The sequence below is a fragment of the Pseudomonas sp. S2_H10 genome (assembly GCF_054668285.1).
Map to the genome: position 1 here is coordinate 3,711,675 of NZ_CP162754.1, position 43,326 is coordinate 3,755,000.

The following is a 43,326-nucleotide window of genomic DNA, read 5'->3' on the forward strand; positions in this document are numbered from 1 at the left end:
GGCGACGCAGTTTGCCCATGTCGTTGATATTCAGTGCGACCGTGGTGCTTTCAGCCGTCAGGTCGATCACCTTGGCTTTTGGCTTGGCTTCGGCGGCCTTGAGGGCGGCCTCGGCTTTTTCCAGTTCGGCCTTGCGCGCCTGGGCAATCGAGCCATTGACCCCGCCGGTCAGTGCCGGAGCCTTGGGCATCAGCGCACGGGCGCGGCTCAGGGCCGTCGCGGCGGCATCCACGTCGCCCTTTTGCAGCACGATCTGGCTGCGGCGCAAGTAGGCCTCGGCCAGTTGCCGCTGGTACTGCTCAAGGGACGCATCGTTGGGCGATTCGGCCTGCAAAGCGGCCAATTGGTCTTCGGCCGTGGCCAGTTCATCGCTGGCGATGTTTTGTTCCAGCTGTACGATGGCCGTGGCTCGCGCATTGGCGGCCTCGGTGGCCGCCGGTGGCGTGCTTTGGCAGGCGCCCAGCAGCAAAGAAAATGCGACAAGGAGCAGATAACGGGAGGCGAACGACTTCATTCCTGCGACTCTCTATTTGCGCAAAAAACGAGCAAGTCTACACCCCTCGACGGGGCAGAACAAAACTCAGCAGAAACAGCGCGGCGGCTGCCACCACAATCGATGGGCCAGCAGGGGTGTCCTTGAACCAGGACAGCGCCAGCCCGCCACACACGGCGAGTATGCCCAGCAGGCTCGCGCCCAGTGCCATCTGTTCCGGCGAGCGGGCGTGACGTTGTGCCGCAGCCGCCGGGATGATCAGCAACGAGGTGATCAGCAATACCCCGACGATTTTCATCGCCACGGCAATCACCACGGCGATCAACAGCATCAAGGCCAGACGCAATCCTGCCACCGGCAGGCCTTCGACCCTGGCCAGTTCTTCATGCACCGTGATCGCCAACAAAGGCCGCCACAACGCAACCAGCAAGGCCAGCACGGCCGCACTGCCGCCAAGAATCCACGCCAGGTCGGTTGGACTGATTGCCAGCAGGTCGCCGAACAGATAGGCCATCAGGTCGATCCGCACTTCGTGCATGAAGCTTAGTACCACCAGGCCCAGAGAGAGCGTGCTGGGTGCGAGAATTCCCAAAAGCGTGTCGGATGCCAATGGCTGACGTTGCTGCAACGTCACCAGTAACACCGCCAGCAGCAGGCAGCCAACGGTGACGGCAACCGTCGGGCTGACATCCAGCAGGAAGCCCAAAGCCACGCCGAGCAAGGCTGCGTGGGACAGGGTGTCGCCAAAATAGGCCATGCGCCGCCAGACCACGAAAGACCCCAACGGGCCTGCGACGACGGCCAGGGCCAGGCCTGCAAGCAGGGCGTAAAGCAGAAAATCAGCCATGCTTGCAGCTATCTCCGTGAACATGGGGTTGGCCCGACGCGGGCGCCTTGACTACCGAGCCATGCAAGTCGTGGGCGTGGTCGTGATGGTGGTGATAAATCGCCAGGCTTTGTGCGTTCTTTCCGAACAGCTCGACGAAAGCCGGATCGCCGCTGACCTGCTCGGGATGGCCGGAACAGCAGACGTGACGATTCAGGCAGACCACCTGGTCCGTGGTGCTCATCACCAGATGCAAATCGTGGGAGACCATCAGCACGCCGCAGCCGTGGCGGTCACGCAAACGGGTGATCAGGCTGTACAGCTCAGCCTGGCCGGCCACGTCGACACCCTGTACCGGTTCGTCGAGTACCAGCAGTTCCGGTTCGCGCAACAAGGCCCGGGCCAGCAACACACGCTGCATTTCGCCCCCGGAAACGCTTTGCACCGGGCTGTCGATGACCTGCTCGGCGCCCACTTCCTTGAGTGCCGCCAAGGCCATCGCGCGGTCCACGCCCGGTACCAGACGCAAGAAGCGCAAGACCGACAGCGGCAGGGTCGGGTCGACATGGAGTTTTTGCGGCATGTAGCCGACACGCAGTTTCGGCTTGCGCCAGACGCTGCCGCTGTCCGGTTTCAACAGACCGAGCACGGCCCGCACCAAGGTGGTTTTGCCGGCACCGTTGGGACCGATCAAGGTAACGATCTGCCCCGGCTCGACGCTCAGCTCGATGTTGTCCAGCACCGGTTGCCCGGCGAACGTGACGGCAACCTGCTCAAGTCGGATCAGCGCGTTGCTCATCAAGCCCCCTGGCAACCCGAGCAGAGACCGACCACTTCGACGGTCTGGCCTTCGACGATAAACCCGACATCCCTGGCGCTGGCGATGATCGCGTCGCTGATGGATTTTTGCTCGAGCTCGATCGCGGCGTGGCACTGGCGGCAGATCAGGAACTGGCCCTGGTGAGCATGTTCCGGATGATTGCAGCCGATGAAGGCGTTGAGCGAGGAAATCCGATGGACCAGGCCGTTTTCCAGCAGGAAATCCAGCGCGCGGTACACCGTCGGCGGCGCGGCGCGGCGACCGTCCTGCTCGCTGAGGACCGCAAGAATGTCGTAGGCACCCAGCGGCTTATGGCTTTGCCACACCAGTTCCAGCACCCGCCGACGCAATGCGGTCAGGCGCAGACCTTGACGCGCACACAGGGCATCGGCCTCGGACAAAGCGCTGTGAACGCAATGCGAGTGGTCGTGGGGACGGCTGGCAATCGGTGTTTTTAGCATGAGCGGCGACGACGTTTGTGAGAGACGTTATTATGTTACCCGTTCTCGCCTCTTCGAGTGGTCATCGTGTCCCGACTTTTTTCTATCTTTGTCGCATTTATCGCAAGTTTTCTGCTGATCGGTCCGGTGCAGGCCGAAGTCAAAGTCCTTACCAGCATCAAGCCCCTGCAGTTGATCGCCGCGGCGGTGCAGGATGGCGTGGCGATTCCCGAGGTTTTGCTGCCACCGGGTGCCTCACCGCATAACTATGCCCTGCGCCCTTCCGACGTACGAAAGGTGCAATCGGTGGACCTGCTGTACTGGATCGGCCCGGACATGGAAGGCTTTCTGCCCCGGGTGCTCAATGGCCGTACGCTGCCCAGCGTCGCCGTGCAGGATCTGTCAGGCATGAAACTGCGTCACTTCACCGAAGATAACCACTCACATGCCGAAGAAGCCGACGAACATGATCACGATCACCGTCCGGGCAGCCTCGATGCACATTTGTGGCTATCCCCCGTCAATGCCCGGGTCATCGCCGCGAAAATGGCGGCTGACCTGAGTGCCGCCGACCCTGACAATGCCGCGCGTTATCAGAGCAATCTCAAGGCTTTTGACGAGCGTCTCGATGCGTTGGATGTGCGCCTGAAAAAACGTCTGGCCGATGTTCAGGGCAAACCCTACTTCGTGTTCCACGAAGCTTTCGATTACTTCGAAGACGCTTACGGGCTCAAGCACGCGGGTGTGTTCAGTGTCGCAGCCGAGGTACAACCCGGTGCCCAGCATGTCGCGGCAATGCGCACGCGGTTGCAGGAAGTCGGCAAGACGTGCGTGTTCAGCGAGCCACCGTTGCGTCCGCGCCTGGCGGAAACCCTGGTGGCGGGTTTGCCGGTGAAGCTGGCTGAGCTGGATGCGTTGGGCGGGTACACACCGGCGACGGCTCAGGGTTATGAGCAGGTGCTGGAAAAGCTGGGGAATGATCTGGCGGGGTGCCTGGAGTCGTTGTAACTTCCAGCATCGGCGTCGTCCCCAATCGCGGGCAAGCCCGCTCCCACTGAGATCATCGCGAACCTGTGGGAGCGGGCTTGCCCGCGATGCTTTTTAGAGGGCGAAAGGCAGCGGGGTGCTGACCGTCTGCCGCTGCGCCAGGCGCAGCTGGAACTCCATCGGATCGTGAATCAACACGTCCTGCCCGGCGAACGACTCCGCCGCGATCAAGCGTGACAGCCAGAACCGTACGCAAGCCACCCGCAGCAGGGTCGGCCACAACTCGGCTTCGGCAGCGGTGAACGGTCGCAAGGCCGCGTAAGCGCCCAGCAAGGCCCGCGCCCGCGCCCCATCGATCACGCCATCGTCGTCCGAGCACCAGTCGTTCAAGGCAATCGCCACGTCATAGAGCATCGGCCCGGAACAGGCATTGTAGAAATCGATCAGCCCGGTCAGGTGCGTACCTTCGAACATCGCGTTGTCGCGGAACAGGTCGGCGTGAATGTTCGCCCGCGGCAGAGCGAGGATTTTTTCTTTCTGCAGGGTGATTTCGTCCAGCGCCCGCTGCAGCAGGTCTTTCTGTTCGGCCGCGAGGTGTGACAGGAACTGTGTGCCCTCCTCGAGCATCCAGTCCAGGCCGCGATCGGTTTTGCGCTTGATCATGTTGGCCTGGGTCGCCAGGTGCAGGTGGCCGAGCAGCTCACCGACCTGTGCGCAATGCTGCGCGTTGGCCTGCTTGATGTGCTTGCCGGCCAGGCGCGGTTGCAGCAACGCAGGTTTGCCCGCCAGTTCACGCAGGGCCACGCCGTCGGTGGTGCGCAGGGCGTAAGGCACCGGCAGGTCGGCGGCGTGCAGCACGTCGAGCAGCTCGATGAAGAACGGCATTTCCTGAACCGGACCGCGTTCGACCAGGGTCAGGACAAATTCGCCCTGCTCCAGGCTGATAAAGAAATTGGTGTTTTCGCTACCGGCGGCAATCCCCTGGAAATCAAGCAGGCGGCCGAGGCCATAGGGGGCGAGAAAAGCTTCCAGCTCGGGCCGAGCCAGGGGGGTGAACACAGACATGTTTAAGCTGCCAGTACGGGCGCCGCTCGTGGGCCGGCGCCAATTGAAATTAAGAAACTACTTCCACTCAAAGATCTTCCACGACGGAATCAGCATATCGGGCTGGTCCGAGCGGATAAAGTTTGCATCTGTTCCGTCGGCGCGCACCAGAAAATACGGCGGTGCGCCCTTGGGCGTGACCTTGATTGCGTAGAGGAAACCGTTCTGACGGTATTCCTGAATGACTTTGTCCCCTTCCGTGCGGATCGTGACTTCCGGATCCGGTGTCGGCGCATCGTCCGCCGCCATGACGGCCAGTGGGGTAATTGCAAACAAGCCAGCCAGCAACAGGCGATTTAGTGTGCGCATGATAACCTTGTCCCTTTGTCGTCAACGGTCCCGCTATTCTAGCGCCGGACCCGCCGAAAAGGTTGATCCTGCTCATGAGCCAAGCCCCCCTCGTCCTGGTGGACGGTTCTTCTTACCTGTATCGCGCCTTTCACGCGCTGCCGCCGCTGACCACGTCCAAAGGCCTGCCGACCGGTGCGGTCAAGGGCGTATTGAATATGCTCAAGAGCCTGCGCAAGCAATATCCGGACAGTCCGTTCGCCGTGGTGTTCGACGCCAAGGGTGGGACTTTTCGCGATGACATGTACGCCGAATACAAGGCCAACCGTCCGAGCATGCCGGACGACATGCGCGTGCAGATCGAGCCGCTGCACCAGAGCGTGATCGCCCTGGGCTTCCCGTTGCTGTGCGTCGAAGGGGTCGAGGCCGATGACGTGATCGGCACCCTGGCCCGCAGCAGCGCGGCGGCGGATCGTCCGGTGATCATCTCCACTGGCGACAAGGACATGGCGCAACTGGTCGACGGTCACATTACCTTGGTCAACACCATGACCGGTAGCAGCATGGACGTGGAGGGCGTGAAGGAGAAATTCGGCGTCGCTCCCGAGCAGATCATCGATTATCTGGCGCTCATGGGCGATTCTTCCGACAACATTCCGGGCGTTCCGGGTATCGGCCCGAAGACGGCTTCAGGCCTGCTGGTCGGTGTGAACGGCGGCCTGACCGAACTCTATGCGCAGCTCGACATTGTGCCGACCCTGCCGATTCGCGGCGCCAAGACCTTGCCGGCCAAGCTCGAAGAGCACAAGGAGATGGCGTTCCTTTCGTATCAGTTGGCGACCATCAAGGTCGATGTGCCGCTGGACGTTGGGCTCGACGACTTGCAAATGGGTCCGGAAGATCCGGCCAAACTCTACGAGTTGTACAACCTGCTGGAATTCAAGAGCTGGCTGAACGACCTTGATCGCGACGCTAAACGCCTGGAACTGAGTGCTGCCGCCGAGCCTGCACCGGCCGTCGATCTGTTCAGCGAACCAGAGGCCCAAGCACCGGCCGCCGCTGCTGAAGCCGCCTATGAAACCATCCTCGATCAGGCGCGATTCGATGCCTGGCTGGAAAAGCTCAACAACGCGAGGCTGTTTGCCTTCGACACCGAAACCACCGGCATCGATGCGCAGCAGGCGCAGCTGGTGGGTCTGTCGTTCGCGGTTCAGGCCAACGAAGCGGCCTACATCCCGCTGACCCATTCCTACATCGGCGTACCGCAGCAGCTCGACCGCGACACTGTGCTGCGCGCGCTCAAGCCGATTCTGGAAGACCCGAACAAGCTCAAGGTCGGCCAGCACGCCAAGTTCGACATGAACATCCTGGCCAACTGCGCCATCGGCGGCGATCAGGCCAACGGCATCACCGTGCGTGGCATCGCCTTCGACACCATGCTCGAGTCCTACGTGCTCAACTCCACGGCCACGCGCCATGACATGGACAGCCTGGCGCAGAAGTACCTGGATCACACCACGGTGAGTTTCCAGGACATTGCCGGCAAAGGCGTGAAACAGCTGACGTTTGATCAGATCGCTCTCGAGCAGGCCGGGCCTTACGCCGCCGAAGACGCGGATATCACCTTGCGTCTGCACCAGACCCTCTTCGAAAAGCTCTCGGCCATTCCGAGCCTGGCCAGCGTGCTGACCGATATCGAAATCCCGTTGGTGCCGGTGCTGGCACGCATCGAGCGCCAGGGCGCCTTCGTCGACGCCGCCCTGCTGGGTGTGCAAAGCATCGAACTGGGCGACAAGATGGTGGCGCTGGAGCGTGAAGCCTTCGAGATTGCCGGCGAGGAGTTCAACCTCGGTTCGCCCAAACAACTGGGTGTGATCCTTTACGAAAAACTCGGCCTGCCGGTATTGAAGAAAACCGCCAAAGGCCAGCCGTCCACTGCCGAGGAAGTGCTGGCCAAACTGGCGGAAGACGACTATCGATTGCCGAAAGTGCTCATGGAATACCGCTCCATGAGCAAGCTGAAAAGCACCTATACCGACCGCCTGCCGGAGCAGATCAACCCGCGTACCGGGCGGATCCATACCTCGTATCATCAGGCGGTGGCGTCCACCGGGCGCCTGTCCTCCAGCGATCCGAACCTGCAGAACATCCCGGTGCGCACCGCCGAAGGGCGGCGCATCCGCCAGGCCTTCGTGGCCCCGGCCGGTTACAAGCTGCTGGCGGCGGACTATTCGCAGATCGAACTGCGCATCATGGCGCATCTGTCCCGGGATGAAGGGCTGATGAATGCCTTCCGGCACAATCTGGACGTGCACACCGCCACTGCTGCCGAAGTGTTCAAGGTCGAGCTTGCCGAGGTGACCTCCAACCAGCGCCGCAGCGCCAAGGCGATCAACTTCGGCCTGATCTACGGCATGGGCGCGCAGAAGCTCGGCAAGGACATCGGCGTCGACACCAAGACCGCCAAGGCTTACATCGATACCTACTTCGCCCGATACCCCGGCGTTCGCCAGTACATGGACCGCACGCGGGCCCAGGCCGCCGAGCAAGGTTATGTCGAGACGTTCTTCGGCCGTCGCCTGTACCTGCCGGACATCAATTCCAACAAGCCGCAAGAGCGCGCCGCCGCCGAACGCACGGCGATCAACGCACCGATGCAAGGCACGGCTGCGGACATCATCAAGAAAGCAATGGTCGCTGTGGATAACTGGCTGAGCGTGTCCGGCCTCGACGCCAAAGTCATTTTGCAGGTGCACGACGAACTGGTGCTTGAGGTGCGTGAAGACCTGGTCGACCAGGTTCGCGATGAAATTCGCCTGCACATGAGCGAGGCCGCGAAACTGGATGTTCCGTTGCTGGTCGAAGTAGGTATTGGAAATAACTGGGATGAGGCTCACTGAGCCATCAGAAAATTTTCGCTTTCTGCTGCGGCATAGCGCCGCGGCAGAAGGGCGCGAATTGCTTAGTCCTGAAGATAATCAGAGTTATTCCAAAGCGGTTTGAAAAAAATCTGAACTAATCTTGCAGCCAACACTCAGAGTTACTGAATGGCTGGTGAAGCCCTTCGATGCTCCTATGTTGTGTTAAGTGTTGGCAGATATCTGGACCCCGCCCTAGCGGTCTAGAGCTTGAACCCCGGAACTTCTCCCTCCCCATATGAAGTCCGGGGTTTTTTTTGCCTGCAGGAAACTGCCCAGGGACGCCCCAGGCAGCTTTTGCTGCTTACTGGGCTTCCACCTCGGCACCCTTGTCCGCCAGCTCCATCCAGCCTGCCAGCACCGTGTAGGCGTCTTCGAGGCCCATACGTTTTGGTGCCGAGAACAGCTGGATCGTCACCAGATCGCCCCAGCCCTTGCGGATTTCCGCCTGAACCTTGAGCAGCGTGTTCTTGGCCGCGCCGTAGGTGAGCTTGTCCGCTTTGGTCAGCAGAATGTGCATCGGCATGCCGGCAGCCACGGCCCAGTCGAGCATCAGAAGGTCGAAATCGGTCATCGGATGGCGGATGTCCATCATCAGAATCAGACCCTTCAAACTCTCGCGTCCACCCAGATATGCCTCCAGGTGACGCTGCCAGTGTTGCTTGAGCGGGATCGGTACTTTTGCATAACCGTAGCCCGGCAGGTCGACCAGACGGCGTTCATCGTCTAGCTTGAAGAAATTCAACAGTTGCGTGCGCCCCGGAGTTTTCGAGGTGCGCGCCAGGCTGGCGTGGGTCAGGGTGTTCAAGGCACTCGACTTGCCGGCGTTGGAACGCCCGGCGAAGGCGACTTCGAAGCCCTCGTCATCCGGACATTGGTCGACTTTGGCGGCGCTGAGCATGAAGGTGGACTGTTGGCACAGACCGAGGATGGGATTCTTGAGTTGCATGGGATTTCCGATGTGGGCGGCGCCAGGAATGGGTGCGGCAAGCAGTGTCGCTTCCGTTTCAGTGACGCCAGTATATAATGCCGCAGATTTTGTGTGCGCTTTGTCCCAGCGTAGGATGAAGTTCACGAGAGCGACAGACCTTGATTGCGCACTAGAACGCAGCACGCTCTCAACCCTGAAAAGGTCGTTTTATGACGAAATGGCTGCTAGCTGCCGGTGTCTTGATGCCGCTTTACAGCGCTCAGGCTACACAGGATCCGGAAGCTGTGTACAACCGTGTTTGTGGTGCCTGTCATTCCGGCCAACTACCCATGGCGCCGAAAAAAGGCGATCAGGAAGCTTGGACGCCGAGGTTGGCGAAAGGTATGGAGACGCTGGTGCAACACGTGACCCAGGGTTTCAAGGCGATGCCGCCGCGTGGTTTGTGCATGGACTGCAGTGCCGAGGATTACCAAGCCATCATCCATTGGATGAGCGAGTAAGCCCGGTCCATAACTCTTTAACCCTTAGCCGTAGTTGGATTAGCTGATGAAGAAATTGATCGTGAGTCTGCTGTTGACCGTGGGCATCTCCAGCATGGCTCATGCTGCAGGTGAGGCAGTACAACCGGGAGATGCAAAAGCCGGCCAGGCCAAAGCCGCCGTCTGTGGCGCCTGCCACGGCCCGGATGGCAACAGCATGGCGCCAAACTTTCCAAAACTGGCGGGTCAGGGTGAACGCTACCTGACCAAGCAGTTGCACGACATCAAGTCGGGCAAGCGCACCGTCCTGGAAATGACCGGCCTGCTGACCAACCTGAGCGACCAGGACCTGGCGGACATCGCCGCCTATTTCGCCAGCCAGAAAGGCAGCGTCGGCGCCGCCGACCCTAAGGTCGTGGCTCGCGGTGAAGCCCTGTTCCGTGGTGGGGACCTGGCCAAGGGCCTGCCATCCTGCACCGGTTGCCATTCGCCAAACGGCGCGGGCAACGCACCTGCCGGTTTCCCGCACCTGGGCGGCCAGCACGCCCAGTACATCGCCAAGCAACTGACCGATTTCCGCAAGGAAGAAGGCGGCCGCAACAACGACGGCGATACCAAACCCATGCAGACCATCGCCAAGAAACTGAGCGACGAAGACATCGCCGCGGTGTCCAGCTACATTCAAGGCCTGCACTAAGGCCTGCGGATCGGGCGTTGAACGCGGCGGTTATCGCCTGCAACGTTAACGCTCGATTAATCCGTTGCAACGAGTATAAAAAGGGTGGCCTTGGCCGCCCTTTTTTGTGGCCGCTGCCGTTACACTACAGAACTCAAGCCCGCCAGGACCTGTCTGATAACAGGTCGCGCGAGGCGAAAAAATTTGTCCAGGAGTGAAGCATGCGTAATCTGATCATCAGCGCCGTTTTTGCCGCTGCCAGCCTGTTCGGCATGACTGCCCAAGCCGCTGAAGCCCCCGCCGCACCTTATGTCGAACTGGCCAATCCGGTCCAGGTCGCCGTGCCTGGCAAGATCGAAGTGGTAGAGCTGTTCTGGTACGGCTGCCCGCATTGCTACGCCTTCGAGCCAGTGATCAATCCGTGGGTCGAGAAACTCCCTTCAGACGTGAATTTCGTACGTATTCCAGCCATGTTCGGTGGCCCGTGGGATGCTCACGGCCAGATGTTCCTGACCCTTGAAGCCATGGGCGTCGAGCACAACGTTCACGCCGCAGTGTTCAACGCGATCCAGAAAGAACACAAGAAGCTGACCGACAAGAATGACATGGCCGACTTCCTCGCTACCCAAGGCGTGGACAAGGACAAGTTCCTCGCAACCTTCGACTCTTTTGCTATCAAGGGTCAGATCGTCAAGGCTCGTGAGCTGGCCAAGAAGTATGAAATCACTGGCGTTCCAACCATGGTCGTCAACGGCAAATACCGCTTCGACGTAGGCTCCGCCGGCGGTGCGGAACAGGCCCTGCAACTGGCCGACAAACTGATCGACAAAGAGCGAGCGGCTAACAAGGCTGCCGCCAACTAAAGGCAGTCACTGCCATGCGCCGATGGGGTACTGAACGCATTGTTGGCCTGCATGATCCGCGGGTCAACGAGCATCATCTGGAGTCCACGGGCCTGCCCGCAGACAGTCGTTTGCGCTTGCTCAGCTTCAATATCCAGGTCGGCATCAGTACCGAGCGCTACCGGCATTACCTGACCCGTGGCTGGCAGCATCTGCTGCCACACACCGGGCGTGCCGACAACCTGCAGAAAATCGGCAGCCTGCTCGGCGACTTCGATCTGGTCGCCTTGCAGGAAGCCGATGGCGGCAGCCTGCGATCAGGCTACGTCAATCAGGTTGAGCATCTGGCCCACCTCGGGGCCTTTCCCTACTGGTATCAACAACTCAACCGCAATCTTGGTCGTCTGGCCCAGCACAGCAATGGCGTGCTCAGCCGGTTGCGCCCATGGGCGATTGAAGATCATCCGTTGCCGGGGCCAAAGGGCCGCGGAGCCATTCTGGTACGGTTCGGCGAAGGCCCGGAAGCGCTGGTGGTGGTCATGATGCACCTGGCGCTGGGCGCTCGGGCGCGCAGCCTGCAACTGGCTTACATCCGCGATTTGATTGGCGATTACAAACACCAGGTCCTCATGGGCGACATGAACACCCATGCCAGTGACCTGCTGCTGCACTCCCCGTTGCGTGACCTCGGCCTGCTTGCGCCGCAACTGGAAGCAACGTTTCCCAGCTGGCGCCCACAGCGCTGCCTGGACCATATCCTCCTGAGCCCGAGCCTGACCCTGGAAAAGGTCGAGGTGCTGGCACAGCCCATTTCCGATCACCTGCCGGTCGCGGTAGAGATTCGTCTGCCGGGTTCGCTCACGGCCGATGCATTGCCCGCGTTGAGTCCTGCCCCTCGCGGATCCCATGAATGAGCGACGAAACACAGCGCTGGAAAGAGAAATACCTCAAAAGCATTGAACAACAGGAAAAGCTCGAACGACGCTGGGACGCGCGGCTCGACTTGCTGCGTCGTGGGCTGGTGCGCAGCACCCTGGCGGCCGAAGGCACTGACCGCGCCGTAGACCAATGCATGAAGGAAATGCGCGAGGTCGTGCGTACCGACGACATGGACGCCGGCCTGGCCGCGCTGATTCCACGTCTGGAAAAAGCCGTGCTTGACTCTGAGCAGCGTCGGGAAACCCGGATCAACCAGACCAGTGCCGCCCTGACCGCGCTGGTCACTCAACTGCAAACATTGCCGTTGCCCCGCGACGTGAGCCGGCCGCTCAAGAATTTCGCCAAACAGCTGGATGCACGGGTCAGTCAGGCACGCGAGATACCCTTGTTGCTCAGCGAGCTCAGTGGTTTGCAAGGCAAGGCCCTGAGCCAGCTGGAAACCCCGACGGAAGCCGGTCGCCCGGGTTTGCTGCAGCGCTTGTTCGGCGGTCGTGAAGCGGAGGAGACGGCGGCCTCAGCGCTTGCCTCTCCTGCTCCGGCCGCCACGGTAGTCGAAAGGCCTGCGGCGATTATCGAGTCGGCTCCGGTGGTGATCGAGCCGCAAATCTGCGAAGCGCCCGTTACCGAACGAGTTGAAGACGACTGCGCACCGACCGTGGCCGAGCCCGTTCCGGCAGGGGTGGCCTTTGCACCTCTCGCTGCGCAGCCTCTATCCGCCAGTGCAGCCGCCGTCGAATCGACTGAGAACCCGATCCCGCAAACCATCGCGACACCGCCCGAGGCGCAAGCGAACCCCGACGAACTGATCGCGCAAGCATTACCCGATAGCCTGCCCTTGCCTGCGACTCCGGCTGCGGACGTGGTCGACGCCGATCAGCCGCCTTCCGAGCACGACATCCTCTACGCACTCCCGGATTCCCCTGAGCCCTCCTACAGCTCGGTGGCCAGACACATCGAAGACACGCTGCTGGGGCTGCTCGAAGACCTGACATTGCCCGAGCGTCACCGCCCGCAAGCCGAGTCCATGCGTGATCGGCTGAAAAACGGTCTGAACTGGTACGAACTGCTACCCATCCTCGACGACTTCGCCACGTTGATGCTGGCCATTACCGACAGCGGCCAGCACGAGTTCGAAGCCTATCTGCAACGTCTGAACGAGCGCCTCGAATCGTTCCAGAGCAACCTGCAAGCCGCCACCGCAGGGCATGCCGACAACCGTTCGGCGGCGCGGCAGATGGACACGCAGATCCGCGAACAGGTCGATGGCTTGCAAAACAGCATGCAGGAAGCCGCGGACCTGGAAGACCTCAAGCACGTTCTGGAAAACCATCTCGAGGGCTTGCTGGGCACCATGGACCAGCACCAGAAACAACGCGATGAGCGTGAGCAAGAGGTCGCTGCGCGCCTGCACAGCCTGGCCGAGCGGGTCGCCCATATGGAGCAGGAGGCCCAGGGTTACCGCGAGCACCTTGAAGAGCAGCGGCAGAAGGCATTGGTCGACCCGTTGACCGGCCTGCCCAACCGCGCGGCCTGGAGCGAGCGCCTGGAGCATGAAGTCAAACAATGGCAGCAACATGGCAACACGCTGCTGCTGGCCATGCTCGACCTCGATCACTTCAAGCGCATCAACGATAACTACGGGCACCTGGCCGGTGACAAAGTACTGAAAATCATTGCCAGCGTGCTGCACAAGCGTCTGCGCGGAACAGATTTCATTGCCCGGTTTGGCGGCGAAGAGTTTGTGCTGTTAATGCCGTCCACGGTGCCGTCGGCGGGGGCGAAGTTGCTGGAAAGCCTGCGCGCCGCCATCGAGGCCTGTCCGTTCCACTTCAAGGGAGAGCCGGTGACCATCACCGTTTCTATCGGCATGTCGGCGTTCAGGCCGGGTGAGCACGGTGATCAAGTGCTAAAAAGGGCCGATCAGGCGTTGTACCGCGCAAAAAATGCCGGACGCAACCGCGTGGAGCCGGGCTGATCATTATTTGTTCCATTTTGTTTGATTGCCGTCAGCCCGCCAGGCATTACGTTACACTGTTGCATTACTGTCTTGTGTGTACTGCCTTCGCCATGAAATATTTTGCTCTGATCGTGTCACTTGTTCTGCTGGCAGGCTGCGCCAGCGGCCCCCGTTTTGACACCAGTCATCCTTCAGCCAACTACGACAGCCGTGTGCAGTTCGTAGTGGTGCATTACACCAACGCCTCGCTGGAACGCTCGCTGCAGCTGCTGACCCGCGGCGAAGTCAGCAGTCATTACCTGATCGGTGACGACAAGGGCGCCACCATCTACAAGCTGATGGATGAAAACCAGCGCGCCTGGCACGCCGGGGAGAGCGAATGGAATGGCCGGACCTGGCTGAATTCCAGTTCCATCGGTATCGAAATCGTCAATCCGGGCTTCGACGACACGCCAACCGGGCGCGTGTGGTACCCCTACAGCGAAGATCAGGTGCAGTCCTTGATCGTATTGCTCAAGGACATCAGCAAGCGTCAGGGCATCAAGCCTCGCGATATCATTGGCCATAGCGATATTGCCCCGTTGCGCAAATTGGATCCGGGGCCGCTGTTCCCCTGGAAACGTCTGGCTGCAGAAGGCCTGGGTATCTGGCCGAATGAACAGGCGGTGGCGCGTCAGCAAATGCTGTTCGCCGAACAGTTGCCGAGCGTCAGCTGGTTTCAGGCGCAATTGGCCCGCCTGGGGTATGCCTCGCCACAAACCGGCGAGCTGGATGTCGCGACCCGGCATGTGATAGCGGCATTCCAGATGCATTTCCGCCCGACCCGTTTCGATGGCACTCCGGATGCGCAAACTGCGGCCCTGCTTCTGGTGTTGAACCAGACAAAATAATGACGCCCGCCCGACGGTCAGGGCTTTTTTCCAATCAGCAGCTATAACTCATTGGTAATCCTTCGGATATTACGCAATGACTGCTGCTCGAGAGACCTTCCGTAGTTGGTTCCATCGCCCCTGGTTCCTGGGGGTGATGTCGGCTGTCTTGAGCGCAACGTTATTGATGGCCGGCAGCCTGTTCGTCGCCATTCATCAGCTCGAGCAAAACGAAAGCGAAGAAATGAATGCTCAGGGTGAACGCTTTCTCGCCCGTCTCGAACAGCTCTTCGGGCAACTGCGGGAAAGCCTGGATGACCTTGAAGCGCAACCGTTGCGTGGTTGCGATGCGGAAATGATCGCGACCTTGCAACAGGTTACGTTCAATTATCGCTTCGTCTATGAAGCGGCCTATATGGACTCCTCGCGAATCTGCTCCAATCGACCGCGCCAGGAAGGGCTGTCGCTGAGTCGATCGCCAGACATCAAAGGCCCCACTTACAGCTATTGGCTCAACACCACCACCGAACCCGATGAAAACCGCGCCGCGCTGATGCTCGGGCGCGGGAATTTCCGGGTCGCGACCTCTCGTGGGCATTTGACCGATATGGTCGACTTGTCGCCGGGCAGCAGCCTGCTGGTAGTCCTGGACCATGGCACACGGGCGATTCCGGTGCTGGGGTCGTCCCAGATCTGGCCGCCCGTCGAGGCCTGGCCGCCGAAAACCCGTGATGCGCTGCAGATAACCCAGGCACGCCTGATATATCGCATGCCCACCGACAACCCGGAGTATCAACTGGTGTTGATCAGCCCGCGTTCCGGCATGCATATCCCGGCAGTCTGGTGGTGGCTGCTGCCGGCCAGCCTGGTGCTGGGCATCTGCGTCGGGTTCCTGGTGTTCCTGCTGGTGCAACAGCGACAGTCGCTGGACGCCGAACTGACCGGCGCGATTCGCCGTGGCGAGTTGCAGGTGCTGTACCAACCGATCTTCGACCTCGATAGCCGCAACTGTGTCGGGGCTGAAGCACTGCTGCGCTGGCGCAGGCCGGACGGCACCCTGACCAGCCCCGACCTGTTCATTCCGATGGCCGAGAACACCGGGCAGATTCGCCAGATGACGGACTTTGTCCTGCAACGCTTGCTCGAGCAACTCGGCCAGTTGCTGCGTGCCAACCCGCAACTGTACATCTCGGTCAATCTCGCGGCGTGTGATGTGATGGTTCCGCGAATCGGCCAGGTGATGGCTCGGCTGCTGACCCTGCACCGCGTCGCTGCGCGGCAAATTGCCTTTGAGGTCACCGAGCGCGGGCTGGTCGATGTGGTGGTGGCCCGGGAAAACCTGCAATCGCTGCGGGATGTCGGGCACCAGGTGCTGATCGATGATTTTGGCACCGGCTATTGCAGCCTCGCCTATTTGCAGACCCTGCCGGTGGATTGCCTGAAAATCGACAAGGCATTCATTGATGCATTGGGCCATGACGCCGCCAGCAGCGGTGTGGCTCCGCACATCATTCACATGGCCCAGTCGCTGCACTTGAAGGTGATTGCCGAGGGCATCGAACATGAGGCCCAGGCCGAGTTCCTGTGCAGTGAAGGCGTGAAGTTCGGCCAGGGCTGGCTGTTTGCCCATGCGCTGAGCGCGGTTCAGTTCATTGAATTGATAACCCGGGGACGACGTCTGGCCAGCGCTGGCCGACGCCTGGATGACGAAGCGTGACCGCGATTTAAACGGTCAGCGCCATGTAGAACTGAGTACCCTGCCCCGGCCGCGAATAGACGCCCATGCGCCCGCCATGCAATTGCACGATTTCCTTGCACAATGCCAGGCCGAGACCGGCTCCGCCCTTCTTGCGGCCGACCTGCACGAATGGCTCGAAGATCCGCCCCTGCTGACCGTAGGCAATGCCCTCGCCGTTGTCCTCGACACTGATGATGACCCGGTCGCCGTGGCGCCGGGCGTGCAGGCGTATCCGCCCGCCGGAGCCGGTATGACGCAAGGCATTGTCCAGCAAGTTATCGAGTACCCGCTCCAGCTGTGGTTGGTCGGCCTGCAATCGCGGCAATGGCCCCTGCACTTCCACCAGCAGGTTGATCTCTTTCTCTTCAGCCGATGTGGCAAAGCGCAACCGAGCCTGCTCAAGCAGCGCCTCGATGGCACACGGCGCCAGGCTGAGTTTCTGCAAGCCGTTCTGGTAACGGGAGAAATTCAGCAGGTCATTGATCAACTGCATCAGCCGCTGCATCTCTTCATTCACGGTATCGAGCAGGTCGGCCTCCCGGGAGTCCGGGGCAAAGTGCACGCGCTCGCGGAACAGTCCGAAGGCCATGTGCATGCCGGTGACCGGTGTGCGCAATTCATGGGAGGCGCGTAATACAAATTCGCTGCGTACCCGTTCGAAGGCACGCTGCTCCGTGACGTCATGCAGCACCATCACGGCACCGAGAATATGGCCTTGGGTATGGCTGACCGGGGTCAGGCTATAGGTCAGCAATCGCAACTCGCCGTCGACTTCGACGCTCAAGTCTTCCGGCGCTCGCTCCAGCATGCCGCCGCGCAGCACCAGTTGCAGTTGCTCATCGAGTTCGGGACGCTCCAGCGCCGTACCCAAGCCTTGACCCAGGCGATCGGAGTCCCAGCCCAACTGACGCTGGGCCACAGGGTTAAGGTGTTCCAGATGGCCCTGGCGATCGATCATCAGCAGTCCGTCGTCGATGCTGTCGAGCACGGCCTGCAACCGCTGCTGACCGGCCAGCAACTCATCGACGTTGGTGGCCTGATGTTCACGCAGCGCCTGGGCCATGATCCCGAAGCGCCGCGTCAGCTGGTTGAGCTCCATCGCCGAAGAGATCGGCAGGGTGACATCGAAATTACCCTGGCCAATGTTGTCCGCCGCCTTGGCCAAGGCCTCGATGGGCTCGCCGAAACGCCGGGCGATGGCCTGCGCGGTCACGAAGCCGATGATCAGCACCGCCAGCCCCACCAGGCCAAGTAACCCGGCAATCAGCAAGGCCCGCTCCCGGGCCTGGCGCTCGAGATCGTTGATGTTATCCAGTGCGCGCTTGTGCTCGGTGATCAGGCCATTGCGTAGCGCGTTGAATTTTTCCGTCAGGTTGTCGTTACTGCTGAGCACCTTCGACGGGTCCGGGGACGTTTCATAAGCCTGGATAAAGCGCTCGTAGTCGACCTTGGCTTTTCTGAAGCCGTATTCGCTTCCCGTTTCCTCCGGTTCCTGGGCGATGCCTTGTTCGAGCAGTTCGAAGTAATGCTGCCTGGAGGCAGCGAAAGCGGCGGAGTCAGGCTTGTCGCTGAGCATGATGATCAGCTGATCACCCAAGGTCTGACGCAGCTTGAGCCCAAGGTCCAGCGTGACGAAGTTGTTGCGGATGAGCATTTCCTGGCTGCCGGCCATCTGCATCACGCTGACCAGCCCGAGCAGGAGCCCGAGCAAGGCGACGGTGATCAGTGCGGAGATGCTCAGGAAAAGCCGGGTCCGCAATTTCATCGCCAGTTTCATCGGGTATTGCTCACAAGTTGTACTGCTTGCGTTTGCGGTACAGCGTCGAGGCGTCGATGCCCAGTGTTTTGGCCGCTTGATCCAGCGTGTCGGCAGTGGCGAGGACCGCGCCGATGTGGGCCTTTTCCAGCTCATCCAGGCTCAGTGCCGCACCGATGCGCGGTGCATTGTTGACCGGGGTTTCGGCCATGCCCAGATGACTGATCTCGACCCGCTCCTGCGGACAGATGATGCTCGCGCGCTCGATCACGTTGCGCAGCTCGCGGATGTTGCCCGGCCAGCGGTAGCTCAGCAGGGCTTCCCGGGCCTCATCGCTGAAGGCCCGCGCGGGACGGGCGTACTCCTTGACGAAGCGCGCCAGGAAACGGTCGGCGAGGTTGAGAATATCTTCGCGACGTTCGCGTAGCGGTGGCAGGTGCAAGGTAATGACGTTCAGGCGATAGAGCAGGTCTTCACGGAAACGACCGTCGCGGACCATGTCCTCGAGGTTGAGGTTGGTGGCCGCAAGGATGCGCACGTCGGCTCGGCGGGTCACCGGATCACCGACGCGCTCATATTCCTTGTCCTGAATGAAACGCAGCAACTTCGGCTGCAGTGTCAGGGGAAAATCGCCGATTTCATCGAGAAACAGTGTGCCGCCGTCAGCCTGGTTGACTCGGCCCAAGGTGCTTTCGCTGGCACCGGTGAAAGCGCCGCGGCTGTGGCCGAAGAGTTCGCTTTCCATGAGCTCGGCAGTCAGCGAAGGGCAGTTGATCGTGACGCAGGATTTTTTCGCGCGTTTGCTCCAGCCGTGAATGGCTTGAGACAGTTCGCCCTTGCCGGTACCGGATTCACCGAGTATCAGGATATTGGCATCGGTTGTGGCAACCTGCCGCGCGGTTTCGAGCACCACTTTCATGGCCGGGCTGTGGGAGTCCAGGCCATCCTTGGGCTTGCGCACTTCGCCTTCCAGGGCTTCCAGTCGCGCCGACAGCTGCCGAACCTCCAGTTGCTTGGCGGTCGCCAGCCGCAATTGATCGGGGCTGCAAGGTTTGACCAGATAGTCGGCCGCACCTGCCTGAATCGCATCCACCGCCGTGTCGACAGCGGAGTGCGCAGTGACGATCACCACTCGCATCCAAGGCGCCTGGATACGCATCTGGGCCAGTACATCGAGGCCGTTGTCTTCACCCAGGCGCAAATCGAGGAAGCACAGATCAAACACCTGGCGCTGCAACAGGGCGTCTGCCTGCGCGGCGCTGGTGGCGGTGGCCACGCTGTAGCCTTCGTCTTCGAGGCAGTAACGGAAAGTACGCAGGATGGCGGACTCATCATCCACCAGCAGAATGCGGCCTTGGTGCTCCGTGGCTGATTCCATTTTCCTACGCTCCTTAATGAATGATCTTTGTTTTGTCCCGGAGAAATCGGGCAAGTTGCATGATTGATTCTGAGCCATTCCTGTCATGGCAGGGTAGCTTTCATCCGATGTCTCGGTTAGCCGCCTCTTTTAGCGGGTCTTTTAATGGATCTCCGGTTTCCGACAGCGGCCAGCGTGTATTTCTGACATCCGGGGCCCTCTCGCAATTCAAAAAATTTACGCCTTCCTGCAAATGAATCGTGCAATACGCACGACCGCGTACGTGGCATCGTGCAGGATGCGTACGATGTTATTTCTTCGGCGATCATAAGATATTGATATTTAAAGGAATTATTTCGATACAAGGCTGGCATGCGGACTGCAATTGTCTGGTTAACCAGGGCATTCAAAAACAAACGCCCGCTTTCGAATACCGACCCGAGTGGTAGGAGCTCCAGGATGAACCGTCAACGTGCCGCCCACCTGCACCTGTCGCCAGTGCATATCCAGCAAGGACTGTTCGCTGTTCTGGCGTTGTTGATCACCTTGATCGGCGGCCAGCAGTTTCTGCGCTGGGAACAGAGCCAGCAGCCGCAGGCGCCACAATTGTCGATTGAGCATCCGAGCCAAACCCATTTCAGTGCTGTTGGCAGCCTTCAAGCTGATAGCACCCCGATGCGCATGATGGACGTCGACCAGGCCAGCCCTGTGGGTGAGATACGTCATCAAGAGCGTTGGGTGTTCTAGGCAAAACCTCCGCCGCAGACGATGCGCCGGGAAACGCAGCACCTCTAAATAGAAGCGTAAGGAGAATCACCATGTTGAGCTGGGCAATCACATTCCTGATCATTGCCATCATCGCCGCAGTACTGGGCTTCGGTGGTATCGCGGGCACCGCCACGGGTATCGCCAAGATTCTGTTTGTCGTGTTCCTGGTGATGTTCATTGCTTCGTTCTTCTTTGGCCGTCGCGGTCGAGGCTGACATGAACGGTTTGTTCAAGACGCTGGCAGCCGCCCTGCTTTTGGGCGGTGATGCCAGGGCATGCGGGTTGGCTTTTCCCCGACATGCCTGATCCCTCCTCTGGGAGGGGCTGGTTGATACACCAGAATTTGTACACGAAGGAGGTCACAGCGCCTCTTTCCACTTGCGCCACCCGAGGAAGGCAGGCGCATGACCAAGGGGTCGGGACGTTCTGCCTGTTTCAGGGGCGGAGTGACCTACGGGTACAGGGAGTACCTGCGTAAGGGCCGGGTCAGGAAAGCTACTGCGCAAGTTCGCCGGACCGCCATGGCTCGACGAGCTTGCGAAGGGCTTGATCACGCAACACATTGAAATAGAGCGTTCGTCCCGGTTACATCACTGAAACCGCGGCCTTGTCCTTGTTAAGTCGAAAATTACTTTTCCCGGTGTTTCACCGGCGACCGTATATCGAGAAAAATCCCCTTTTTTTTGCCTCGATTTTTCCCTTCGTCCTGCGCGATTCTGCTTAAAAATCAATGCTCGGCCGCTGCTCGAAAAACACTCAATCTGCTCTGTGATGACCGGTTCACGGCACTTATGCCTGCCGAAATGTCGTATTCGAACCGGTTGGGACGCGCGTTTCGCTAAAAAAACCTCATGCCGATTCGGCATAGGGTAGGCGTTTACGGCATTAGACGGCGCTTGCTTGCATCGGAATAGTTGCGCCTTTTTTCGCCTGCCAGAGAGCCGCAAAACGCGCTCCGGGGCACCTTATACGGGGGGCAGATGCACTGGACTTTTTCGCCACAAGCGTTCCAGTTCGCGCATCTCCCTGAGTCAAACAACAAGTAAGGGTAAAGATATGAAGAAGGCAAAGCTTAGCCTCGCCTGGCAGATCCTCATCGGTCTGGTATTGGGGATTGCAATCGGTGCGCTGCTCAACCATTTCAGTGCCGAAAAAGCCTGGTGGATCAGCAACGTCCTGCAACCGGCAGGCGATATCTTTATCCGTCTGATCAAGATGATCGTGATTCCGATCGTCATCTCCTCTTTGATCGTCGGCATTGCAGGCGTCGGTGACGCCAAGAAGCTGGGGCGTATCGGCCTCAAGACCATCATCTACTTCGAGATCGTCACCACCATCGCGATCGTGGTCGGTCTGTTGCTGGCCAACCTGTTCCACCCGGGTGCCGGTATCGACATGAGCACCCTTGGCACTGTGGACATTTCCAAGTACCAGGCGACGGCGGCCGAGGTTCAGCATGAACACGCGTTTATCGAAACCATCCTCAACCTGATCCCGTCGAACATCTTCGCGGCCATGGTTCGCGGTGAAATGCTGCCGATCATCTTCTTCTCCGTGTTGTTCGGCCTCGGTTTGTCGAGCCTGCAGGCAGATCTGCGCGAGCCGCTGGTGAAAATGTTCCAGGGCGTATCGGAAAGCATGTTCAAGGTCACTCACATGATCATGAACTACGCCCCGATCGGTGTATTCGCACTGATCGCAGTGACTGTGGCCAACTTCGGTTTCGCTTCGCTGATACCGCTGGCCAAACTGGTGATCCTGGTTTACGTCGCCATCGCCTTCTTCGCTTTCGTGGTCCTTGGCCTGATCGCTCGCCTGTTCGGCTTCTCGGTGATCAAGCTGATGCGCATCTTCAAGGATGAGCTGGTACTGGCCTACTCCACCGCCAGCTCCGAAACCGTGCTGCCGCGCGTGATCGAGAAAATGGAAGCCTACGGCGCGCCGAAAGCCATTTGCAGCTTCGTGGTGCCGACCGGTTACTCGTTCAACCTGGACGGTTCGACCCTGTACCAAAGCATCGCGGCGATCTTCATTGCCCAGCTGTATGGCATCGACCTGTCGATCAGTCAGCAATTGCTGCTGGTACTGACTTTGATGGTCACCTCCAAAGGCATCGCCGGCGTACCGGGCGTGTCCTTCGTAGTACTGCTGGCCACCCTGGGCAGTGTTGGCATTCCACTGGAAGGCCTGGCATTCATCGCCGGTGTCGACCGCGTGATGGACATGGCGCGTACCGCACTGAATGTGATCGGCAACGCCCTGGCTGTACTGGTTATCGCTCGTTGGGAAGGCATGTACGACGACGCCAAGGGCCAGCGCTACTGGAACTCCCTGCCGCACTGGCGCAGCAAGGAAAAGCTGCCGGCGGGTGAAGTTTCCAAGAGCTGATACACCCTCTGTAGGAGCCGGCTTGCTGGCGATTGCCACAACGCGGTGTAACAGGTGCACCGCGTTATCGTTCATCGCCAGCAAGCCGGCACCTACAGATGTATGGCATTGACATGAACCCCGGAGAAATCCGGGGTTTGTCGTTTCTGGTCACCCCGCTATCATTCGCGCATCTTTTGGGGGATTTGACTGATGCTCAATGGCCTGTGGCTTGGCTTCTTCATCGTGGCAGCCGTATCGGCGCTGGCGCAGTGGCTGATCGGTGGCAATGCCGGAATATTCGCGGCAATGGTGGAGAGCATTTTCGCCATGGCCAAGCTGTCGGTCGAAGTCATGGTGCTGCTGTTCGGCACCCTCACCCTCTGGCTGGGTTTTCTGCGCATCGCCGAGAAAGCCGGCATCGTCGAATGGCTGGCCAAGGCTCTGGGGCCACTGTTTCTGCGCCTGATGCCAGAAGTCCCGCCGGGTCATCCGGCCATCGGCCTGATCACCCTGAACTTCGCCGCCAACGGCCTGGGGCTGGACAACGCCGCCACGCCGATCGGCCTCAAGGCCATGAAGGCGCTGCAGGAACTCAATCCCAGCGCGACCATCGCCAGCAATGCCCAGATCCTGTTCCTGGTGCTCAACGCCTCCTCGCTGACCCTGCTGCCGGTGACGATCTTCATGTATCGCGCCCAGCAAGGCGCGCCGGATCCGACGCTGGTGTTCCTGCCGATCCTGCTGGCGACCAGTTGCTCGACCATTGTCGGCTTCCTGTCGGTGGCGTTCATGCAGCGTTTGCGCATCTGGGACCCTGTGGTGCTGGCCTACCTGATCCCCGGTGCCCTTGCCCTGGGTGGTTTCATGGCATTGCTGGCGACCCTTTCGGCGACCGCACTGGCCGGCCTGTCATCGATCCTCGGCAACCTGACGCTGTTTGGCCTGATCATGCTGTTTCTGCTGATCGGTGCGCTGCGCAAAGTGAAGGTCTACGAGGCCTTCGTCGAAGGCGCCAAAGAGGGTTTCGACGTCGCCAAAAACTTGCTCCCCTACCTGGTGGCGATGCTTTGTGCGGTGGGTGTGTTGCGGGCCTCCGGGGCACTGGACTTCGGTCTGGACGGGATCCGTCACCTGGTGGAATGGGCCGGTTGGGACACGCGCTTCGTCGATGCGCTGCCGACCGCGATGGTCAAGCCTTTCTCGGGAAGCGCCGCGCGAGCGATGCTGATTGAAACCATGAAGACCTCAGGCGTGGACAGCTTCCCGGCGCTGGTCGCGGCGACTGTCCAGGGCAGCACCGAGACCACGTTCTATGTGCTGGCGGTGTACTTCGGTGCCGTGGGCATCCAGCGCGCACGCCATGCGGTTGGCTGTGCACTGCTGGCAGAGCTTGCCGGGGTGCTGGGTGCAATCGGGGTCTGCTACTGGTTCTTTGGTTGATCCGCGCCATCAGCCAACGCCTTCAGCGCGGCCTTGCGCTCAGCCGTCGGCAGGCTGCCGAGCTTTTCCACGGCGGAATAAAACCTGAGCCAATCGCCATCGACCTGATGGAACAGCGCGTCAAATGCCGGCACCCATTGGTCGTACAAACCAAAGGGCAATAGCCGGGCATTGTTCATGGGGGCATTGATCCAGGCGTCATAGCGTTTGTCTCCAGCCCACTGACTGTCACGCAGCTGGCGGTATTCACTGCGCAGGCGCTCGAACTCGGCCGCCTTGCGCTGGCGCATTTGTTCGGCCGGCAACGGCAAGGTGTAGAGTTTTTCCAGGCGGGTGCGAGCCCTCAGCACCAACTCGGTAAATTGGTCACGTTGACGCGCCTGTGCATTGTTGTCGGGTGGCAGGTGGCGGTAGGCGCGCCATTGGCGGGTACCTTCCTGCTCGACGAAGGTGGCGAAGGACTCGTTGAACTCCGTGTCGTCCTTCACATAGACGCGTTGATGGGCCAATTCGTGAAAGATCAGCGTGGCCAGGCGCTCATCGCCCCAACCCATCATCGAGTTGATGATCGGATCGTTGAACCAGCCAAGTGTCGAATAGGCTTCAACGCCGCCAATCGACACGTCCATGCCCTGCAAGCGTTGCACAGCCGCTTCGCCGCGGGCTGCGCCCTGGCTGTAGTAACCGCGATAGGCCACGCAACCGGCGATGGGGAAGCAGTGGTTTACGGGTTTCAGGGAAAACTCCGGCGTGACGAAGACATTCCAGACGACGAAGGGACGCCCGATGTCCGCGTACAAGCGGTAGCTCTGGTTGTCCGGCAGGTGCAATTGCCGGCTGGCGAACGTGCGCGCTTTTTGTGATTGCTCCAGGTGTGTCCGCAGTTTTTGGTCGCGCGTCGGGTCGGCAACCACGCGGGAAACCGGCTCCCTGGCCCGCAGCAACTGCAGTTGACCGCTGGCCAGCTGGCTGTAATAGCTGACGCTGGCGCAACCGTTGAGCAACAAAAACAACACACCCGGAAACAAAACGCGAAAAACGCGATCAAGTAACCCAAGGCTAGGAAGCGGCCTGATCACAATAATTCTTCCTTGGAGAGTCTTCCCGCAAGACTATCCCGCCAGACTGGAGCTCCGCTATGCGCACGTTGATACTGACAGCAAGCCTGCTGTTGCTGGCCGGCTGTGCCGGCTTCGGAATACCCCGCCCTGATCCTGCGCAAGCCTGGATCGACCTGGATTCAAAGCAGGAAGACACGGCGTTGCAGGCGCTGGAGGTCGATGACAAGACCACGGATGATAAACGCTACTTCGAAGTCCAGCCTGGAAGCCACGAATTGACGGTGCGCTACCAGTTTGCGGTGCAACCCACCAACATCGGCCCAGATGCCGAACCGTTGTGGCGCGATTGTCAGTTGAACGTGAAATTCAATGGCTTCAACGCGGGCGAACGTTATCAACTGCAAGCGGGAAACATCGGTTTCCGGCCGTGGGCGAAACTCTATGATCAACAGCGCAAAGTGATCGGCCAGGGCACTCCTGCGGGCTGCCAACGAACCTGATCGGCGTTATGCTGAATGTATATCCCTAGGGACATTCATCATGCGCAGGTTGATGCTGTTACTCGCCGCCGGTGTCGTCGCGGGCTGTCAAAGCCCGATGCCGACACCCAATCCACAAATGGCCTGGGTTGAATTCTCGACGCCCTTCCCTAACGACAAATTGTTGATGGCCGAACGGCTGGATAAACAACGCCTGCGTGACGGGCGTTATTTCGAAGTGATGCCCGGTAGCCACGAACTGATCGTGCGCTTCGACTTTGAAGTGCCCGGCGGCGGTGGCTTGAGCACGATGAGCGGGCCCTCTGAGCGGCTGTGCTACCTGACCATCAAATACGATCATTTCGAAGCCGGGCAGCGTTATGTGCTCGAAGGTCGCTCAATCGCCTTCACTCCCGGCGCGCGGCTTTACAACGCCAAGCGGGAGATCGTCGCTGAAGATCGGGAATCCTACTGCCTGATGTGAGGGGTCAGCGCTCGTTCTTCTGGTAGATGATTTTTTTGGTGCCATTTTCGCACGAGCCCACGACCATGTTCTGGTCGTGTACTTCGTCGTTGGTGACGATTTCCAGCGTGTAGGCGGTGACGCCACTGGCCTGGATCTTGGCTTCGATCTCGGCCTTGAGTTCTTCGCAGGGTTTCGGTGCTGCGAGGGCGGAGGTGGCCAGTGCGCAACAGATAACCGCCAGGGCAAAACGTTTCATGGTTGAAGCTCCTTTGAGGCAGCACGCCGATTCACGGGTTTTCGCTGCTGTCATTTATTCGACCATATTTTTAGCGGGCAAATCTGTCGCGACGCAAAAAAGATCGCAACCCTGAGTAACCTCTACCGAATGATCCCGGCAGGTTGCGCAAGACGGCGATCTTTTGATTTCAACTAAAATCTAGCCGACCAATGTTGCTTCCAGGCTGATCTTCGCATTCAGTACCTTGGATACCGGACAGCCCTCTTTGGCCTTGTTGCTGAGTTCTTCGAACTGCGCCTGGGATGCCCCGGGGATTTTCGCTTTCAGAATCAATTTCACTGCGGTGATCGCAAAGCCGCCGTCCACTTGATCCAGGGTGACTTCTGCCTGGGTGTCGATGCTATCGGCCTTCAGGCCGGCATCACCGAGAATCATCGAAAACGCCATGGAGAAGCAGCCGGCGTGGGCCGCGCCGATCAACTCTTCCGGATTGGTGCCCCGGCCGCCTTCGAAGCGTGCCTTGAAACCGTAGGGTGCTTCCCGCAGTACCCCGGTTTCCGTGGAGATCGAGCCGATGCCGGTTTTCAGATCACCTTCCCAATGAGCCGATGCTTTCTTCACGATAGCCATGTCTGCCTCCTCAAGATCGGCGCGAAACGTCGCGCCTGCGTGGTTTTCGGTTGCAAGGGTTGTGAGGATAGACGCAGGGGCAAAGTTCATCTCGTCCGATCAATCTGTTTTTTTCCGCGGGATTTTTAGCCTGGCTATTGAAACTCGGGTATATGCCCACATTGCATGAACAGGCTTTTGGATTCGGCAGGTTTGCGTTCGCAAGAACAAACCTGCGCCCTCAATTGGAGAAGCAGGTTTATGAAACGACTGTCCGATATCAAGTTCTCGACCCTCGACCTGGTGCCGGTGCGCGAGAACGGCAGCGCGGCCCAGTCGCTGCGCAACTCGCTGGACCTGGCGCAGCACGTCGAGAAGTTCGGCTACAACCGCTTCTGGGTGGCCGAACACCACAACATGGACGGCATCGCCAGTTCCGCGACCTCGGTGCTTCTGGGTTATCTGGCCGGTGGTACGTCAACCATTCGGGTCGGTTCGGGCGGGGTAATGTTGCCCAACCACGCACCGTTGGTGATTGCCGAGCAGTTCGGCACCCTGGAAAGCCTTTATCCGGGCCGGATAGATCTGGGCCTGGGGCGCGCCCCCGGTTCCGACCAGATGACCGCACGGGCACTGCGCCGCGAACGCTCGGGCAGCGCCGACGACTTCCCGGAAGATGTGGCGGAGCTGGTGCGCTACCTGGGGCCACGAACCCCGGATCAACGCATCATCGCCATGCCGGGAACCGGGACCAATGTACCGGTCTGGCTGTTGGGGTCGAGTCTGTTCAGTGCACAGCTGGCCGGTGAACGCGGTTTGCCCTACGCCTTCGCTTCGCATTTCGCGCCGCGCTACATGCATGAAGCGATTCGGGTCTACCGCAACCATTTCAAGCCCTCGGCAGTTCTGGACAAGCCCTACGTGATGCTCGGCGTGCCATTGGTGGCGGCCGATACCGACGAGCAGGCCGATTACCTGGCGACTTCGGTGTTCCAGCGGATTCTGGCCCTGATGCGCGGGCAAAGCCTGGTGCAGCGTCCCCCGGTGAAGACCATGGACGGCCTGTGGCTGCCCCATGAGAAAGACGCTGTGCATGATTTCCTTGGTCTGGCGATGATCGGCAGCCCGCAGAAAATTCGCGCCAAGCTCGAGGTCCTGATCGAACAGACTCAGGCAGACGAGCTGATTTTCACCTCTGACCTGTACGAACATTCCGATCGCGTGCATTCCTACGAGCTGCTGGCGCAGGTCATGCGAGGCTGACACTCAAACGGCAGGCATGAAAAAGCCGGCGCCAGGACGCCGGCTTTTTCATTCGGGCGCGTACCGGCCTATTTTTTATAGACGATCACTTTGGCGCCCGCTTCGCATTTACCAACGACTTTGCCGCCGGCAGCGGTACCTTTATCGACAATCTCCAGCGAATAACCGGAAACGCCCTTGGCATCAAGTTTCGCTGCGATTTCGGCTTTCAGCTCTTCGCATGGCTTGCCACCCGCCAATGCGGTCCCCGCAAGGCTTAACAAACCTACCGCCAACATAAACTTCTTCATCGGTTGCATTCCCTGGTCGGATCATAGGGGTAACCAGCCGTCAGCCGGACGTACTCATTCAGCGTTTTGCCATTCCCTATGGCATTCGGCCGGCGTGCAAGTTCAGAAGACTAGCGCAAAGTCAGCTGCTGGCAATGCGGAATCCTACTTTCAGGGTAACCTGAAAGTGTGCAGCCTTGCCGTCCCTGATATGCCCACGGGTCTCGGTCACTTCAAACCATTCCATGTACTTGATGCTTTTGCTGGCTTCGGTCAGCGCGTTGTTGATTGCATCTTCGATACTGCTGGTGGACGAGCCGATCAGCTCGACTTTCTTGTAGGTGTGATGGTCAGACATGGCGTTCTCCTCGGCGTGTGAATTACAGCCTAGCAGTGATTTTTCCTATTTCTTCTGTTGGCCGTTCTGAGGATGAAGTTCAGATTTTCTGCACTTTCTCCAACCCCTGAAGTCCCAACCAACACACGCCACTCATCACCAATGCAGGAGAGCCACCATGGCCAACACCTCGTTACGCAAAGCCTCATTGCAAAGCATGGAAGCGGAGATCGAGAGTCTGCTCAAGTCTTTGGAAAATCTGAAGGACGACGCCTCGGACGAGTCGCGTAAAACCCTCAAGACCCTGAAAGGCAACGCCGAGAATGCCTTGAAGCACTCGCGCCATCTGCTTGCCGACGCCTATGAAGAGGTCAAGGTCAAAACCCGCGAAACCGGAATTGCCACCCGGGACTACGCCCAGGAACACCCCTGGACAACAGCCGGTGTCGCCGTGGGCGCATTGGGCCTGCTGGCCGCTTATCTGTTGTGCAAGCGTGATTAATCCGCTCGCCGCAGCTCGTTCTTGAGCCACTGCGCCAGTTGCCGGGCGCGCCCGTCCGCGGCGCGCTTGGGTAACCACAACGCCAGATGCGCCGGGGTTTCGCTGAAACCCCATGGTGCGACCAGGCGCCCCGCCTTCAAGTCTTCGGTCACCAGTGGTTCAGGGGCAATCGCCACGCCCAGCCCGGCCACGGCCGCTTCCAGCAAGTAATACAAATGCTCAAAACCTTGTCCGTACTTCAATGCCTTGGCGTCGAGGCCGCTTTGCTGCGCCCAGCTAGGCCAGGCTTGCGGACGCGAAGTGGTGTGCAGCACTGTTTCGCTCAGCAGCGCTGTGGCGGGCGCCGACTTGAGCCGTTCATATCCGGAAAACCGTGGACTCATGACCGGGCCGATCCGTTCGCTGGCGAGCTCGAATACCTGCATGTCCGCCGGCCAGGGTGGCTCGGCAAACACCAGCAAGGCGTCCAGGCCCGGACGGCGTGGGTCGAGATCGCCTTCTCCGGCCGACAGGTGCAATCGAAGGTCGGGCAAGTCGGCATTCAACCGTCCAAGGCGCGGAATGAACCATCGGGCCAGCAAGCTTCCCGAACAGCCGAGGACAAAAGGCGCATCGGCCGTGCTCTGGGTGAGTTCAGCGCACACGGTACGCAGGCGCTCGAACGCTTCTGCGCTGGCGTCGCGCAAACGCAGGCCGGCATCTGTGAGTTTCAGGCCGCGACCATCCTTGATGAAAAGACTCACGCCGAGGTGCTCTTCAAGCACTTTCAGCTGTCGGCTGACCGCACCATGCGTGACATGTAGCTGCTCGGCGGCCTGACTGACACTGTTCAGGCGGGCCGTCGCCTCGAAGGCGCGCAGGGCGTTCAACGGTGGGAGGTCGTGGCTCATGGGATCTGTGAGTTTTCCTGACAGGTTGCGGCGATCTTATCGGTTTTCAGTCTGGTACGTCAGGGGTAGAGTGGACTTCATTGTCACTTCACGCATTCAACTGGAGCGCCCCATGACCCAGACTAATCTGCGCAACGGCCCTGACGCCAACGGCCTGTTTGGCGCGTTCGGCGGCCGTTACGTCGCCGAAACCCTGATGCCGTTGATCCTCGACCTGGCCCGCGAATATGAGTTGGCCAAGGAAGATCCTGCATTCAAGGAAGAGCTGGCCTACTTCCAGCGTGACTACGTCGGACGTCCAAGCCCGTTGTACTTCGCCGAACGTCTGACCGAGTTCTGCGGTGGCGCGAAGATTTATCTCAAGCGCGAAGAGCTGAACCATACCGGCGCGCACAAGATCAACAACTGCATCGGCCAGATCCTGCTGGCGCGGCGCATGGGCAAGAAACGCATCATCGCCGAGACCGGCGCCGGCATGCACGGTGTGGCAACTGCTACCGTGGCTGCGCGTTTCGGCCTGGATTGCGTGATCTACATGGGCACCACTGACATCGAACGTCAGCAGGCCAACGTGTTCCGCATGAAGCTGCTGGGCGCCGAAGTGATCCCGGTGGTCGCCGGCACCGGTACGCTCAAGGATGCGATGAACGAAGCCCTGCGTGACTGGGTGACCAACGTCGACAGCACCTTCTACCTGATCGGCACAGTGGCCGGTCCGCACCCTTACCCGGCAATGGTTCGCGACTTCCAGGCCGTGATCGGCAAGGAAACCCGTGAGCAACTGCAAGCCCAGGAAGGCCGCCTGCCGGACAGCCTGGTGGCGTGCATTGGCGGTGGTTCCAACGCCATGGGCCTGTTCCACCCGTTCCTCGACGACAAGAGTGTCGAGATCATCGGCGTTGAAGCCGCCGGTTATGGCATCGAAACCGGCAAGCACGCTGCCAGCCTGAATGGCGGCGTACCGGGCGTGTTGCACGGCAACCGCACTTTCCTGCTGCAGGACGACGATGGCCAGATCATCGACGCCCACTCGATTTCTGCCGGCCTCGACTACCCGGGTATCGGCCCGGAACACGCCTGGTTGCATGACATCGGCCGCGTTCAGTACACCTCGGTGACTGACGACGAAGCTCTCGCTGCGTTCCACCAGTGCTGCCGCCTGGAAGGGATCATTCCTGCCCTGGAAAGCGCCCATGCCCTGGCTGAAGTGTTCAAGCGCGCGCCGAGCCTGCCAAAGGATCACCTGATGGTCGTCAACCTGTCCGGCCGTGGCGACAAAGACATGCAGACCGTGATGCACCATATGGAACAATCCAAGCAGGAGAAACACTGATGAGCCGCCTGCAAACGCGTTTTGCCGAACTCAAGGAACAGAACCGCGCCGCCCTCGTGACTTTCGTGACCGCTGGCGACCCGGGCTATGACACCTCGCTGGCCATCCTCAAGGGCTTGCCGGCCGCCGGCGCCGACGTGATCGAACTGGGCATGCCCTTCACCGACCCGATGGCTGACGGCCCGGCCATCCAGCTCGCCAACATCCGTGCGTTGGGTGCCAAACAGAATCTGGCGAAAACCCTGCAAATGGTTCGCGAGTTCCGCCAGGACAACAACGAAACGCCGCTGGTGCTGATGGGTTACTTCAACCCGATCCACATGTACGGCGTACCGCGCTTCATTGCCGAAGCCAAGGAGGCTGGCGTCGATGGCCTGATCGTGGTCGACCTGCCGCCTGAACATAACGGCGAACTGTGCGACCCGGCACAGGTTGCGGGCCTGGACTTTATCCGTTTGACGACGCCAACCACCGACGATGTGCGCCTGCCGACCGTTCTCAATGGCAGCTCGGGTTTCGTCTACTACGTCTCGGTAGCCGGTGTGACCGGTGCCGGTGCCGCCACGCTGGAACACGTCGAAGAGGCTGTCGCCCGTCTGCGTCGCCATACCGACCTGCCGATCAGCATCGGTTTCGGTATCCGGACGCCGGAGCAGGCAGCGTCCATTGCGCGTCTGGCTGATGGTGTTGTGGTGGGTTCGGCACTGATCGATCACATCGCCAATGCCACCACTCCGGAGCAAGCCGTGGATGGCGTGCTGAGCCTGTGTTCGGCGTTGGCCGAAGGCGTGCGTAAAGCCCGCGTCAGTTGACCAAAACCCTGTGGGAGCGAGCTTGCTCGCGAATAGGCCATCAGCTTCAACATCCATGTTGACTGATTCACCGCTTTCGCGAGCAGGCTCGCTCCTACAGGTTACGGGTCAAGGCAACTCTAGCCCGCCCGCGGCCTTATGCAGTTTGCGCAAGTGCTCGCCAATCTGCTTCAGGTTGGCCTCGTTGGCGGCCATTTCGGCGGCGCGGTCTGGTTCAAGCAACGCTCTCACTTCCTTGTCCAGATCCCCGGACAGCGCCAGCAGCTGTTTCTGGCGCTGGCTGCTTTCCGATTCCAGATGCTCCCACTCGCTCGGCTGCGGCAAGCCATAACCGTTGGTGCCCAGCAGTTCCGCCGGACGGCTGAGGAAGCCACTGTTGGCGAGAATGTCCTTGAGGGTCTCGTTGGCCTTGTCCATGCCACCACTCTTCAGCTCCCGGGCGCCCAGATAGCGCTGCTTCACTTCATCCTGGGCCAGCAGCAACTGCTGACGGTAACTGGCCTGCTCCAACAGGAGCAACGCGGCGCTGGTGCGCAAATCGGCCTGCTCGAACCATTGCCGGCGTTGCGCGGCTTTCAGGTCCAGCCAGTCTTCGACGGTTTCCTGCTTGATCGGCAAGTGCTTTTTCAGGATCTCGAACATGGCCTGGTAGCGCTCGCGGAAAGAATCGAATCGATAGCCCAGGCGCAGCGCTTCCTTGGGATCGTCCAGCACGCTGGTATCGGCGAGCCCGCGGCCCTTGAGCACTTCCAGCAAGCCGTTGGGCATGATGTTGTCGAGCCCTACCAACTTCGGGTTGTTGGTGCCGCCGCGCAGCAACTTCAGCTCCTCCACCGCGCAGTTGTTGGACAGGAAGAAATAGTTGCCGTCGTAGCTCCAGTGCATCTCGGCGGCACGTTCCACCACGTCTTCAATCTCTGTGCGCGACAGGTTCAGGGGCACGGAGGCCAGGCTGCGCAGTTCGGTCTTGGTGTATTCGTCGATGACCTGGGACAGCGGCAGGATAAACAGCCGCGACGGGTATTTGCCGACCAGGCCATCCCAGCTCGACAGCTGCACGTCGCCGACAAAGGCGCGGTACGACAGCACCAGATGCTGATCGAGATCGAGTCGACAGTCCGGTCCGCGTGGTCGGCCGGGTGCGCAGATCACCAGGCGCAACATGCTGTGGCCCCAGCGGCTGAACAGGTTCTGGTTGGCCTCGGCCAGCAGATAGTCGACGGCATAGACCCGCTCCGGATCGACCTGACCCAATGGCGTCTTGGCGAAGTCGTTACCGGCATTGAGGAAGGAGACGGTTTTGCTGCAGGTTTCCCTGGCAGCAGGCGCCCAGCCGAAATGCTCTTTGTAGTAGCGGTACAGTGCGGGACGGCGGCAAGCGTAGGTCGGGTCGAGGAGGAAATACTCCATGTTGACCGCGACGAATTCCTTTGGACTGCTGGTCTCGTAGATATCCGGAGTGCGGGCAATCTGGCGATTGTGCTGTTCGCGTTCCCCGCGGCGGCCTACGTATTGCTGCCAGCCGGCGAGGTCGAGCAGGCGCGGATCGTCGCTGAGGGTAAAACGCCGACCGGACTGACCCCGGCATTGGTCGGGAATGCCAACCAGCCCTGAGCTGTTACTGCGCTGGGTGCAGCGCTGGATCAGCTTGCGTTCGGGGTCCGGCCACAGGCGCGAGCGATCATAGATATGAGTCAGCTCGTGCAACACCGTGGCCAGCATTTCCCGGCGCACGGTGCCGTGGGGGCGATGGGTTTTCTTGCTCGCGGCGCTGCCATCGGTGAGGCCGGCCAGCAGGTTGCGGTTCAGATCCAGCTCGGACACCAGCGAGGCCTGGCCGTAGGCGTTGCGCGGCATGTCATCAGTCCAGCCGACAACGATGCGTCGATCCAGTTGCTCGATAAAGCGTGGCGGCAATGCCTGCATGGCCTCATCGAGCAACGCCTGGCTGGCTTGCTGTTGCGTGGGAGTCAGACCTTCGGTCTTGAGTTGTAGCTGAAGGCCTGCGTGGGCCGTGTTGCCGAACAGCAACAGGGCCCCGGTCAGCAGCCAGGCGCGTGCACGCCTCACAGTGCGAGGATGGCTTCGGCGAGATCCTGATCGCTGGCGTCGCGCGCTTCCGGCACGCGGGTGCGCAGCAAGTCGAAAGCGGATTCCAGGTGAGCGCCGCGAATGTCGCCGTTGCTGGCAACGAAACTGGCGGCATCGTCCTGGGCCTCGCGCACGATTTTCGAGTCGCGGATGGACGTGGTGGTATCGGAGGTGAAATCGAGGGTGCGCTGGGTAGCACGGATCAGAATGTTACTGGTGGCAACCAGAGTATGTGCCTGGGTCACGTCAGCCAACAGCAGCAGGCCTAAGGTGGCGGCAATCAGCGGATTACGCATGGAACGACTCCAGAAAAACAGGGATAACTATTGGACGAGAATTGCTTGCGCCAGTTCAAGGTCGCTGGCATGAAGTTTTGCCCGGGTTTGGCGCAGGTACCGCAGGGCTGACTCCAGCCGTGCGCCTCGCAACTGGCCGTCACTGGCAATGAACGCCGCGGCGTCATCATGGGCGGCGAGCAGTAGTTTATGGTCGAAGGGGGCGGAGGTCACGAGGCTTGTGGCGTAACCACTGGCAACGGTGCCCTGGGTGGACAGATTGAAGGCGTCGAAGGCATGGGCCGAACCCGAGTAGCCAAGCGCAAGAAAGACTGGAGCGATCAGTGTATTTGAAAGAAAGCGCATGTGACTCGACTGTTGAAAGTGAGCCGCAAGGCTAACGCAAGGTCCATTCTTGAGCCAGCGTCGAAACATGGGGACACTTCAAGCGTGCCCCCAAGTCTTGACCTGTCGCTTAGATCGTCAGGATCGCTTGCGCCAGTTGTGCGTCTGTTGCGCTCAGTTGCGGCGCCTTGTGACGAATGTGGTCGAGGGCGCTTTCCAGTTTCACGCCGCGGATGGAGCCTTCGCTGGCGACGAAGCTGGCGGCGTCGTCACGGGCGGCGAGGACGATCTTGTCATCCTTGAACGACGACGAGACGATGTTGGTGGTCGCATCGGACGTGGCCTTGAGCGCGTTGACAACCGCATCCGTGGTCACGATGAAGCTGGTGGCTTGGGCACTGGCAGCCACGGCAAACAGAGCCGCAGCGCTAAGCAGGCGAAGACGGGACATGGGTAACTCCTTTTGATAGACCATTTGAAATATGGCGCAGTGTCTGCAAGTCAGACGCCAGGCACTCGGCGTTCGCCACGTTCTGCATTGATATTAGGCCTGTATGTGTCGTTTCGAACAGTCCTGGCCATGCGAGCAGGCAGTCAGCGCCAGAACGGTTTGTCCAATTCATTGCTGCGCTCGGCGTGGCTGATGCCCAGGTCCGAGAGCTGACGAGCCTCGAAGGCGATACTGTACTCATTCATTTTGAATGTTTTTCAAACTGTACTGGTATCGAGGTTTCCCTACTGTAAGTGCAGAATCGACAGGCCAAAACGACAAAACCCGTCGTGGTTTCCCACGACGGGTTTTGTTTTTTCAATTCGGGTTGCTGGCGGTGGACCTTGAGGTCAGAGCCAGCGACGCTGAGTTAGCGCCAGAACGGCTTGCTCAGCTCTTCGTAGCGTTGTGCTTCGCTAATCCCGGCGTCAGCCAGCAGACGCGAATCCAGACGAGCCAGTTGATGGCGGCTGGTGATGCGGCGCTGCCACAGCATCAGGTTGGCGATAACGCGCAGAGGCAGGGAAGCCTGGGTTTTTGCAGCAGTGTCTTCGAAGAACAGATCGGAACTGAGTGTACGTTCCATGGTGGTCATCCTTCCGCTTGTGGCGGGATTAGGTAGTGGTTTAACTGGTGCCCATGATCCTCTTGTTTGCCTAGTCTCTGTAGATACAGTTCATCTGTATTGTGAGAGCTCAGTTAACTGTTTATAGGGGGTGTACTGGTCAAAATTGAGGCAACTGTACCTGTTCGCACTGTTTAAGTGCAAAAATGCAGTTTCTGCTCGAAAGGGTAGGAGTTTTCCGTCAGAAATGACCAGTACAGCAGTACAGTTTTTTCACTTCTTGAGAATGGTCAGAGCAAGCTGACGAAACTGTGTTTGCGCCAGCTGCTTTCTGTACCAATTACTTCTTCAGCATCTGCCCGGTTTCTTCCAGGTTGATGTGCCAGCTCAGGGCGTCACGCAGGATGTGTGGGGTGTGCCCGCCGATGGCGCACGCGGCGGTGAAGTAATCGTTCAACGCCTGGCGGTAATCCGGGTGCACGCATTTGTCGATGATGACCCGGGCACGCTCCCGGGGCGCCAGGCCTCGCAAGTCTGCCAGGCCCACTTCGGTCACGAGGATGTCGACATCATGCTCGGTGTGGTCGACGTGGCTGACCATCGGCACCACGCTGGAGATCGCGCCGCCCTTGGCGATCGACTTGGTCACGAACACGGACAGGTGCGCGTTGCGTGCGAAGTCGCCCGAGCCACCGATACCGTTCATCATCCGCGTGCCGCAGACGTGAGTGGAGTTGACGTTGCCATAGATGTCGAACTCCAGGGCGGTGTTGATGCCGATGATACCGAGGCGGCGCACGACTTCAGGATGGTTGGAGATCTCCTGCGGGCGCAGAACCAGCTTGTCCTTGTACCGCTCGAGGTTGCCGAACACATCGGCGTTGCGCCGGCTCGACAGGGTGATCGAACTGCCCGAAGCAAAACTCAGCTTGCCTGCGTCGATCAGGTCGAAGGTAGAGTCCTGAAGTACTTCGGAATACATCGTCAGGTCTTCGAACGGCGAGTCGATCAGGCCACACATCACCGAGTTGGCGATGGTGCCGATACCGGCTTGTAGCGGGCCGAGCTTGTTGGTCATGCGTCCTGCTGCCACTTCCTGCTTGAAGAAGTCGATCAGGTGGTCGGCGATGGCCTGGGTCTCGGTGTCCGGTGCCAACACCGTGGAGGGCGAGTCAGCCTGGTTGGTGACCACGATGGCGACGATCTTTTCCGCTGGAATCGGGATGGCGGTGCTGCCGATGCGGTCGTCGACCTTGACCAGTGGAATCGGCGTGCGGGTCGGGCGATAAGTCGGGATATAGATGTCGTGCAGACCTTCCAGGTTCGGGTTGTGCGCCATGTTGATCTCGACGATCACGTGCTTGGCGAAAATCGCGAAGCTGGCCGAGTTGCCTACCGAGGTGGTTGGCACGATATGCCCTTGCTCGGTGATCGCCACGGCTTCAATCACGGCAATGTCCGGCAGTTTCAGTTGCTGGTTGCGCAATTGCTCCACGGTTTCCGACAAGTGCTGGTCGATGAACATGACTTCACCGGCGTTGATCGCCTTACGCAGGGTGCTGTCGACCTGAAACGGCATGCGTCGCGACAGCACGCCAGCTTCGGTCAACTGCTTGTCGAGGTCGTTGCCCAGGCTAGCGCCAGTCATCAGGCTGATCTTCAGCGGCGTGACCTTGGCACGTTCGGCCAGCGCCTGAGGAACGGCTTTGGCTTCGCCGGCGCGAGTAAAGCCGCTCATGCCGACGGTCATGCCGTCTTCAATCAGGGCGGCGGCGTCGGCAGCGCTCATCACTTTGTCCAACAACGAAGGCAGGCGAATACGGTCACGGTACATGGATTGTTATCTCGGGCAACAAGTAGCAGGACGTGCAGTCTAGTGAATTGCGCCGGCTTCTGTCCCGCTACCAAGGTCGCAATCGAGGCGTCTATTCCGGGCCTTTAAAGCAAAACACCGTTACCGGATCGGTAACAAAAGGATAGTTTGTCCGACGATTTGCGCAAACAAAAACGCCCCGACAAGTCGGGGCGTTCTGTGTACCGCAGAGGGTTAGTCGACGGCTTTTACCATGTCCTCGATGACCTTTTTAGCGTCACCGAACACCATCATGGTCTTGTCCAGGTAGAACAGTTCGTTATCCAGGCCGGCATAGCCGCTGGCCATCGAGCGCTTGTTGACGATGATGGTCTTGGCCTTGAACGCTTCGAGGATCGGCATGCCGGCAATCGGCGATTTCGGATCGTTCTTAGCGGCCGGGTTGACCACGTCGTTGGCACCCAACACCAGCACCACGTCGGCCTGGCCGAACTCGGAGTTGATGTCTTCCATCTCGAACACCTGGTCGTAAGGCACTTCGGCCTCGGCCAGCAATACGTTCATATGGCCCGGCATACGACCGGCCACCGGGTGGATCGCATACTTCACGGTCACGCCGCGATGGGTCAGCTTCTCGGTCAGTTCCTTCAGCGCATGCTGTGCCCGTGCTACCGCCAGGCCGTAGCCCGGAACGATGATCACGGTGTCGGCGTTGGTCAGCAGGAAGGTCGCATCGTCAGCCGAACCGGATTTCACCGGACGGGCTTCCTTGGCGCCTGCAGGGCCTGCGTCGGCTGTATTGCCGAAACCGCCGAGCAGTACATTGAAGAAGGAGCGGTTCATCGCCTTGCACATGATGTACGAGAGGATCGCACCGCTTGAGCCCACCAGCGAACCGGCGATGATCAGCATCGAGTTGTTCAGCGAGAAGCCGATACCTGCCGCCGCCCAGCCGGAGTAGCTGTTGAGCATCGACACGACCACTGGCATGTCCGCGCCACCGATCGGGATGATGATCAGCACACCCATGATGAAGGCCAGGGCCAGCATCAGGGCGAAGGCGCTGAGGTCGCCGGTCAACATGAAGGTGATGCCCAGGCCCAGTGTAGCCACGCCCAGCAGCAGGTTCAGTTTGTGTTGGCCGGTGAACTGTACCGGTGCGCCCTGGAACAGGCGGAACTTGTACTTGCCCGAGAGCTTGCCGAAGGCGATGACCGAACCGGAGAAGGTGATCGCACCAATGGCGGCACCGAGGAACAGCTCCAGGCGGTTACCGGCCGGGATCGCGTCACCCAGTTGCGCAACGATACCCAGCGACTGCGGCTCGACGACCGCCGCAATGGCGATGAACACCGCGGCCAGGCCGATCATGCTGTGCATGAAGGCGACCAGCTCGGGCATCTTGGTCATTTCAACGCGTTTGGCCATGATCGAGCCGGCAGTGCCGCCGATCAGCAGGCCGACGATCACGTAGACGATACCGTCTTGCGCCAACTCGGCACCGAGCTTGTAGATCAGGCCGACCGTGGTGAGGATCGCCAGGCCCATGCCGAGCATGCCGAACAGGTTGCCGCGGCGCGACGTGGTGGGGTGCGAGAGGCCCTTGAGCGCCTGGATGAAGCAGACCGAGGCGATCAAATACAGGGACGTAACCAGGTTCATGCTCATGCTTGCTGCACCTCAGCCTTGACTGCTTCGGCCTTGGCAGCCGGAGCCTTGGCCGCTTTCTTCTTGAACATTTCCAGCATGCGGCGAGTCACCAGGAAGCCACCAAACACGTTGACGGCGGCCAGGGCCACGGCCAGGGTGCCCATGGTCTTGCCCAGTGGAGTCACGGTCAGGGCTGCCGCGAGCATGGCGCCGACGATGACGATGGCGGAGATGGCGTTGGTCACGGCCATCAGTGGTGTGTGCAGTGCAGGTGTCACGTTCCAGACCACGTGGTAGCCGACATAGATGGCCAGCACGAAGATGATCAGGTTGTAGATACCGTGAGAGATCAGCATGTCTTCCATTGTTTTTATCCTCAGCCGTTCTTGCGCACGATCTGGCCGTCGCGGCACATCAGGCACGCGGCGACGATATCGTCTTCAAGGTTGATCACCAGTTGTCCTTCTTTATCGAACAACAGTTTCATGAAGTCCAGCAGGTTGCGTGCGTACAGCGCCGAAGCATCGGCCGCCACTGCGCCGGCCAGGTTGGTCGGGCCAACGATGGTCACGCCATTTTCGACGACCACCTGATCGGCCACGGTCAGCGGACAGTTACCACCCTGCGCCGCCGCGAGGTCGATGACCACCGAGCCCGGTTTCATCTGTGCCACGGTTTCCGCGCTGAGCAGCGTCGGTGCCTTGCGGCCCGGAATCAGTGCGGTGGTGATGACGATGTCAGCCTGTTTGGCGCGTTCGTGCACGGCCAGGGCCTGACGTTGCATCCAGCTGGCCGGCATCGGACGGGCGTAACCGCCGACACCAACGGCGCATTCGCGTTCTTCGTCGGTCTCGTAAGGCACGTCGACGAATTTGGCGCCGAGGGATTCGATCTGCTCTTTAACCGCAGGACGCACGTCGGACGCTTCGATCACCGCACCCAGGCGTTTCGCGGTAGCGATTGCCTGCAAACCGGCCACGCCAGCACCGAGAATCAGCACGCGAGCGGCCTTTACGGTACCGGCAGCGGTCATCAGCATCGGCATGAAGCGCGGGTAGTAGTGCGCGGCCAGCAACACGGCTTTATAGCCGGCGATGTTGGCTTGCGACGACAGCACATCAAGGCTCTGCGCACGGGAAGTGCGAGGCGCAGCCTCCAGGGCAAATGCGGTAATGCCGCACTCGGCCATTTTGGCGATGGTTTCGTTGTTGAACGGATTGAGCATCCCGACCACGACGGTGCCGCTTTTAATCAGCGCCAACTCGCTGTCGCTGGGCGCGACCACCTTCAAAATCAGCTCTGCGCCAAACGCGTCATTGGCGCTGCCAATGGTTGCGCCTGCCGCTTCATAGGCACTGTCGACAACGCTGGCATTAATGCCGGCGCCGCTTTGTACAGTGACCTTATGGCCCTGGCCGATCAGCTTCTTGATGGTTTCCGGGGTTGCAGCAACCCGTGTTTCACCGGTCTGGGTTTCGAGAGGAACACCAATGTGCACGTCAAATCTCCTGCGTGATCTTATTGAGTAAACCCATGCACTACGGATGGTGCGGCTGGGGCGGCCGATCAGCACGATCCCGCCAAAATGAGGCGGGGCGCGGCATTTTGCAGGCGAACTTTGTGCCCTTCAAGGGATTATGACGGGTGACGGAAAATTAACTACAAGTCACCCCGTGACCGAATGTCGCAACCAACCGGCTCGATCCCTTGCAGACCGTGCTTTTCAAGGATTCTGGCCGAAATTGAAGAATTTACACATCGGCCGTATGAATGATGCGGCATCGCTACGAAATAGTGGCGCAAAGCCGCGTGGTCAGGCGCTTGTGGGACGTTTGTACGACTTCTCGATACAGTTTGCTGCTATGCGACAAATACGTATATCTGTAGGGCTTTTATTTTTCTGACTACGAGGTCAAATAACATTGGAGAGCCTTTAACCCTCTAGGCTGTAGCTGTGCGCCTGATTTACCAGCCAGTCACGAAATGCCCTCAAAGACGCAGATTCGACCTTTCGCTCAGGAATCATCAGGTAATAAGCCTTGATGCTGGACAGTGCCTGGGGGTTGGCGATCACCAGGCGTTTTTCTTTCAACTCGCGTTGAATCAGGAACGGCGGGATCAACGCAATCCCCATGTCGTGCATGGCCGCCTGGGCGAGCATTGAGAATAGCTCGTAGCGCGGGCCTGTCATGTCTCGCGGGACATTCAGGTGTTGGGAGTCGAACCATTGGCGCCAGGCGTAGGGGCGTGTGGTCTGTTGCAGAAGAGGCAGCTCGGCGATGTCCGCGGGCGCCAGGCTGGTCTTGTTTCCCAGTAGGCTGGGGCTGCAAACAGGCATCGGATTTTCACCCATCAGCCTGTGGGATTCTGTACCTGACCAATCCGCATCACCGAAGTAGATGGCGGCATCAAAATCAGTGTCGGCGAACAGGAACGGCCGCGTCCGGTTGGTCAGGTTGACGGTCACTTCCGGGTGTTTTTGCTGGAAGTCCTTGAGTCGCGGCAGCAACCACTGGGTGCCGAAGGTCGGCACCACGGCCAGCTCGATCACGTTGGCGCCCTGCTGGCCCATGACCGACAGCGTGTCTCGCTCGACCGCATCAAGCTGAGTGGCCACTCGACGACTGTAGGAAAGCCCGGCCTCCGTCAGCTTCACTCCACGCCGCGAGCGTCGGAACAGTTCCACGCTGAGGAATTCTTCAAGGCTGGCGATCTGTCGGCAAATCGCCCCTTGGGTCAGCGAAAGTTCCTGGGCGGCCTTGGTGAAGCTCTCGTGGCGCGCCGCTGCCTCGAAGCTGATCAGGGCCGTGGTACTGGGTATCTTTCTGCGCATGTACGTCAACCTCACTAATGGATCGCATAAAAGCTCTTTTGCGACCTTTCGGAGTGAGAAATTAGCACAACAGTATGCGAAATCCTCGTTTGCCGTAGAGCCGATCCGGGCCTAGGATCAGTCCACGTTATTTGACCCGATTCGAGAGGACACACTCATGGGCGGTAAAGCTAGCTTCAACTGGATCGATCCCCTGCTGCTGGATCAACAGCTCACTGAAGAAGAACGCATGATTCGCGACACGGCTGCGCAGTTCGCTCAGCAGAGCCTGGCGCCGCGCATTCTTGAAGCTTTCCGCCATGAGAAGACCGATCCGGCGATCTTCCGCGAAATGGGCGAAGTGGGTCTGTTGGGCGCAACCATCCCCGAGCAGTACGGAGGCAGTGGCCTGAACTACGTCAGCTACGGCCTGATTGCTCGTGAAGTCGAACGTATCGACTCCGGCTATCGTTCGATGATGAGTGTGCAGTCCTCGCTGGTGATGGTGCCAATCAATGAATTCGGTACCGAAGCGCAGAAGCAGAAGTACCTGCCGAAACTGGCCTCGGGCGAGTGGATCGGCTGCTTCGGTCTGACCGAGCCTAACCACGGTTCCGATCCGGGCGCGATGATCACTCGTGCACGCAAAGTGGAAGGCGGCTACAGCCTCACTGGCAGCAAGATGTGGATCACCAACAGCCCGATTGCCGACGTGTTCGTGGTCTGGGGCAAAGACGATGCCGGCGACATCCGCGGCTTCGTTCTGGAGAAAGGCTGGAAAGGCCTGAGCGCTCCGGCGATTCACGGCAAGGTTGGCCTGCGCGCATCGATCACCGGTGAAATCGTCATGGACAACGTGTTCGTGCCGGAAGAGAACATCTTCCCGGATGTGCGCGGCCTGAAAGGTCCTTTCACCTGCCTGAACTCGGCACGCTACGGTATCTCCTGGGGTGCACTGGGTGCGGCCGAGTTCTGCTGGCACACTGCTCGCCAGTACACCCTGGATCGTCAGCAGTTCGGTCGCCCGT

The 43,326-nt window shown here is 59.8% G+C and carries 46 protein-coding genes (2 of these 46 running past the window's edge); 20 read left to right on the forward strand and 26 right to left on the reverse strand.

The genetic code is table 11. From position 1 onward, the window contains the following. The 4 genes in view from AB4O16_RS16675 to zur are tightly spaced (at most 37 nt apart) and all read right to left on the reverse strand, a layout consistent with a single transcriptional unit that may run on beyond the window. Window positions 1–514: the 5' portion of a PA5502 family lipoprotein gene (locus tag AB4O16_RS16675; protein ID WP_460155340.1), read on the reverse strand. It extends 203 nt beyond the left edge of the window; 514 of the gene's 717 nt are visible here — the first part of the coding sequence; its start codon is at window positions 512–514; its stop codon lies off the left edge, out of view. A gap of 37 nt (window positions 515–551) precedes the next feature. Next, window positions 552–1,340 (reverse strand): zinc ABC transporter permease subunit ZnuB, encoded by a 789-nt coding sequence (znuB, locus tag AB4O16_RS16680; RefSeq protein ID WP_015092904.1) that lies wholly within the window; start codon window positions 1,338–1,340, stop codon window positions 552–554. Next, window positions 1,333–2,118, reverse strand: coding sequence for a zinc ABC transporter ATP-binding protein ZnuC (znuC, locus tag AB4O16_RS16685; RefSeq protein ID WP_007989407.1), 786 nt, complete (start codon window positions 2,116–2,118; stop codon window positions 1,333–1,335). Before znuC ends, znuB begins: the two co-directional genes overlap by 8 nt. Further along, a complete protein-coding gene (gene zur / locus AB4O16_RS16690) occupies window positions 2,118–2,600 on the reverse strand; it encodes a zinc uptake transcriptional repressor Zur (protein ID WP_160388523.1) in 483 nt (160 codons plus the stop codon). The genes znuC and zur overlap by 1 nt, the downstream gene beginning before the upstream one ends. 66 nt (window positions 2,601–2,666) lie before the next feature. Between zur and znuA the strand changes: the two genes are divergently transcribed. Further along, entirely contained in the window at window positions 2,667–3,587 is a 921-nt protein-coding gene (gene znuA, locus AB4O16_RS16695) for a zinc ABC transporter substrate-binding protein ZnuA (protein WP_160388522.1), read from the forward strand. Between the two features lie 93 nt (window positions 3,588–3,680). On the opposite strand, the gene AB4O16_RS16700 is transcribed toward znuA, so the two are convergent. Then, a complete protein-coding gene (locus tag AB4O16_RS16700) occupies window positions 3,681–4,631 on the reverse strand; it encodes a homoserine kinase (protein ID WP_460155341.1) in 951 nt (316 codons plus the stop codon). Window positions 4,632–4,688: 57 nt separating this feature from the next. Next, window positions 4,689–4,979 (reverse strand): DUF2782 domain-containing protein, encoded by a 291-nt coding sequence (locus AB4O16_RS16705; protein ID WP_110658219.1) that lies wholly within the window; start codon window positions 4,977–4,979, stop codon window positions 4,689–4,691. Window positions 4,980–5,053: 74 nt separating this feature from the next. On the opposite strand from AB4O16_RS16705, the gene polA reads away from it, so the two are divergent. Beyond that, the gene (gene polA / locus AB4O16_RS16710; RefSeq protein ID WP_160388520.1) at window positions 5,054–7,858 is read left to right on the forward strand and encodes a DNA polymerase I; all 2,805 of its coding nucleotides are present in this window, start codon (window positions 5,054–5,056) and stop codon (window positions 7,856–7,858) included. Between the two features lie 322 nt (window positions 7,859–8,180). Here the strand turns inward: polA and yihA are convergent, their stop codons facing one another. Beyond that, window positions 8,181–8,825 (reverse strand): ribosome biogenesis GTP-binding protein YihA/YsxC, encoded by a 645-nt coding sequence (yihA, locus tag AB4O16_RS16715; RefSeq protein ID WP_008002192.1) that lies wholly within the window; start codon window positions 8,823–8,825, stop codon window positions 8,181–8,183. 191 nt (window positions 8,826–9,016) lie between these two features. On the opposite strand from yihA, the gene AB4O16_RS16720 reads away from it, so the two are divergent. From AB4O16_RS16720 to AB4O16_RS16750, 7 genes are all read left to right on the forward strand, one after another. Then, window positions 9,017–9,307: a c-type cytochrome gene (locus AB4O16_RS16720; RefSeq protein ID WP_060540368.1), complete on the forward strand. Its 291-nt coding sequence runs from the start codon at window positions 9,017–9,019 to the stop codon at window positions 9,305–9,307. Window positions 9,308–9,353: 46 nt separating this feature from the next. Next, window positions 9,354–9,983: a c-type cytochrome gene (locus AB4O16_RS16725; RefSeq protein ID WP_103397942.1), complete on the forward strand. Its 630-nt coding sequence runs from the start codon at window positions 9,354–9,356 to the stop codon at window positions 9,981–9,983. A 200-nt stretch (window positions 9,984–10,183) separates the two neighbouring features. After that, window positions 10,184–10,825 carry a thiol:disulfide interchange protein DsbA/DsbL gene (locus tag AB4O16_RS16730; protein ID WP_460155342.1) on the forward strand — a complete coding sequence of 214 codons (642 nt, stop codon included), beginning with the start codon at window positions 10,184–10,186 and terminating at the stop codon, window positions 10,823–10,825. 14 nt (window positions 10,826–10,839) lie between these two features. Next, on the forward strand, window positions 10,840–11,718 hold the full coding sequence (locus AB4O16_RS16735) for an endonuclease/exonuclease/phosphatase family protein (RefSeq protein ID WP_160388518.1): 879 nt from the start codon (window positions 10,840–10,842) through the stop codon (window positions 11,716–11,718). Further along, on the forward strand, window positions 11,715–13,718 hold the full coding sequence (locus tag AB4O16_RS16740) for a GGDEF domain-containing protein (RefSeq protein WP_460155343.1): 2,004 nt from the start codon (window positions 11,715–11,717) through the stop codon (window positions 13,716–13,718). Before AB4O16_RS16735 ends, AB4O16_RS16740 begins: the two co-directional genes overlap by 4 nt. Before the next feature lie 92 nt (window positions 13,719–13,810). Continuing rightward, window positions 13,811–14,590 (forward strand): N-acetylmuramoyl-L-alanine amidase, encoded by a 780-nt coding sequence (locus AB4O16_RS16745; protein ID WP_160388516.1) that lies wholly within the window; start codon window positions 13,811–13,813, stop codon window positions 14,588–14,590. Window positions 14,591–14,666: 76 nt separating this feature from the next. After that, the gene (locus tag AB4O16_RS16750; protein WP_160388515.1) at window positions 14,667–16,286 is read left to right on the forward strand and encodes an EAL domain-containing protein; all 1,620 of its coding nucleotides are present in this window, start codon (window positions 14,667–14,669) and stop codon (window positions 16,284–16,286) included. A 7-nt stretch (window positions 16,287–16,293) separates the two neighbouring features. Here AB4O16_RS16750 and AB4O16_RS16755 read toward each other — a convergent pair whose 3' ends face one another. Together AB4O16_RS16755 and algB are read right to left on the reverse strand one after the other, a co-directional pair. Further along, a complete protein-coding gene (locus AB4O16_RS16755; RefSeq protein ID WP_460155344.1) occupies window positions 16,294–18,084 on the reverse strand; it encodes a KinB sensor domain-containing domain in 1,791 nt (596 codons plus the stop codon). Window positions 18,085–18,094: 10 nt separating this feature from the next. After that, window positions 18,095–19,441: a sigma-54-dependent response regulator transcription factor AlgB gene (gene algB, locus AB4O16_RS16760; protein WP_160388513.1), complete on the reverse strand. Its 1,347-nt coding sequence runs from the start codon at window positions 19,439–19,441 to the stop codon at window positions 18,095–18,097. Between the two features lie 438 nt (window positions 19,442–19,879). Between algB and AB4O16_RS16765 the strand changes: the two genes are divergently transcribed. The 4 genes from AB4O16_RS16765 (at window position 19,880) to AB4O16_RS16780 (ending at window position 23,998) form a co-directional block, all read left to right on the forward strand. Then, complete coding sequence (locus tag AB4O16_RS16765; RefSeq protein ID WP_160388512.1) at window positions 19,880–20,167, forward strand: hypothetical protein; 288 nt, start codon at window positions 19,880–19,882, stop codon at window positions 20,165–20,167. A gap of 71 nt (window positions 20,168–20,238) precedes the next feature. Further along, window positions 20,239–20,403, forward strand: a complete 165-nt coding sequence (locus AB4O16_RS16770) for a DUF1328 domain-containing protein (RefSeq protein ID WP_003177151.1) — start codon at window positions 20,239–20,241, stop codon at window positions 20,401–20,403. 841 nt (window positions 20,404–21,244) lie between these two features. Further along, on the forward strand, window positions 21,245–22,576 hold the full coding sequence (gltP, locus tag AB4O16_RS16775) for a glutamate/aspartate:proton symporter GltP (RefSeq protein ID WP_110662245.1): 1,332 nt from the start codon (window positions 21,245–21,247) through the stop codon (window positions 22,574–22,576). Window positions 22,577–22,768: 192 nt separating this feature from the next. Further along, entirely contained in the window at window positions 22,769–23,998 is a 1,230-nt protein-coding gene (locus AB4O16_RS16780; RefSeq protein ID WP_150718205.1) for a nucleoside recognition domain-containing protein, read from the forward strand. On the opposite strand, the gene AB4O16_RS16785 is transcribed toward AB4O16_RS16780, so the two are convergent. Next, complete coding sequence (locus AB4O16_RS16785) at window positions 23,980–25,077, reverse strand: aminopeptidase (protein ID WP_460155345.1); 1,098 nt, start codon at window positions 25,075–25,077, stop codon at window positions 23,980–23,982. The two genes, AB4O16_RS16780 and AB4O16_RS16785, sit on opposite strands and share 19 nt — an antisense overlap. Window positions 25,078–25,136: 59 nt before the next feature. On the opposite strand from AB4O16_RS16785, the gene AB4O16_RS16790 reads away from it, so the two are divergent. Together AB4O16_RS16790 and AB4O16_RS16795 are read left to right on the forward strand one after the other, a co-directional pair. After that, a complete protein-coding gene (locus AB4O16_RS16790; RefSeq protein ID WP_160388510.1) occupies window positions 25,137–25,559 on the forward strand; it encodes a PA0061/PA0062 family lipoprotein in 423 nt (140 codons plus the stop codon). 40 nt (window positions 25,560–25,599) lie between these two features. Then, on the forward strand, window positions 25,600–26,022 hold the full coding sequence (locus AB4O16_RS16795) for a PA0061/PA0062 family lipoprotein (RefSeq protein ID WP_150718202.1): 423 nt from the start codon (window positions 25,600–25,602) through the stop codon (window positions 26,020–26,022). Between the two features lie 4 nt (window positions 26,023–26,026). Here AB4O16_RS16795 and AB4O16_RS16800 read toward each other — a convergent pair whose 3' ends face one another. After that, window positions 26,027–26,260, reverse strand: a complete 234-nt coding sequence (locus AB4O16_RS16800) for a DUF1161 domain-containing protein (protein ID WP_460155346.1) — start codon at window positions 26,258–26,260, stop codon at window positions 26,027–26,029. Window positions 26,261–26,440: 180 nt separating this feature from the next. Beyond that, on the reverse strand, window positions 26,441–26,872 hold the full coding sequence (locus AB4O16_RS16805) for an OsmC family protein (RefSeq protein ID WP_160388508.1): 432 nt from the start codon (window positions 26,870–26,872) through the stop codon (window positions 26,441–26,443). 240 nt (window positions 26,873–27,112) lie between these two features. Between AB4O16_RS16805 and AB4O16_RS16810 the strand changes: the two genes are divergently transcribed. After that, window positions 27,113–28,114, forward strand: coding sequence for an LLM class flavin-dependent oxidoreductase (locus tag AB4O16_RS16810; protein WP_160388507.1), 1,002 nt, complete (start codon window positions 27,113–27,115; stop codon window positions 28,112–28,114). 68 nt (window positions 28,115–28,182) lie between these two features. Here AB4O16_RS16810 and AB4O16_RS16815 read toward each other — a convergent pair whose 3' ends face one another. Both AB4O16_RS16815 and AB4O16_RS16820 read right to left on the reverse strand, forming a co-directional pair. Further along, window positions 28,183–28,404, reverse strand: a complete 222-nt coding sequence (locus AB4O16_RS16815) for a DUF1161 domain-containing protein (protein ID WP_460155347.1) — start codon at window positions 28,402–28,404, stop codon at window positions 28,183–28,185. A gap of 121 nt (window positions 28,405–28,525) precedes the next feature. Beyond that, complete coding sequence (locus tag AB4O16_RS16820) at window positions 28,526–28,741, reverse strand: dodecin (RefSeq protein WP_095942957.1); 216 nt, start codon at window positions 28,739–28,741, stop codon at window positions 28,526–28,528. A gap of 157 nt (window positions 28,742–28,898) precedes the next feature. Between AB4O16_RS16820 and AB4O16_RS16825 the strand changes: the two genes are divergently transcribed. Continuing rightward, window positions 28,899–29,222, forward strand: a complete 324-nt coding sequence (locus AB4O16_RS16825) for an ElaB/YgaM/YqjD family protein (RefSeq protein ID WP_095967836.1) — start codon at window positions 28,899–28,901, stop codon at window positions 29,220–29,222. Here AB4O16_RS16825 and AB4O16_RS16830 read toward each other — a convergent pair. Beyond that, on the reverse strand, window positions 29,219–30,112 hold the full coding sequence (locus AB4O16_RS16830) for a LysR family transcriptional regulator (protein ID WP_460155348.1): 894 nt from the start codon (window positions 30,110–30,112) through the stop codon (window positions 29,219–29,221). The genes AB4O16_RS16825 and AB4O16_RS16830 overlap by 4 nt on opposite strands. A gap of 112 nt (window positions 30,113–30,224) precedes the next feature. Here AB4O16_RS16830 and trpB point away from each other — a divergent pair, with 112 nt between their 5' ends. Both trpB and trpA read left to right on the forward strand, forming a co-directional pair. Beyond that, a complete protein-coding gene (trpB, locus tag AB4O16_RS16835; protein WP_218431420.1) occupies window positions 30,225–31,445 on the forward strand; it encodes a tryptophan synthase subunit beta in 1,221 nt (406 codons plus the stop codon). After that, the gene (gene trpA, locus AB4O16_RS16840; RefSeq protein ID WP_460155349.1) at window positions 31,445–32,257 is read left to right on the forward strand and encodes a tryptophan synthase subunit alpha; all 813 of its coding nucleotides are present in this window, start codon (window positions 31,445–31,447) and stop codon (window positions 32,255–32,257) included. Before trpB ends, trpA begins: the two co-directional genes overlap by 1 nt. A gap of 108 nt (window positions 32,258–32,365) precedes the next feature. On the opposite strand, the gene AB4O16_RS16845 is transcribed toward trpA, so the two are convergent. The 11 genes from AB4O16_RS16845 to AB4O16_RS16895 form a co-directional block, all read right to left on the reverse strand. Continuing rightward, window positions 32,366–34,327 (reverse strand): DUF7844 domain-containing protein, encoded by a 1,962-nt coding sequence (locus AB4O16_RS16845; protein WP_460155350.1) that lies wholly within the window; start codon window positions 34,325–34,327, stop codon window positions 32,366–32,368. Beyond that, entirely contained in the window at window positions 34,324–34,644 is a 321-nt protein-coding gene (locus tag AB4O16_RS16850) for a DUF2388 domain-containing protein (protein ID WP_103397965.1), read from the reverse strand. The genes AB4O16_RS16845 and AB4O16_RS16850 overlap by 4 nt, the downstream gene beginning before the upstream one ends. A gap of 27 nt (window positions 34,645–34,671) precedes the next feature. After that, window positions 34,672–34,989 (reverse strand): DUF2388 domain-containing protein, encoded by a 318-nt coding sequence (locus AB4O16_RS16855; protein ID WP_160388501.1) that lies wholly within the window; start codon window positions 34,987–34,989, stop codon window positions 34,672–34,674. Between the two features lie 109 nt (window positions 34,990–35,098). Next, window positions 35,099–35,419 carry a DUF2388 domain-containing protein gene (locus AB4O16_RS16860; protein WP_095967832.1) on the reverse strand — a complete coding sequence of 107 codons (321 nt, stop codon included), beginning with the start codon at window positions 35,417–35,419 and terminating at the stop codon, window positions 35,099–35,101. A gap of 143 nt (window positions 35,420–35,562) precedes the next feature. Next, window positions 35,563–35,664 (reverse strand): DUF1127 domain-containing protein, encoded by a 102-nt coding sequence (locus AB4O16_RS16865; RefSeq protein WP_460155351.1) that lies wholly within the window; start codon window positions 35,662–35,664, stop codon window positions 35,563–35,565. Window positions 35,665–35,828: 164 nt separating this feature from the next. After that, window positions 35,829–36,044, reverse strand: a complete 216-nt coding sequence (locus tag AB4O16_RS16870; RefSeq protein WP_007969750.1) for a DUF1127 domain-containing protein — start codon at window positions 36,042–36,044, stop codon at window positions 35,829–35,831. A 319-nt stretch (window positions 36,045–36,363) separates the two neighbouring features. Continuing rightward, window positions 36,364–37,857, reverse strand: a complete 1,494-nt coding sequence (locus AB4O16_RS16875) for an acetyl-CoA hydrolase/transferase family protein (protein WP_160388500.1) — start codon at window positions 37,855–37,857, stop codon at window positions 36,364–36,366. 213 nt (window positions 37,858–38,070) lie between these two features. Further along, on the reverse strand, window positions 38,071–39,504 hold the full coding sequence (locus AB4O16_RS16880; protein ID WP_095967830.1) for an NAD(P)(+) transhydrogenase (Re/Si-specific) subunit beta: 1,434 nt from the start codon (window positions 39,502–39,504) through the stop codon (window positions 38,071–38,073). Continuing rightward, window positions 39,501–39,851, reverse strand: a complete 351-nt coding sequence (locus AB4O16_RS16885; protein WP_053152987.1) for an NAD(P) transhydrogenase subunit alpha part 2 — start codon at window positions 39,849–39,851, stop codon at window positions 39,501–39,503. The genes AB4O16_RS16880 and AB4O16_RS16885 overlap by 4 nt, the downstream gene beginning before the upstream one ends. An 11-nt stretch (window positions 39,852–39,862) precedes the next feature. Beyond that, window positions 39,863–40,984: a Re/Si-specific NAD(P)(+) transhydrogenase subunit alpha gene (locus AB4O16_RS16890; protein ID WP_460155352.1), complete on the reverse strand. Its 1,122-nt coding sequence runs from the start codon at window positions 40,982–40,984 to the stop codon at window positions 39,863–39,865. Between the two features lie 435 nt (window positions 40,985–41,419). After that, window positions 41,420–42,319: a LysR family transcriptional regulator gene (locus AB4O16_RS16895; RefSeq protein ID WP_460155353.1), complete on the reverse strand. Its 900-nt coding sequence runs from the start codon at window positions 42,317–42,319 to the stop codon at window positions 41,420–41,422. Window positions 42,320–42,476: 157 nt separating this feature from the next. On the opposite strand from AB4O16_RS16895, the gene AB4O16_RS16900 reads away from it, so the two are divergent. Then, on the forward strand, window positions 42,477–43,326 hold the 5' portion of the coding sequence (locus AB4O16_RS16900) for an acyl-CoA dehydrogenase (RefSeq protein ID WP_007969743.1). Its footprint extends 332 nt past the window's final position; only the first 850 of its 1,182 coding nucleotides appear in the window; its start codon is at window positions 42,477–42,479; its stop codon lies beyond the right edge, outside the window.

What these genes read in the sequence shown, in the direction of transcription:
- znuB (WP_015092904.1), bottom strand. Translation starts at nt 1,340, where the DNA reads ATGGCTGATTTTCTGCTTTACGCCCTGCTTGCAGGCCTGGCCCTGGCC.
- znuC (WP_007989407.1), bottom strand. Translation starts at nt 2,118, where the DNA reads ATGAGCAACGCGCTGATCCGACTTGAGCAGGTTGCCGTCACGTTCGCC.
- zur (WP_160388523.1), bottom strand. Translation starts at nt 2,600, where the DNA reads ATGCTAAAAACACCGATTGCCAGCCGTCCCCACGACCACTCGCATTGC.
- AB4O16_RS16700 (WP_460155341.1), bottom strand. Translation starts at nt 4,631, where the DNA reads ATGTCTGTGTTCACCCCCCTGGCTCGGCCCGAGCTGGAAGCTTTTCTC.
- AB4O16_RS16705 (WP_110658219.1), bottom strand. Translation starts at nt 4,979, where the DNA reads ATGCGCACACTAAATCGCCTGTTGCTGGCTGGCTTGTTTGCAATTACC.
- polA (WP_160388520.1), top strand. Translation starts at nt 5,054, where the DNA reads ATGAGCCAAGCCCCCCTCGTCCTGGTGGACGGTTCTTCTTACCTGTAT.
- yihA (WP_008002192.1), bottom strand. Translation starts at nt 8,825, where the DNA reads ATGCAACTCAAGAATCCCATCCTCGGTCTGTGCCAACAGTCCACCTTC.
- AB4O16_RS16720 (WP_060540368.1), top strand. Translation starts at nt 9,017, where the DNA reads ATGACGAAATGGCTGCTAGCTGCCGGTGTCTTGATGCCGCTTTACAGC.
- AB4O16_RS16725 (WP_103397942.1), top strand. Translation starts at nt 9,354, where the DNA reads ATGAAGAAATTGATCGTGAGTCTGCTGTTGACCGTGGGCATCTCCAGC.
- AB4O16_RS16730 (WP_460155342.1), top strand. Translation starts at nt 10,184, where the DNA reads ATGCGTAATCTGATCATCAGCGCCGTTTTTGCCGCTGCCAGCCTGTTC.
- AB4O16_RS16735 (WP_160388518.1), top strand. Translation starts at nt 10,840, where the DNA reads ATGCGCCGATGGGGTACTGAACGCATTGTTGGCCTGCATGATCCGCGG.
- AB4O16_RS16740 (WP_460155343.1), top strand. Translation starts at nt 11,715, where the DNA reads ATGAGCGACGAAACACAGCGCTGGAAAGAGAAATACCTCAAAAGCATT.
- AB4O16_RS16745 (WP_160388516.1), top strand. Translation starts at nt 13,811, where the DNA reads ATGAAATATTTTGCTCTGATCGTGTCACTTGTTCTGCTGGCAGGCTGC.
- AB4O16_RS16750 (WP_160388515.1), top strand. Translation starts at nt 14,667, where the DNA reads ATGACTGCTGCTCGAGAGACCTTCCGTAGTTGGTTCCATCGCCCCTGG.
- AB4O16_RS16755 (WP_460155344.1), bottom strand. Translation starts at nt 18,084, where the DNA reads ATGAAACTGGCGATGAAATTGCGGACCCGGCTTTTCCTGAGCATCTCC.
- algB (WP_160388513.1), bottom strand. Translation starts at nt 19,441, where the DNA reads ATGGAATCAGCCACGGAGCACCAAGGCCGCATTCTGCTGGTGGATGAT.
- AB4O16_RS16765 (WP_160388512.1), top strand. Translation starts at nt 19,880, where the DNA reads ATGAACCGTCAACGTGCCGCCCACCTGCACCTGTCGCCAGTGCATATC.
- AB4O16_RS16770 (WP_003177151.1), top strand. Translation starts at nt 20,239, where the DNA reads ATGTTGAGCTGGGCAATCACATTCCTGATCATTGCCATCATCGCCGCA.
- gltP (WP_110662245.1), top strand. Translation starts at nt 21,245, where the DNA reads ATGAAGAAGGCAAAGCTTAGCCTCGCCTGGCAGATCCTCATCGGTCTG.
- AB4O16_RS16780 (WP_150718205.1), top strand. Translation starts at nt 22,769, where the DNA reads ATGCTCAATGGCCTGTGGCTTGGCTTCTTCATCGTGGCAGCCGTATCG.
- AB4O16_RS16790 (WP_160388510.1), top strand. Translation starts at nt 25,137, where the DNA reads ATGCGCACGTTGATACTGACAGCAAGCCTGCTGTTGCTGGCCGGCTGT.
- AB4O16_RS16795 (WP_150718202.1), top strand. Translation starts at nt 25,600, where the DNA reads ATGCGCAGGTTGATGCTGTTACTCGCCGCCGGTGTCGTCGCGGGCTGT.
- AB4O16_RS16800 (WP_460155346.1), bottom strand. Translation starts at nt 26,260, where the DNA reads ATGAAACGTTTTGCCCTGGCGGTTATCTGTTGCGCACTGGCCACCTCC.
- AB4O16_RS16805 (WP_160388508.1), bottom strand. Translation starts at nt 26,872, where the DNA reads ATGGCTATCGTGAAGAAAGCATCGGCTCATTGGGAAGGTGATCTGAAA.
- AB4O16_RS16810 (WP_160388507.1), top strand. Translation starts at nt 27,113, where the DNA reads ATGAAACGACTGTCCGATATCAAGTTCTCGACCCTCGACCTGGTGCCG.
- AB4O16_RS16815 (WP_460155347.1), bottom strand. Translation starts at nt 28,404, where the DNA reads ATGAAGAAGTTTATGTTGGCGGTAGGTTTGTTAAGCCTTGCGGGGACC.
- AB4O16_RS16820 (WP_095942957.1), bottom strand. Translation starts at nt 28,741, where the DNA reads ATGTCTGACCATCACACCTACAAGAAAGTCGAGCTGATCGGCTCGTCC.
- AB4O16_RS16825 (WP_095967836.1), top strand. Translation starts at nt 28,899, where the DNA reads ATGGCCAACACCTCGTTACGCAAAGCCTCATTGCAAAGCATGGAAGCG.
- AB4O16_RS16830 (WP_460155348.1), bottom strand. Translation starts at nt 30,112, where the DNA reads ATGAGCCACGACCTCCCACCGTTGAACGCCCTGCGCGCCTTCGAGGCG.
- trpB (WP_218431420.1), top strand. Translation starts at nt 30,225, where the DNA reads ATGACCCAGACTAATCTGCGCAACGGCCCTGACGCCAACGGCCTGTTT.
- trpA (WP_460155349.1), top strand. Translation starts at nt 31,445, where the DNA reads ATGAGCCGCCTGCAAACGCGTTTTGCCGAACTCAAGGAACAGAACCGC.
- AB4O16_RS16850 (WP_103397965.1), bottom strand. Translation starts at nt 34,644, where the DNA reads ATGCGTAATCCGCTGATTGCCGCCACCTTAGGCCTGCTGCTGTTGGCT.
- AB4O16_RS16855 (WP_160388501.1), bottom strand. Translation starts at nt 34,989, where the DNA reads ATGCGCTTTCTTTCAAATACACTGATCGCTCCAGTCTTTCTTGCGCTT.
- AB4O16_RS16860 (WP_095967832.1), bottom strand. Translation starts at nt 35,419, where the DNA reads ATGTCCCGTCTTCGCCTGCTTAGCGCTGCGGCTCTGTTTGCCGTGGCT.
- AB4O16_RS16865 (WP_460155351.1), bottom strand. Translation starts at nt 35,664, where the DNA reads ATGAATGAGTACAGTATCGCCTTCGAGGCTCGTCAGCTCTCGGACCTG.
- AB4O16_RS16870 (WP_007969750.1), bottom strand. Translation starts at nt 36,044, where the DNA reads ATGGAACGTACACTCAGTTCCGATCTGTTCTTCGAAGACACTGCTGCA.
- AB4O16_RS16875 (WP_160388500.1), bottom strand. Translation starts at nt 37,857, where the DNA reads ATGTACCGTGACCGTATTCGCCTGCCTTCGTTGTTGGACAAAGTGATG.
- AB4O16_RS16880 (WP_095967830.1), bottom strand. Translation starts at nt 39,504, where the DNA reads ATGAGCATGAACCTGGTTACGTCCCTGTATTTGATCGCCTCGGTCTGC.
- AB4O16_RS16885 (WP_053152987.1), bottom strand. Translation starts at nt 39,851, where the DNA reads ATGGAAGACATGCTGATCTCTCACGGTATCTACAACCTGATCATCTTC.
- AB4O16_RS16895 (WP_460155353.1), bottom strand. Translation starts at nt 42,319, where the DNA reads ATGCGCAGAAAGATACCCAGTACCACGGCCCTGATCAGCTTCGAGGCA.